The 42,016-nt window shown below is 30.5% G+C and carries 35 protein-coding genes, 1 rRNA gene, 1 pseudogene and 1 riboswitch; of the genes and pseudogenes, 29 read left to right on the top strand and 8 right to left on the bottom strand.

Going from position 1 to position 42,016, the window contains the following annotated elements; all coding sequences use genetic code 11:
* The 4 genes from WY13_RS21360 to WY13_RS09120 all read left to right on the top strand — a co-directional run.
* The coding region (locus WY13_RS21360; RefSeq protein WP_063555372.1) for a hypothetical protein at window positions 1-233 on the top strand (233 nt) is incomplete at its 5' end.
* Between the two features lie 188 nt (window positions 234-421).
* Window positions 422-652 (top strand): hypothetical protein, encoded by a 231-nt coding sequence (locus WY13_RS21510; RefSeq protein WP_063555371.1) that lies wholly within the window; start codon window positions 422-424, stop codon window positions 650-652.
* Window positions 653-705: 53 nt separating this feature from the next.
* Window positions 706-1,656: an MTP-1 family protein gene (locus WY13_RS09125; RefSeq protein ID WP_013237269.1), complete on the top strand. Its 951-nt coding sequence runs from the start codon at window positions 706-708 to the stop codon at window positions 1,654-1,656.
* 8 nt (window positions 1,657-1,664) lie between these two features.
* Window positions 1,665-2,717, top strand: coding sequence for a glycoside hydrolase family 130 protein (locus tag WY13_RS09120; protein ID WP_063555370.1), 1,053 nt, complete (start codon window positions 1,665-1,667; stop codon window positions 2,715-2,717).
* Window positions 2,718-2,885: 168 nt separating this feature from the next.
* Here the strand turns inward: WY13_RS09120 and WY13_RS09115 are convergent, their stop codons facing one another.
* Together WY13_RS09115 and WY13_RS09110 are read right to left on the bottom strand one after the other, a co-directional pair.
* Window positions 2,886-4,268 (bottom strand): FAD-binding oxidoreductase, encoded by a 1,383-nt coding sequence (locus WY13_RS09115; RefSeq protein WP_063555369.1) that lies wholly within the window; start codon window positions 4,266-4,268, stop codon window positions 2,886-2,888.
* Between the two features lie 30 nt (window positions 4,269-4,298).
* Complete coding sequence (locus WY13_RS09110; RefSeq protein ID WP_063555368.1) at window positions 4,299-5,396, bottom strand: Ldh family oxidoreductase; 1,098 nt, start codon at window positions 5,394-5,396, stop codon at window positions 4,299-4,301.
* 144 nt (window positions 5,397-5,540) lie between these two features.
* On the opposite strand from WY13_RS09110, the gene WY13_RS09105 reads away from it, so the two are divergent.
* A complete protein-coding gene (locus WY13_RS09105) occupies window positions 5,541-6,101 on the top strand; it encodes a VanZ family protein (RefSeq protein WP_063555375.1) in 561 nt (186 codons plus the stop codon).
* Here the strand turns inward: WY13_RS09105 and WY13_RS09100 are convergent.
* Complete coding sequence (locus WY13_RS09100) at window positions 6,090-6,632, bottom strand: macro domain-containing protein (RefSeq protein ID WP_063555367.1); 543 nt, start codon at window positions 6,630-6,632, stop codon at window positions 6,090-6,092. The two genes, WY13_RS09105 and WY13_RS09100, sit on opposite strands and share 12 nt — an antisense overlap.
* 554 nt (window positions 6,633-7,186) lie before the next feature.
* Here WY13_RS09100 and WY13_RS09095 point away from each other — a divergent pair.
* Together WY13_RS09095 and WY13_RS09090 are read left to right on the top strand one after the other, a co-directional pair.
* Window positions 7,187-7,981 carry an efflux RND transporter periplasmic adaptor subunit gene (locus tag WY13_RS09095; RefSeq protein ID WP_063555366.1) on the top strand — a complete coding sequence of 265 codons (795 nt, stop codon included), beginning with the start codon at window positions 7,187-7,189 and terminating at the stop codon, window positions 7,979-7,981.
* Between the two features lie 19 nt (window positions 7,982-8,000).
* Window positions 8,001-8,672, top strand: a complete 672-nt coding sequence (locus tag WY13_RS09090) for an HlyD family secretion protein (protein ID WP_242866421.1) — start codon at window positions 8,001-8,003, stop codon at window positions 8,670-8,672.
* Window positions 8,673-8,757: 85 nt separating this feature from the next.
* Here the strand turns inward: WY13_RS09090 and WY13_RS09085 are convergent, their stop codons facing one another.
* Window positions 8,758-10,422, bottom strand: a complete 1,665-nt coding sequence (locus tag WY13_RS09085) for a purple acid phosphatase family protein (RefSeq protein ID WP_063555365.1) — start codon at window positions 10,420-10,422, stop codon at window positions 8,758-8,760.
* Window positions 10,423-10,578: 156 nt separating this feature from the next.
* Between WY13_RS09085 and lepB the strand changes: the two genes are divergently transcribed.
* The 9 genes from lepB (at window position 10,579) to WY13_RS09040 (ending at window position 19,901) form a co-directional block, all read left to right on the top strand.
* On the top strand, window positions 10,579-11,109 hold the full coding sequence (gene lepB, locus WY13_RS09080; RefSeq protein ID WP_063555364.1) for a signal peptidase I: 531 nt from the start codon (window positions 10,579-10,581) through the stop codon (window positions 11,107-11,109).
* 60 nt (window positions 11,110-11,169) lie between these two features.
* Complete coding sequence (gene proB, locus WY13_RS09075; protein WP_063555363.1) at window positions 11,170-11,970, top strand: glutamate 5-kinase; 801 nt, start codon at window positions 11,170-11,172, stop codon at window positions 11,968-11,970.
* Window positions 11,971-11,986: 16 nt separating this feature from the next.
* Window positions 11,987-13,243 carry a glutamate-5-semialdehyde dehydrogenase gene (locus WY13_RS09070; protein WP_063555362.1) on the top strand — a complete coding sequence of 419 codons (1,257 nt, stop codon included), beginning with the start codon at window positions 11,987-11,989 and terminating at the stop codon, window positions 13,241-13,243.
* 143 nt (window positions 13,244-13,386) lie between these two features.
* The gene (locus WY13_RS09065) at window positions 13,387-13,611 is read left to right on the top strand and encodes a YdbC family protein (protein WP_063555361.1); all 225 of its coding nucleotides are present in this window, start codon (window positions 13,387-13,389) and stop codon (window positions 13,609-13,611) included.
* 455 nt (window positions 13,612-14,066) lie between these two features.
* Entirely contained in the window at window positions 14,067-15,770 is a 1,704-nt protein-coding gene (locus tag WY13_RS09060; RefSeq protein ID WP_063555360.1) for a methyl-accepting chemotaxis protein, read from the top strand.
* 670 nt (window positions 15,771-16,440) lie between these two features.
* Window positions 16,441-18,066, top strand: a complete 1,626-nt coding sequence (locus WY13_RS09055) for a S41 family peptidase (protein ID WP_063555359.1) — start codon at window positions 16,441-16,443, stop codon at window positions 18,064-18,066.
* A gap of 13 nt (window positions 18,067-18,079) precedes the next feature.
* On the top strand, window positions 18,080-18,808 hold the full coding sequence (locus WY13_RS09050; RefSeq protein ID WP_063555358.1) for a M48 family metallopeptidase: 729 nt from the start codon (window positions 18,080-18,082) through the stop codon (window positions 18,806-18,808).
* A gap of 90 nt (window positions 18,809-18,898) precedes the next feature.
* Window positions 18,899-19,453, top strand: a complete 555-nt coding sequence (locus WY13_RS09045; RefSeq protein ID WP_063555357.1) for a manganese efflux pump MntP — start codon at window positions 18,899-18,901, stop codon at window positions 19,451-19,453.
* A gap of 16 nt (window positions 19,454-19,469) precedes the next feature.
* A complete protein-coding gene (locus WY13_RS09040; RefSeq protein WP_063555356.1) occupies window positions 19,470-19,901 on the top strand; it encodes a Fur family transcriptional regulator in 432 nt (143 codons plus the stop codon).
* 6 nt (window positions 19,902-19,907) lie between these two features.
* Here WY13_RS09040 and WY13_RS09035 read toward each other — a convergent pair whose 3' ends face one another.
* Window positions 19,908-20,231 carry a hypothetical protein gene (locus WY13_RS09035; RefSeq protein WP_063555355.1) on the bottom strand — a complete coding sequence of 108 codons (324 nt, stop codon included), beginning with the start codon at window positions 20,229-20,231 and terminating at the stop codon, window positions 19,908-19,910.
* A gap of 224 nt (window positions 20,232-20,455) precedes the next feature.
* Here WY13_RS09035 and WY13_RS09030 point away from each other — a divergent pair, with 224 nt between their 5' ends.
* On the top strand, window positions 20,456-21,514 hold the full coding sequence (locus WY13_RS09030; protein ID WP_063555354.1) for an HD-GYP domain-containing protein: 1,059 nt from the start codon (window positions 20,456-20,458) through the stop codon (window positions 21,512-21,514).
* Between the two features lie 99 nt (window positions 21,515-21,613).
* The gene (locus WY13_RS09025) at window positions 21,614-22,636 is read left to right on the top strand and encodes a rhomboid family intramembrane serine protease (RefSeq protein WP_063555353.1); all 1,023 of its coding nucleotides are present in this window, start codon (window positions 21,614-21,616) and stop codon (window positions 22,634-22,636) included.
* A 349-nt stretch (window positions 22,637-22,985) separates the two neighbouring features.
* Here WY13_RS09025 and WY13_RS09020 read toward each other — a convergent pair whose 3' ends face one another.
* Complete coding sequence (locus WY13_RS09020; RefSeq protein ID WP_063555352.1) at window positions 22,986-24,731, bottom strand: ATP-dependent metallopeptidase FtsH/Yme1/Tma family protein; 1,746 nt, start codon at window positions 24,729-24,731, stop codon at window positions 22,986-22,988.
* Between the two features lie 281 nt (window positions 24,732-25,012).
* Here WY13_RS09020 and WY13_RS09015 point away from each other — a divergent pair, with 281 nt between their 5' ends.
* The 7 genes and pseudogenes from WY13_RS09015 to WY13_RS08990 all read left to right on the top strand — a co-directional run bounded on the left by WY13_RS09015 (window position 25,013) and on the right by WY13_RS08990 (window position 33,579).
* Entirely contained in the window at window positions 25,013-25,969 is a 957-nt protein-coding gene (locus WY13_RS09015; protein ID WP_063555351.1) for a YkvA family protein, read from the top strand.
* A 26-nt stretch (window positions 25,970-25,995) separates the two neighbouring features.
* Window positions 25,996-26,745, top strand: a pseudogene (locus WY13_RS09010) (ribonuclease H family protein); the annotation flags it as partial.
* 125 nt (window positions 26,746-26,870) lie between these two features.
* Window positions 26,871-27,035, top strand: a complete 165-nt coding sequence (locus tag WY13_RS20940; RefSeq protein ID WP_013237296.1) for a YtxH domain-containing protein — start codon at window positions 26,871-26,873, stop codon at window positions 27,033-27,035.
* A gap of 370 nt (window positions 27,036-27,405) precedes the next feature.
* Entirely contained in the window at window positions 27,406-28,710 is a 1,305-nt protein-coding gene (locus WY13_RS09005) for a helix-turn-helix domain-containing protein (protein ID WP_063555349.1), read from the top strand.
* A gap of 18 nt (window positions 28,711-28,728) precedes the next feature.
* Window positions 28,729-29,991: a helix-turn-helix domain-containing protein gene (locus tag WY13_RS09000; protein ID WP_063555348.1), complete on the top strand. Its 1,263-nt coding sequence runs from the start codon at window positions 28,729-28,731 to the stop codon at window positions 29,989-29,991.
* Between the two features lie 123 nt (window positions 29,992-30,114).
* Entirely contained in the window at window positions 30,115-32,712 is a 2,598-nt protein-coding gene (gene clpB / locus WY13_RS08995; protein WP_063555347.1) for an ATP-dependent chaperone ClpB, read from the top strand.
* 60 nt (window positions 32,713-32,772) lie between these two features.
* Entirely contained in the window at window positions 32,773-33,579 is an 807-nt protein-coding gene (locus WY13_RS08990) for a polysaccharide deacetylase family protein (protein WP_063555346.1), read from the top strand.
* Window positions 33,580-34,223: 644 nt separating this feature from the next.
* Here WY13_RS08990 and WY13_RS08985 read toward each other — a convergent pair.
* On the bottom strand, window positions 34,224-34,958 hold the full coding sequence (locus tag WY13_RS08985; RefSeq protein WP_063555345.1) for a type 1 glutamine amidotransferase: 735 nt from the start codon (window positions 34,956-34,958) through the stop codon (window positions 34,224-34,226).
* Between the two features lie 30 nt (window positions 34,959-34,988).
* Window positions 34,989-36,347: a Mur ligase family protein gene (locus tag WY13_RS08980; RefSeq protein WP_156499004.1), complete on the bottom strand. Its 1,359-nt coding sequence runs from the start codon at window positions 36,345-36,347 to the stop codon at window positions 34,989-34,991.
* A gap of 564 nt (window positions 36,348-36,911) precedes the next feature.
* Between WY13_RS08980 and pckA the strand changes: the two genes are divergently transcribed.
* The 4 genes from pckA to WY13_RS08960 form a co-directional block, all read left to right on the top strand.
* The gene (gene pckA, locus WY13_RS08975) at window positions 36,912-38,480 is read left to right on the top strand and encodes a phosphoenolpyruvate carboxykinase (ATP) (protein WP_063555344.1); all 1,569 of its coding nucleotides are present in this window, start codon (window positions 36,912-36,914) and stop codon (window positions 38,478-38,480) included.
* A gap of 232 nt (window positions 38,481-38,712) precedes the next feature.
* Complete coding sequence (locus tag WY13_RS08970) at window positions 38,713-39,546, top strand: undecaprenyl-diphosphate phosphatase (protein ID WP_063555343.1); 834 nt, start codon at window positions 38,713-38,715, stop codon at window positions 39,544-39,546.
* A 132-nt stretch (window positions 39,547-39,678) separates the two neighbouring features.
* A riboswitch (TPP riboswitch) is annotated at window positions 39,679-39,785 on the top strand.
* A gap of 126 nt (window positions 39,786-39,911) precedes the next feature.
* Window positions 39,912-41,225: a phosphomethylpyrimidine synthase ThiC gene (gene thiC / locus WY13_RS08965; RefSeq protein WP_063555342.1), complete on the top strand. Its 1,314-nt coding sequence runs from the start codon at window positions 39,912-39,914 to the stop codon at window positions 41,223-41,225.
* Between the two features lie 581 nt (window positions 41,226-41,806).
* A 16S ribosomal RNA gene (locus WY13_RS08960) occupies window positions 41,807-42,016 on the top strand; the annotation flags it as partial.

Raw genomic sequence — 42,016 nt, 5'->3', positions numbered from 1 at the left:
TTATGCTTGTTTTTATCTGCGGACTTTTACTTTCAATTATGATTTTCTGGAATATAAACATGAAAAACTTGGTGGTCATTTTAAACCAAAAACAGCTTATAAAGATCAATAATCCGAAAGAATTAACTACGCAGATGAAAGATAAAAGTTCAAGTGGCAGTGTAGGATCTGCCGTTTTGGACCCCAAGACAGGAAAAGTTTATATTGTGAAGCCACAGCCAAAGAAAAAATAACATTGTGAAAATGAATAGGTTTGGATTCAGAAGTTGAGCCGATAAAAACTATCATATTTGAGTATAAACTCACATGATGATAGTCATTAAAATTGCTCAATTTCTGAAACAAGCTATAGAACGATGCCTGTTTCTGTAAGAATTATAAGAAATTCTTACGTAACCACATTCATCACACTCATCTATATATGGTGGACCGTTCTAACATTAAAGAAAAAACTATAATATTAGCTGATAGGGGATACGAAAGTTACAATATTTTTGAACATATTGGCGATAAAGGAACTTATCCAATAAACTTTAGAGTAGTTCGTTTTCCTATATCAGAAAATACTTATGAGGTTATCATTACAAATCTTACTAAAGAAGAATTTCCTTATGCTTTCTGGTTTTATTTTGGTAAAAATATAGAAAATTGAAAAAATAAGAATTATAATATAATTAGGTTAATTAAAACTAAGAAGGTGAAAATATGCTTGTTACTTGTGATAAATTACTGAAGGAGTATGATAATAAAAAAGCAAAAAAAATAGCCAAGAGAGTTAAATTTATAGGAATATTCAACAAGGATGTCTATAATATAACAGCTCCCTTTTTAAGCAATGGTAGAACAGTGATAGCTGGCAGGGTTGAATCAAAGAGAAGCAACGATTCCATGGTTCTTTTTTTTGAAAAGTATGAAGATGCATGGTGTCATATAATAGAATCACCTATTATGAATTTGGAAGATCCGTTTTTTACAAAGATAGGTAATGAAATGGTAGTAGGTGGAGTTGAAGTGTTTAATGATATAAATGATCCTAATAATCTTATATGGAGAACTATGATATATAAAGGCAAGGACATTTTTCATCTCAAACTTTTTTTTGTAGGACCTGAAGGAATGAAGGATTTACGCATAACTGAGCTAAAAGATGGTACAATAGGTGTATTAACCCGTCCTCAAGGAGCTAAAGGTGGAAGAGGAAAGATAGGCTTTGCAAAGATTAAAAGATTAAATGATTTGAGTATGGGAGTTATTGAAGATGCCCCTATTTTAAATGACTTTTTTAATGATGATGAATGGGGAGGAATCAACAGCATATATCCTATTGATCAAAATAATATAGGACTTTTAGGGCATATAGCGAAAGTAGACGAGAAGGGAATGAAGCACTATTATTCCATGACTTTTGTACTGGATATAAATTCCATGGCATATAAAGACGTACAGATAATTGCAAGCAGAAATGATTTTTTGCCAGGACCTAGTAAAAATGAAACACTTTATGATGTAGTCTTTAGTGGAGGACTAACGTTTAAAGGTAAGAAAGCCATTTTGTATGCAGGGATAAGTGACATTGAAGCACAGACACTTGAAATAGATAATCCATTTTATGATTATATGAATAAGAATCCAGAATTATACTTCGATAATTTATAGGAGGAAAAATGGATATAAGAAGATATAAAGGTAATCCAATTATAACCTGCAGGGATATAATTCCCTCCAGTAAAGACCTTCAGGTTGTAGGGGTGTTTAATCCAGGAGCAGCAGAGTGTAACGGAGAAGTGGTTTTAGCTCTGAGAATAGCTGAAAGAGTTAAGCAGGAAACGGAAGATTATATGAGAATCCCCCTTTTAGATGGAAATAATAAACTTAAATTGCTAACAATAAATAAAAAAGATGAAAACTATGATTTTAGTGATTCAAGAGTTATAAAAAAAGTAGACAGCAGTGTTGATTTTAACTATCTTACTTCCATGTCACATATAAGAATTGCAAGAAGCTGCGATGGTGTAAATTTTAAAATAGACGAGGTTCCTTTTATTTTCCCGGAAAACAAATATGAAAGTTTTGGAGTTGAAGATCCAAGAATAACTAAAATAGGCGATAATTATTATATGACTTATAGCGCAGTATCTAAGTATGGTATTGTAGTGGAGTTAGCTGTGACTAGTGATTTTAGAAGCTATAAAAAATTAGGTAATATTTTTAATACTGAAAATAAAGACGCAGTGATTTTCCCAGAAAAAATAGGTGAAAAGTATTTTGCATTAAATAGGCCGGTATCAAAGAGTACCGGCAATCCTGTAATATGGATATCTGAATCGGATAATTTGATCAACTGGGGAAATCACAAAATAGTGGCAGGTACTAGAGAAAACTCCTGGGATTCTGCAAAAATAGGGGCAGGGGTACCTCCTATAAAAACAGATGAAGGATGGCTTGAATTATACCATGGGGTAGATGATATGGAACATTATTCTATGGGAGCACTTTTACTTGATGCAAATTGCCCGGAAAAAGTTGTTGGACGAAGTAAAGAGCCCATTCTTAAACCTCAAGAGAACTATGAAAAATCGGGTTTCTTTTCAGATGTTATTTTTCCTTGTGGTTGTATTTTGCGGGGAGATGAATTATATATATATTATGGAATATGTGATAATTCTATTGGACTTGCGGTGGTAAAAATAAAGGATATTTTGAATACACTAGATTAGAGAAGTATTTTACAAGAGTACGTAAAAATTTTAAATACAAGGTTTTAGATACCATTAAGGAAGAGTTAGATGACCTTGATGGATTGCCCAATGAAGATGTAAGCAGCATTTGCAAAACATTGATAGGCTTGAAAAATAAATAAGGGGGATCTTGTTCTCCCCTTATTCTTAATCTACTATAGTACCTGGATTTAAAATCCCATGAGGATCAAATGCTTTCTTAATGCCTTCCATAATTTGAATTTCTCTTTTGGTAAATTGAAGTGGCATGTATTCTTTTCTGGTTTTTCCAGTTCCATGTTCTGCAGTTATTGTTCCACCATATTTTAATGCAATTTTGTACATTTCCTGTTTAAATTCTTCATAGTAAGAAGGCAATTTACCATTGTCACTTAGTATGAAATTATGAATATTACCATCTCCTATATGGCCAACTGCTGGAATTTCAGTATGGTATTTTTCAGATAAAGCCGATATATCGTCAAAGAAATCAGGCACTGCGGATGGTGGAACTGCCATGTCAAGCCCATCAGCTACATGGTCTTTAAAAGGAGTATAGGCATTGCTCCTTATAGCTAAAATTTCCTTCTGATCCTTTGAAGTTTCAGCTATAATGCTGTCTACTGCATTATGTTCTTCACATATTCCTACGATTTGTTCACTAGTATCATAAAGTTCATCTTCAGTTTTAGCGTCCAGCATGAGCATTAAATCCACAGAGCCTTTGGATGCAGGCCATTTAGTCCCAAGGTGTTCTGCAGCTTTTTTTGAAATAGGTCTGTCCATGTATTCAATGGCTAAAGGTGTAATTCCTTCTTGAAGTATTTTGGGAACGCAGTCACAGGCATCCCTTCTTGAATCAAAGGAAACTAGGAGAGTACCTGTGTATTTATTTTTTGCATATAATTTTAAAGTTACTTTTGTGATCACGCCAAGAGTTCCTTCGCTCCCAATCATCATTTGAAGCAAATCATAACCCATGTTGTTTTTTATTAGTTTTCCACCTAAAGTGACTATTTCTCCCGTAGGAAGAACTACTTCTAAAGCTTTAACATGATTTCTCATAATCCCATGTTTTACAGCCTTTGTACCTCCTGCATTTACAGCTACCATTCCTCCAATTTGTGCCCCTTCATCGCCGGGATGTATTGGGAAGAATAATTTATACTGTTTGTTTAATTCTTCAAGTAAATCTGCTAAAGTTACACCAGACTCCACTGTAATCATTAGATTCTTTTTATCAAATTCCACGATTTTATTTAATCTTTCCAGAGATAAGATTATACTTGGTTTTATGGGAACTGCCGCACCACATACACCTGTACCACCGCCCCTAGCAATTACAGGTATCATGATTTCATTTGCATATGCTAGTATTTTGGATATTTCTTCTGGCGAACCGGGTTTAACTACCACACAATCTTTTGAGGATTCAACACGAATTAAAGCTTCCGTTTCATCCTGCAAGTAACTTTGCATCTGGGATAGATCATCTGTAACCCAGTCTGCCCCAGTAATTTTTTTTAGATTTTCAATTATTTCTGAATTCAAAAATATTGCCCCCTTTTTAATAATGTACAATTATACTATTTTAGTTACATAGTCACTAGCTTTTATGCTAAAGTAGTCACATATGTCGTATATTTCTTTAAGAGTAGTGTCGTTTACTGGAATTCCATTTTCCATTTTATCCTTATAGGATTCTATTTCTTTCTCACCGTGAGTATATATTCTTGCAGCACCTTTTGCTTTTTTTGAATTTCTAAGTTCATTCAGGTAACTGGAAAAGCTTTCTTCAATGGATTGTTTATCCCCAAATATACCATAATCCACTGCAAAGAAATAATGACATGTTCCAGATCCATTTTCCCTATCTAAGCTAACTTTATTTGCGGTAAATCCTCCAGACAAAATTGCTGTAAACATTTCAACTGCAAGTGCAAATCCATAACCTTTATGTCCTCCAGTTGATTCTTTTGATCCTCCAAGAGGAAGAAGTCCGCCTCCGAAATTTTCCCTTACATTATTTAATACATCTAAAGGATTTGTAGTATCTTCACCGTCACTATTTAAAGCAAGGCCAAGGGGAAGAGGTTCATGCCTTTTATTATAAACTTCAATTTTTCCCCTAGTAACTACGCTAGTAGCCATATCCATTAAAAATGGGTAGGGTTTAGCTGGAAAAGATATGGCAATGGGATTTGTACCAAGCATAGCATCTTTTCCAAAGGTTGGTACCATTACAGCTGGAGAGTTGGTCATTGAAATTCCAAGAAGTCCTTCCTCCTCAGCCATTTTGGCATAGTAGCCTGCAATACCATAGTGATTTGAATTTCTAACTACTACCATCCCCATTCCTGAAGTTTTAGCTTTTTTAATTGCCAGATTCATGGCTTTTTTACCAATGAGCTGTCCCATACCTCCCATGCCATCTATTGTCGCAGATACAGGTGTTTCCTTTACTATTTTCATTTCAGAATTGATATTTATAAGGCCGCTTTTTATTTCACTGTAGTATTTTACTAGTCTTTGAATACCATGGGATTCAATTCCATATAAGTCTGACAAAAGTAAAACGCTAGTTATGGTTTCACTATCTTTCTGGTTGAATCCAAATTTCTCAAAAACCAAATTACACAGCTTTTTTATATCTTCATACTTAACCTTGGTGTATGACATATTATTCCTCCATTCAGCAAATTTACTTTAATACATAATAGTGTTACTATAGGAAATTATACCTCATTTAAATATAAAATAGAAGGTGATTGCTACCTAAATTTGAGGTATAATAATTGAATTAAGACAAAGAAGGTGACAAGTATTAAAAAGATAATTTTGATTATTTTATGTATTCTTTGGATGGGATTTATATTTTATAACTCATCAAATAATGGTGATATCTCTAACCAAAGAAGTTATAACATATTGGACAATTTAAGAAAAGAGTACAGGCAAATCAAGGAAAACAAAATTCTAAGTAAGGATTTAAATAGCAATGTTCAAATTAAGACTCAAAAAGAGCAAGTTAAAAGCGCATATGTGCATCCTACAGAAAATAGAGAAGAGAAGCTGAATTTAATTATAAGGAAAAATGCCCATGCATTTGAGTACTTTATACTTGCTATTTTAGTTAGTGGAGTGTTATTTGAATTTAATGTAAAAGGGGCAAAAGCTTTAATATACATAATGTTTGTATGTCTTTTTTATGCTGTTACAGATGAATTTCATCAAATGTTTGTGCCTGGTAGAAGTTCTCTTGTAAGTGATGTACTCATAGATTTTTTGGGAAGTTTGATTGGAATTTTTATTTTTTACGTAACTTATTATTTGGTTCATAAAATAAAATCAAGGCAAAAAGGAAGCCTAATTTTATTTAAGTAGATATTTTTTTGATTTTTCCAGGAAAATGTTATAGGTTTTTTCGTCAAAGTTGCACATTACAACTTTATTTAAACTTGTATCTTTCTTTTTGAAAAACTCTATAGTAGTTCCAAGAAGTATTTCTGCACATTTATCTTTTGGAAAGCCGAATATACCAGAACTTATGGCTGGAATGGATATAGAATGTAAATTATAGCACTCTGCCAGATTGAGCACACTTGTTACAGCTTTTTTAAGCTTCTCATTTTCATTGCCTTCACCCATTACAGGGCCTACAGTGTGTATAACAAATTTGGCAGGTAACTTATGTCCATATGTTATAATTGCCTTTCCAACAGGAACACTTCCAATTATTGATATAAGTTTATTGCTATCATTTTGTATTTCAAATCCACCAGCAGAGACTATGGCCAGAGCTGCGCCGCCTCCATGTTGTAGTCTGCTGTTTGCAGGATTTACAATGGCATCACTGTGTTCTTTTGTTATATCTCCTTTTTTGATTTCAATTGTTTTATTACCTATTTTAATCATATACTAATCCCCTTTCAGAAATTTTTTAAATGGTATTATGAAATTGTATAGTTCTGTTGATATAATTATATATCTTACTCTACAATTAGCAACAATAAGGATGAGTTACTTTTTTAATTATCACTTCTTAACTTTATGAATATAGGTATTCTAACTTAAAAATCAACTTATACGCAGATATGTTTTTACAATAATGAAGCTCTTTTAAATATTTTGTATATAAGTCTTAGAAAAAAATTCGTAAAAACTTAGAATTTTTGAATTGTTTGAGGTACGAGTTTTTAAAAGTTCTTAGTTTTTTTAGAATTTTTTACTTAGATTTATCAAAATATTTAACGAGCTGAATGTTGTAGAAAACATTCGGAGTATAAGTTTATTTTTTGATTAGAAACCTTCGTATAAATGAAGTTGAAGATTTGTTGGATATTGGATGAAATGCTTACTTAATTTATTTTGAAGTTTTAGACTAAAGTTCTTTATTTTAAACAACATTAAGCTTATAATAAAAATGTTAAAAAGTTATTTTACAGTGCCTACATAAGAGGAGGATGGAAATGAAAAAAATTATTTTAGTTTGTTTAGTAGTTATGGGGGTGTTTTTAGGTGGCTGTAGTTATAATAAAAATTCAGCTCCTACAAAGACAATTACAAATTCTAATGAACAGAATGACAAGGGTTCGTTCATAATGGGAGGAAAGATTACAACAAATGAAGATACTCAGATAACTTCAAACATTTCGGCAAGGGTTTCAGAAGTATCTGTAGATATAGGGACAAAAGTAACAGATGGACAAGTTATTATAAAATTGGATACCCAAGATCTTCAGAATCAAGTTGATCAAGCACAAAATGCATTAAATGCTGCAAATTCAAATTTAACTAGTGCACAAAGTAGTACGTATAATAGTACAAGCCTAACAGGTAGTTCTGCATCGTCCAATATAAGTACTTATCAAAGTCAGGTAAATCAGGCACAGGCTGCATTAAAAGCTGCTCAAAACTCGCTTAACAATGCTACTGTTACATCACCTATTGCAGGAACAGTTAGTGCTAAAAATGTAAATGTTGGAGATATGGCTTATCCAGGTAAACCGCTTATCTCAATAGTTAATTCTGATAAGTTATATGTAAATGCATATGCACCATCTTACATTTTAAATAAGATTAACGTTGGCCAAAATGTAATTATTAGGGTACCTGACCTTCCAAATCAGGATTTCCAAGGAAAAGTAACTGTCATAAATTCTAAGGTAGAGCCGCAAAGTTCAGATATTTTAGTACAGGTTAGTATAAATGGTAAAAATCCATCTTTGAAACCAGGTATGTTTGCGGAAATCGGATTAGAGTAGTGAAAAGGGGGGATACAGCATGGTTAATAAAATAGTTAGTATGATTAAGAAATATAAAATAGCAGCTATTGGAATATTAGTAGGAATTGCAGTAATATTGTGCGGTATAATATCTTATTTTTGGTATGAAAACACTTATTATATTTCAACAAATGATGCAGTAGTGGGTGCAGATTTAGTTAATGTAAATACTCAAATTCAAGGTAAATTACTAGAGTTTGATTTAAATGAGGGCGATGAAGTTAATAAAGATGAGATATTGGCCAGACAGGAAGTTACGAATACCCCGGATTCAAGTATAGATTCATCTTTAGTGAGAGCTCCTATAAGTGGTATAGTTGTGAAAAAGCAGAGTACTCAGGGAGAATTTAAATTAGCTGGTCAAACTATAGCTACTTTAGCAGATGAAGATAATGTTTATGTAACTGCAAATATAGATGAAAAAGAAATTCAAAATATAAAAGTTGGTCAAGCTGTTACCGTTAAGTTGGATGAATTTAATGGTAAAAAGTTTAATGGAAAAGTAAAATCCATTGGATTAGTATCACAAAATGGTTTAAATCAATCTTCTAAAGATAAAGATGGTAAGTTTGAAAAAGTAAACCAAAAAGTACCAGTTAAAATTCAGTTCAATAAGGCTAAGGGATTGGTTTTAGGAACTAATGCAAATGTCAAGATTCGCATAAAATAGAAAAAGTTTCTATGGAATTCTAAACGAAAAATAAACTTATGCTCCGAATATTCTTACGCATAAGTTTATTTTTTAGTTAGAAATTCTACTTATCTATCATAATCATGTTAAATTGGGTATTATAGCTGCAATTAAAACCCGCCTTAGTTAAAGCATCTAAGCTCACATTTTTACTAGGAGAAAGGTTTTTAGCATTAAAACTATAAGTTTGCTTATCTATAGTCAATTTCATTGAAGCTGAATCATAGCTTCCACCTAAGTACATAGCTATATAACTTGGATTAACATAAGCTTTACCCTTTATGATTTCAGCTTGATTACTTCCAAATGCAATTGGTGTTCCATATATAATTAATCTTGGATCAGCACCTATGGCTGCTAGTTCTTTATTATTCATATCTACATTGTATGCAGTTGGAAGAACTACTTTTGTGCTGTTTTGAGGATGATCTTTGTCTAGTACAAAGGAATCTACTAAGGTACCATCTTGTTTATAAGCATTTATCGTAAGTACATTTCCTTTGACATCTGCTACTTCATAGCAAGGCATGTCTTGTGGATCAAAGAAGAATGCATCCCAAATTTTAGATGATAAATCTCCATAATACTTAGCTCCACTTCTGCCAGTTACATAATATACAGTTCCTTTAGAATAATCGGTATAGTATTTTCCATTATTAATAGGAAAAGTTCTCGACATTGCATGATCATGTCCATTTAGAACCACATCTACGTGGTGTTTTTCTAATACAGGTGATATTATATTTTTTAAAGTTACATTTGCTCTTGAAGCTTTATTGTAGTATGGGGTCTTATGGAAGGATACTATTGTCCAAGGCTTTTTATTTGAAGTCAAGTCTGAATCAAGCCATACCGCTTGTTTTTTTAAAAATTCATCATTATTTGGAGATTCCTCTTCCTCTTGGCTGTCTAACATAACGAAATGAACATTTCCATAATCGTAAGAATATACTTGCCCTTTGAAACCATCGGGACCGTTCATCGGAACTTTAAATTGATTTGTAAAATATTTAGGTTTAGTTGAATCCCAGCCAACTGCATTGTAGGTTTCGTGATTGCCTTGAACTGGCATTTCAGGTAAATTGTCAATAACTCCTTTAGCAGCATCAAACCAGTTATTCCAATGTCTATAATCTTGGCCCTTTTCAACTAAATCTCCCATATTTATCATGAAATCTGCATCTTTATTTTTAGAATAGGCGTTTTGAACTGTCTTATTCCAAGGAGCATAATTTGGAACATTTGCATTTCCACTTTGAGAATCCCCAAAAACAATAAATTTAACGTCATCTTCTTTGTTTGATTCTGTCTTAAATGTATTTTCAGTGCTCCAGTTTTGGCCATCTCCTACCATATAACTATACTTAGTTCCTGGAGTAAGATTTTCTAAGGTAGCTGAAAATAAATTCATATATCCAGTGTTTATATCAGTGCTTGATGTGGAAAAATCTTGTTTAGCAGCATTGAAGGTTTTTGTTTCTCCGGTAGCCAAATTTTTATATTGAACTAATCCTTTAGTTACATTTGTACTAGTTCTCCAGGTGATTGTCTGTGTAGTTTTAGGGTCCTTAGTCCAGGTTAAAGTAACGTGATCAGGTTTTACAGTAGAATTTAAATTAGTATTAATAGTTGTACTATCGTAAGCCGCATGAACTGAGTATATTGGAGCTATTGTTGATGTGGCAGCAATAAGTGCAGCTATTACCATTGATAAGTATTTTTTTTTCATAATATTTTCCCCCTAACTTAATTTTCCATTTGACAGTCTTAGTATATATTTTCGAAATTAAATGGATATTATATAAAGTTAACTGTATGTTAATTTATATTATGCTATAATAAATGTTAATTATAATTTTTGTGATATTGAAGGAGAGTATGATAAATGGAACATAAGGGAGTTTTAAAGAATATAGGCGGATATATATTTTATATTACATTGGCAGTTGTGTTTGCATTGACATTTAGGACCTATGTTTTTGCAAGAACAACTGTGATAGGACCTTCTATGCAGCCTACATTTCATGATAAGGATTCTGTATTCTTGGAAAAAGTAAGTACTGAAACCGGTCATATAAGTAGAGGAGAAATTGTTACTTTTTATTCTAAAGACGAAAATAATGATGATTATATAAAAAGAGTTATAGGAATAGCTGGAGATAAAGTTGAAATAAAAGATGGAAATGTATATTTAAATGGACAGCTTCTTTCAGAAGATTATCTTCCTAAAGGAACTATTACTGAACCTAATTCTCTTATTACACAATATGTAATCCCTAAAGGATATGTTTTTGTACTTGGAGACAATAGGGGAAACAGTACTGACAGCAGAATACTTGGACCAATAAGCTTGAAAGATATAAGAGGACACGTTATTTTGAGAGTATACCCTTTTAATAATATTAAAGCGTTTTAAAATTCATAATATGTGCAAAGGTTGAGTATGTAAAAGTTAAATTATTGTGGGGAGTAAAAAATGAACATTAGAGAAAAATATTTAAAAAATGCTAAAAAAGTTGTAGTTAAGGTAGGTACTTCTACTCTTATAACCGAAGATGGAGCTTTGGATTTGTATAGAATAGAGGAAATAGTAAGACAAATTTGTTATTTGCAAAATCAAGGTAAAAGTGTAGTTTTAGTAACTTCCGGAGCTATTGGTGTTGGCTTTTTGAAATTGGGACTTAAAACAAAGCCAAAAGACATATGTGAAAAGCAAGCTGCTGCGGCTATTGGGCAGGGAATACTTTTGAATACATATGAAAAGATATTTTCAGAACATGGCAAAATAGTTGCTCAGATTTTACTTACAAAAAATGATCTGGATATAGTGGACAATTATACTAACGCCCAAAATACCTTCACAGCACTTTTAAAACGTGGAGTTATACCCATAGTTAATGAAAATGATGCAGTTGCAGTAGAGGAAATAAAATTTGGTGATAACGATACGCTTTCGGCTTTGATTGCAAAGACCATTCATGCAGATATCCTCATCCTGCTCTCAGATATTGATGGACTTTATAGTTCTGATCCTCAATCGGATAAGGATGCTAAATTAATAAGCTGTGTTCCTAAAATAACAAAGGAAATTGAAGATTGCAGTAAGGGATCTCACAGTAATGTTGGAACAGGTGGTATGTATACTAAAATTAAGGCTGCAAAAATAGCAGTGTCATCGGGGATATCTATGATAATAGCAAATGGGTCCCAAGATGCTGTTATAGAAGATATAGTTTCAAATAAAGAAATTGGAACTTTATTTGAAGCAGAAAAATAGAAGGAGGCTTATAGAGGTGGATATAGATAGTTATGTTGTAGAAAAAGCTAAAACTGCAAATAGGGCTGCAAGAATATTATCTAATATGGGTCCTGATTTAAAAAATAAAGCTTTAGGTGCCATGGCAGAGGCACTTCAAAACAATAAAGGACTTATTTTACAAGCTAATAAGGTAGATCTTGATAATGCAAAAAAGTCAGGTAAAAATAAAGCTTTTATCGACAGGCTTGAATTAAACCAAAAGAGGATAGATTCTATGGCAGGTGGACTTGTTAAGGTGGCTTCACTTCCAGATCCTATTGGAGAAGTGTCTAAGATGTGGAAAAGGCCTAATGGACTGCGTATTGGAAAAGTGAGAGTACCTCTTGGAACAATAGGAATAATATATGAAGCTAGGCCAAACGTAACGGTAGATGCTGCTGCACTTTGTCTTAAAAGTGGAAATTCAGTTATTTTAAGAGGAGGAAAAGAAGCAATAAACTCTAATGCAGCTATATACAATATAATAAATAAAGCTGCTGTTAGTGCAGGACTTCCAGAAGGGGCTATTGAATTTATAGATATAACTGAAAGAGAAGCAGTGGAAACTTTGATGAAACTTAACGAATATGTAGATGTGCTGATACCAAGAGGGGGCAGGGGACTTATTAATTCCATAGTAAAGAATTCTACAGTTCCTGTAATTCAAACTGGTATAGGAAATTGCCATGTTTATGTGGATGAAAGTGCAGATTTAAATATGGCAGAGAATATAGTGGTAAATGCAAAAACTCAAAGACCAGCAGTTTGTAACGCTATGGAGACATTGCTTGTACACAGGAATGCTGCTGAAAAGTTCTTGCCTCATTTGGGAGAAACTTTAAAAAGTTTGGGAGTTGAAATAAGAGGATGTAGTGAAACGAAAAAATTGATTCCCTATGCAAAACTAGCACAAGAAGAAGATTATGATACAGAATTTCTAGATTTGATATTGGCCGTAAAAGTAGTGAATTCGTTAGATGAAGCAATGGATCATATTTATAAATATGGAACAAAACATTCTGAAGCTATAATAACGAATGATTATAATGCATCTCAAAGATTTTTAAATGAAGTTGATGCTGCGGCAGTTTATGTAAATGCCTCTACTAGATTTACTGATGGTGAGCAGTTTGGATTTGGTGCCGAAATAGGTATAAGTACCCAGAAGCTTCATGCGAGAGGGCCTATGGGATTAAATGAACTTACTACATCAAAGTACGTAATCTATGGAGAAGGACAGATACGAAAATAGAGATTTTTATTGAATTTAAATCAAACTTCTGAGAATCGTATACTCAGAAGTTTAATTTTTGATTGGAATTCCCAAATGGAGAATACTTTATGATTATGGTATAATATAGAAAATAATTTTTTCGATTTTGAGAGGTGTATAAAATGGCAGGTATAAAATATGAAATAAAAGAGAATAAAGGAGTATTATCAGAATCCCCTAAAGGATGGAAGAAAGAATTAAATTTAGTTAGCTGGAATGATAGAACTGCTAAATATGATATAAGAGATTGGTCACAAGAACATGACAAAATGGGAAAGGGAGTTACCCTAACTGTAGAGGAATTGAGGGAGTTAAAAAACATATTAAATAATATGGATTTGTCTTAGAGGTATAATTTTATAAAATGTAAATCTTTATGGTGTATTTTCATAGTCTTATCTATATTTACAGTAACTGCATGCAGCAGGCAAATTAGATTTTCAAACAGTATAAGTTTAAAAAAAGAAAAGGAAGGCAGCCATTATGTGGTCCTATAGTCAAAAGTGTTTTTGAGCAAGTAAGATAGGGCTATATCTTGTTTGATGATTACCTACTATAACATTTCCATGAACTTTGTGAAAGCTACTAAATAAGATTCACTGATAAGTTTAATTGCAATGTAGAATATAATTTAAATTTTTGATATAATAGTATATAAAGGAAATGAATAAATTTTTAATTTATTTAAGATTAAAGAAATTAAAAGCAGGACAAAAAGTCGGAAGCAGTGCTCTGACTTTTTTTAAATAAATTAAATAAACGTTTTCATAAAATTATATTTATATTTTTAGGGGGAGTGTAAATGAAAAATCTAAAAGTTAGGGGTAAAATAAATCTTTTAATAGTATGTATCATTCTGATTTTAAATGCTTCAGTTCTTATATTAGTACACCATAATTTGAGTAATATAACAGATGAAAGCTATTCCAATCAATTGAAATCAAATTCTGGTATGGCTTTAAAGTTATTAGATGAAAAATACAGTGGAGCATGGAAAGAAAAAGATGGAAAGTTATACAAGGGAAGTAAACTTATAAGTGGAGACACTAAATTTGTAGATTCTATAAAAGCGGAGACAGGTGAAGAAGTTACTATATTCTTAAAAGATACAAGGATTTCTACGACGGTAATGAACAAAGGAAATAGAGCTGTAAATACAAAAGCTTTATCTGAGGTCTCAAATAAAGTGTTGAAATCTGGAGAAGACTTTAGGGGAGAAACAAAAATATTGAATGTACCCTATGAGGTAATATATAAACCAATCAAGGATAATGAAGGAAATGTACTGGGAATGTTTTTTATAGGCATTAGTAAAAGTGTAATAAATAATCAGATATTTGAAGTTTTTAAAAGCATAGGTATTATTGTGGTACTAATAGCTATATTGTCTGTCATAGCAGCAAATATTTTTGTATCTAAGATAACTAAAGTATTACTTTATTCTGCAGGGTATATGAACACTTTATCAAAAGGAGATTTTACTAAAGAAGTTCCTAGAGAATACTTGAATTATAAAGATGAAGGAGGAATTTTAGCCAAAGGTATAGAAAGTATGAGAAAATCTATGAATAATTTGTTGTATACTATTAGAAATGATTTTAAAACTATAGTTGATGAATCAAATAACTTGGCTTTGATTTCTAAAGAATTATCTGGATCCTCAAGTGATGTATCCCAGACTATAAACCAGGTGGCTGGGGCAAATACAAATCAGGCACAAGAATTAGTTGCTGTAAATGAGGTTATAGATTCCTTTAGCAATGAATTGTCTAAGATAGTCGAGGATATAAATGAAATAGATAGGAACTCTAATGAAATAGACAGTATGGCAAAAGAAAATAGTGAGAAACTGCCTAATATAGAAAGGTCTATTACAAAGGTAAATGATTCTTTTAAAATGTTTAAGGACGATATAACGGAATTTAGTAGTAATGTGCTGAAAATAAATGACATAACTAATATTATAAACAGTGTTTCAGATCAAACTAACCTACTAGCTTTAAATGCAGCTATAGAAGCAGCTAGAGCTGGAGAAGCTGGAAAAGGTTTTGCAGTTGTAGCAGAGGAAGTAAGAAAATTAGCTGCACAGACTAAGGAGTCTTCTACAAGCATAGATAGTTTAATTAAATTGCTTTCTAATAAAATAGGAGACATAGTAAAGGAAACTTCAGAGATGGACAATGAAATTGTAAATCAGACTAACTCTATAAATGAATCTGTAGAAGCTTTTACTAATATAACTTATGCAGTTAATAATATAATACCTAAAATTCAAAAAGTGAATGTATCTGTAGACAATCTAGAAAAAAGCAAAGATAAAATAGTGAGTAGTGTAGAAGAAACCTCAGCTACTGCAGAAGAGATGGCCGCATCTACTGAGGAAATAGCTGCTTCCAGTACTGAAATGAGTAAGTCTGCAAATAAAGTATATGAGGTTGCAGAAAACCTTGAAAGTATGACAGAAAATCTTAAGAAAAATATAACTAAATTTAGGATAAATAATTAATATCTCGACTAAAGAAATTAAATAGTTATTATGTAGATGCAAAATAAAAATGGCGGAACTTTATGGTTCAGCCATTTTTATTTTAAGTGGATGATATGATATAGGTTATTATAGATACCGCTAATATTAATGCTATAAAAAAAATTGTAGTAGCAGTTTTTATATGTTTTTTATGCAATTCTATTGGAGAAAGTTGTTCTTTCATGTTATAGCTCCTTTTATTATGTAATTATAATGATAAATTTAATATAATTCATGATGTAATTTAATTATATAATAAATGAATTGCTATTTCAATATTGCAAATTGTTGTAGATAATATATTACAAAATAATGTAGAATTGTATGTGATTATGTTTGTAATATACTTAGCAGTAAATTTATGAAAATGATATTGTAAATAATTTAAAAAGTAATAAAGATCTTAAAAATTGCAATGGAAGTAAATGTTCAATAATGATATAATTATTTCATTAATTATAGAGTTCCTAGATTGAAAGTTGAATTATTCTCCGGATATTTTTACAACCTTCAGTCCGTTAAATATTTTGATAAGTCTAAGTAAAGAATATTTAAATGTACTTCATTATTGTAAAAATATCTCTGTGAATAAATTCAAATTTTAAATTGGAAACCCTATAACAATAAAATATTTTGGGAGGATTATTATATGAGAAGTAAGTTTAGGAGTCTAAATACTAATTCAATGAGAAAATTAGATATGGGATTATATGCAAAAAAATTATTTGTAGTATTTTGGACTATGTTTTTTTTACTTGGCTTTTCATTCACGGCAGTGGCAGCGGACTCGTCACAAGTACTAAATCAAGTAAAAAACGATATTAAAACTTATTATGTAGGCAATATACCAGACGGGGTATTAAATGCATCTAGTATAGATGAAGCACTGAAAAAACTTAATGATCCATATACTGAGTATTTTTCTAAAGATGAAGAAACAAATTTTTTAAATTCCATAAATAATAAAATCTATGGAATAGGCATATATATGTCTCAAGTTCCTTCAGGGATAAAAATAGATTCTGTAGTTGCAAATTCTCCAGCAGAAAGTGTGGGACTTAAGGAAGGGGATATTATAATTTCGGCGAATTCCCATTCACTTGCCAATATAACACTTGATCAAGCTTCTTCATATATTAAAGGAGACGAAAATACAAATGTTAATCTTGTAGTTCAAAGGCAGGACAAGGTATTAAGTTTTTCTGTAAAAAGGGGAGAGGTGAGTATTCCAATAGTAGATGGAAAAATGTTGGATGGTAATACTGCATATATTCACATAGCATCTTTTGGAGAAGACACATCACAAAAGTTTAATGAAAAATTAAAAGAACTTCAAGCAAATAAACCTGCAAGGTACATAATAGACCTGAGAGATAATGGTGGAGGATATATGGATTCTGCCCTAAATGTAGCAGGAAATTTCATAGGACAAAATTTAGCACTTATAGTTGAAAATAAAAGCGGTAAAAAAATAGGTTACCTAGCAGGAGAAGAACAAAATATAATAGACAAGCCTACTATATTTTTGGTAGATAAATATACTGCTAGTGCTTCAGAAATACTGTCTGCAGCAGTGAAGGATTATAAAAAAGCTTTTTTTATAGGAAATACTACTTATGGAAAAGGTGTGGCACAGCAGATGTTTGACCTTTCAGATGGAGGAGCATTGAAGTTAACTGTAGAAAAATTTTATTCCCCTGCAGGTAATACAATACAAAAAGTAGGAATAAAGCCTGATTTTGATACAGGTAATGAGAATTCCTTAGCAGTAGCACAATTATTGTCGGGACAATGTAAAGATGGAACAGACGAAAGAGGATTTTTAAAGGTTACAATAAGTAATGAAAATTTTTATATAGATTTAAGTATTGCTAAAAATGAGGAATATTGGTCTGCTTTTAAGTATATAGTGAATAATATAGATAGATCACAAATTTGTATAGGCACTAAAGATGGATGGGCAAAGGTTCCGGAGGAATACTTTAGCAATATGTATAAGTTTTTTTATCCAGAAGATAAGGTTTTAGATACAATGCAGCAGGTGTCACAGGATAAAGCATTTACTGTAATTTTTAATAAAAAAATAAGCTCTGATATAAAGGATAAAGTAAATATGGAAATTATAAATAGCACTACTGGTAAAAGGGTTGCTTTTAAAATAGGCAGCGTAGAAGATAACAAAATAGTTATTGTGCCACAAGAAAAATTAGAAAAAGGCAAGACCTACTATATAAAGGTTAATGACACTATAAAGCCAGTTACTGTTAAAAACTAATGAAAGGTGAAAAATGGAAACAACTCATAGACTTTCTTCATTTGAATATAAGGTAATAAAGAAGAATATAAAAAATATAACCATTAAAATTAATGAACAAGGTGAAGTATATATAATAGCACCTCTTAATGTTAGTTATCCATCTATAGAGAAAATAGTTGAGAATAAAATGGGATGGATACAGGAAAATGTAAAAATTACAAAAAATAGAATTTACACCATGAAGTCTACGGGTCTGTTAGATGGAAAAAAGCTTTTATGGATGGGGAATCTTTTAAAAATAGAAGTTCGACAGGCAGACATAAAAAAATGTTATGTAGAAATTGCAGAAGATAAAATTATAGTTTATGGCAAAGCTGTTTTATTAAAAAATGAAGAAAATATTAAAAAGAGCATATGTGAATTTTATAAACAAAGGGCTAGGGTGATTTTTAGAGAACGGGTGGATATTTATTACAAGAATCTAAATGTCTATCCCCAAAAAATAACAATTAGGTGTCAGAAGACTAGATGGGGCAGCTGTTCCTCTAACGGTAATATTAATTTAAATTATAAAATATTAATGGCACCTATGGAAATTATAGATTATGTAGTTGTGCATGAACTTTGCCATCTGGTACATATGGATCATTCTAGAGATTACTGGAAATTGGTAGAATCTATAATTCCACAATATAAAAACAGAAGAAAATGGCTTAAATGTAATGGATATATGCTTAATTTTCCAAAAAAATACATATGAATAGTAAGTGAACTTATAGACATTAGAAAAATAATAAAGTAAAATTAAGTAAGTTATTATAAGTAATTTTAATTGCGAAAGGAAAATAATATGAAATTTTATTTTTTACTTTTGATTGCAGTGGCACTTTCTTTAGATGCCTTTGGCGTTTCACTGTGTGTGGGATTGAATGGCGCAGCGGAGAGAAGAAATAAGTTTCAACTTTCTTTTTCATGTGGATTTTTTCAGTTTTTTTTTGCGATATGTGGTGCTTATGCAGGTTTTCTATTTAATACATATATTGCGTCTGTTCCCCAGGTAATTGGAGGAGCATTAGTATCTATAGTAGGCGTCCTTATGGTTAAAGAAGGTTTTGCTAGTAAAGGAGAATGCATACTCATTAAACCAGGAATGATTCTAGTGCTTGGAATTTCAGTAAGTATTGATGCACTAGTAATAGGATTTACAACTTTAAATAATATAGCAAATAGGATGGATCTATTTATTAGTACTGTGTTTATAGGCTTAATTACCTTTATTATGTGTTTATTTGCTTTTTTTATTTCGAAGTACCTTCAGAAAATACATATTGTAAGTAAATATGCAGATTATATAGGTGGAGTAATACTTATTATATTTGGTATTAAAATGATGTTTTTTAAGTGAAATTTGGGGTGAATTTATGGATGTAGAAAAGTACTTGAGAAAATGTAGAATAAAAGTTACAAAGGCAAGATTGAATATTTTAGATATATTATCTAAAAGTGAAAATGCTATAACTGTTGATAATTTATTTGAAAAGTGTAGAGAGAGAAACATAAATGTAGATTTATCCACTATTTATAGGTCCTTAGAATTGTTTGAAAATAAAAAAATTGTTAGAAAATTTGATTTGGGCGAAAATAAATATAGTTATGCTATAATGAGAAAAAAGCATAAGCATATATTGGAGTGTAAAATATGTCATAAAGAAGTAGAAATAGACTGTCCTATGCAGCAAATAGAAGAAATTATAAAAAGCAAAACGGGCTTTGTATTTGAGGATGAAGAACTGGATTTTAAATTAAATGGAATATGTGCAGATTGTAGAAAGAGAAAAAGTAGTAAAAACTAAAAAATTTTATTTTAAAGTTATCTGTGCGGGATATACTTTTTTTATTTTCCACACTCCTCTAGTGTTTTTTTGTATAAATACGGTATATTCTAGTTTTTCGTAGGGCATTTTAGCAGACATACCAGAAACTTTAATAAATGCAACTGTTCCATTGGAAAAATACATATTTATATCCCCCATGTTGCACAGCTTATATTTATTAAAAATGCCGGTAGTAAAATAATTTTTGACTGCATAGTTTATATCTCTACACTTATATGATACATATACTTTTTCTACTATTGTAATAGTAAGTAAAATACTTATAAATAGAATAATAAATTTTTTCATAATTTTCCTCCATATAATGGAAATAATGCTTTCAATATTATAATATACAAATTTACAAAATAAGTAAATACCCGTTTTTATTTATTTAGAAAAATATTTTGTAGAGCTAGGATTTATGTGGAAGTTAAGTCTATTTTTAATTTTAAATTATTTAAATTTTTACGGTTGTATGGTATTATTTTATTAAGAAACATTACAATGCAAAACTTTATTGGGGTGAAATTATGAGACTGGAATTTATAGATAGGGTTATGGAAGAAGATATACTTGGAAAGAGCATATTAACCTGTGAAGGACAAGTTTTATTACGAGCAGGAGTAAAGTTAAATAGTAATTATATAGATAAATTAAAAAAATTAGGTGTATTTTATGTATATGTAGAAGATGAAAGATTAGAAGATGTTTATGTAGAAGATGAAAAATTGGCGCAGCTTAAACAGTCCACTATGAAAAGTATGTCAAAGGTAATGGTAAATTTGAATAATTATGATGAAAGAGGATTAAGACAATCTTTAAAAACAGTAGAAGAAATGATTAATTACATAGTTGATGTTGGAGATGTAAATAAAAGTCTTTATGACATACATACATATGACAACTATACTTTTGTTCACTCAATAGATACTTGTGTTATGGCTTCTTTTTTAGGAATTTCCGCAGGATATAATGGATCTGATATAAAGAAACTTGGCGTGGGAGCTATCCTACATGATATAGGAAAGACGAAGGTGCCTATAGAGATATTGAATAAAAGTGGCAAGTTGACAGATGAAGAATTCGCTGAAATAAAAAAGCATCCCCTACACGGTTCAAAAATCTTAATGAAAACTTTTGGTACATACAGTCCTATAATTAAAATAGTTGAACAGCATCATGAGAGAGTTGATGGTAGAGGATATCCTTATGGACTTACGGATAAGCAGATAACAAATTTTGCAAAAATGGTTTGTATATGTGATGTATATGATGCTGTTAGTAATGATAGGTGTTATAGAAAAAAGTTTCGCCCTAATGATGCCTATGAACTCGTACTTTCAGGCAGTGGAAGTAGTTTTGACCAGGAAATAGTATCCCATTTCAAAAATACATTTGCTGTTTATCCACTTGGATGCTGTGTTAAGTTATCAAATGGAGTTAAAGGATATATTGTAAGACAAAACAGAGGATTTCCTGATAGACCGGTGATAAGGGTATTACAAGATCCTGAAACTGGAGCTAATATATCAGGTTATGAAGTGGATTTACTTAAAAATCTAAGCGTAATCGTAAAAGAAATAGTATAATATAGAATTAAGTTGGGAAAAATAAGTTACACAGTGTGTTATAGATATCAAAATATTTATGATAATATACTGTGTATTCGTTTTTTTGAGGAGAAAAATATGAGTTCATATATTGATAATTTAATAGATAAGTTATGCAAAAACTATAATTTTAATATTATAGAGCTAGAAGGTATAAATGGAATATGCAGTAGATGGGCGTTATGCAGAGAACAAAATTCTATTATGCAGGTAGTTTTCTTTTCTAGGGTGGAAAGTTATAGAAATGTAAATGCAGAAGATATAAAGTTACGTTTAAAAAAGCTGTTTGACAATAAAAGTGTAAGACTTATACAAATAGTGTTAGATAGGGAAGTACATGCCACAGTGGATAAAAATGATAATCCACAATGTGGATTAATTTTTTTAAATCCTTATTTGAATCAAATAACTTTGTATACTCCTGATTTGGAGGAGTTAGCTAAAGAAATATATAATTGTATGATTTATGTAAAACAAAGTACTTTAGCAAATAAGCAGTCAAAAAACATATATAAAATAAAAGACCTAATTGTAACGTGGATCATAATAGCTTTAAATGTTGCTGCATATGCAGTAACTGCATACCTTTCTGGAAATATATTTGATAGTGATGTAAATGTACTTGTATTTATGGGAGCTAAGGTTAATTCACTTATAGCTTCAGGACAGTATTATAGACTTTTTACTTGTATGTTCTTACATGCTGGAATAGTTCATTTAGGAGTAAATATGTATTCACTTTATATAATGGGTTCTTTTGTTGAGAAAGTGTATGGTAAAGTTAAATATATAGTGCTGTACCTTATATCAGGTTTAGTTTCTTCGGTATTTAGTTTTATGTTTTCGTCCTCTATTTCAGTAGGAGCTTCAGGAGCAATATTTGGACTTTTAGGCGCAGCATTGGTATTTGCTATAAAAATGAAACATAAAATTGGTAAAGAATTTTTTATGAATGTATTATCTATAATCGTGATAAACCTTGTAATAGGATTTTCTATAGCAAATGTAGATAACTTTGGGCACCTAGGAGGACTTGTAGGAGGAGTAGTCATAACATATTTATTGGGCAATGTAAAAATAAGAACATTGCCCGATAAGTAATTGTTTTAACTTTCACAGTTTAAAAATATTGCGAAGCAATATTTTTGAGAGGACAGAGGACAATTGACAGAGGACAGTGGAGGAGGATTTTTCTCCGCTGTACTACGAAAAATCTTTAATTAAATTTTTAATGACTCATTTCGCTAAAGCCAAATATTGTTGACTTATATAAATTTTAAGCTTGTTTTGCATTAGCAAAACAAGCTTAAAAATAAATTAGTTTTCTGACGTAAGGAGGAAAACTCACCTTCATTGTCCTCTGTCCTCTGTCAATTGTCCTCTTGAAAAAGTTGCTTCGTAATTTTTTGTATTAATTTAAAATTTTGTATGTGCGAAAGGTGAGTAACTGTTAAATAAATAAATCTTTTAAATCATTTGAAAATAAGGTTTCCTTTTCCATAAGTAACTGAACTGTGGCTTTAAGACAGTGCCTATTTTCAATAAGAATATTTTTTACATCATTATATATTGAATCTGTAAGACACTTACACTCTTTAATAATCTCATTTTGATTTATATTTAAATCTGATAGTTCCCTCATATTTAAAAGACCTAAAGTGTTTCCCATTCCATACTGAGTTACCATTTTAAAGGCTATGTTTGTGCTATGCTGAAGATCATTATAGGCACCTGTGGTTACGTAATCTGCCCCAAAGATAACTTCTTCAGCAGCTCTTCCACCTAAAAGTACCATTATTCTTTTACGCAAGTAATCTTTATTTTGATAGAGCTTGTCCTCAGGTATGCTTAATGTATAACCTCCAGCTCCTTTAGTACTTGGAATAATTGTTATTTTAGAAATCTTTTCATTTGGAAGTACTTTTGAGGATACTAAAGCATGGCCTACTTCATGGTAAGCAGTTATTCTTTTGTCTATATCTTTTATATAATCCCTATCTTTTTTCTCATAACCTGTTAGTACTATGGAAAAAGCTTTATCAATGTGCTTGTTTTCTATATAAGTACTATCTTCTTTACAGGCAAGTATTGCAGCTTCATTTATTAAGCTTTCAATTTTTGCACCTGAAAAGTAAGAAGTTTTTTGAGCCCACTCGTGTACATCTATATTGTCTACAGGTTTATTTTTTAAGTGGAGGGATATAATTTTTTCTCTTGAAGAAACGTCAGGGAGAGTTACTTCTATATGTCTGTCAAATCTTCCAGGCCTTAAAAGGGCAGGATCTAGCATATCTAACCTATTGGTAGCAGCTATTATTACAATTCCCTCTTTTTCATTAAATCCAGACATTTCTGTAAGCAGAGCATTTAAAGTTTGATCTCTTTCATCAGAGCCTCCGGTACTTCCTGAGCCATCTCTTTTTTTACCTATAGCGTCTATCTCATCTATAAATATAACCGCTTTTCCAGATTTATTGTTTTTAGCCTTTTTAAATAACTGTCTTATACGGCTGGCACCTACACCTACATATACTTGTACAAAATCAGAGCCTGAAACGGCATAAAATGGAACTTCTGCTTCACCTGCAATAGCTCTTGCAAGGAGAGTTTTTCCGGTTCCTGGCTCACCGAATAATAAAACCCCTTTTGGCATTCTTGCACCATAAGATGTATATTTTTTAGGGTTCTTTAAGAAATCAACTATATCCTGGACACTCTCTTTAGCTTCCTCATTTCCCGCTACACTTTTAAAATTACAATTAGAATCTTCTATGGCAGAAGCATCTAAGGAATCGAGAGATACTATTTTTTTAGAAGATTTGCTAGAAAACTTAAGTGCCATAAAAACAGCTGCCATAATGGAAATTATAAGTATAGCAGTAGGATAAGCCTGCCTGTTATTTACAGTATATTGCTCAGATACACTTATTCCATCGTTTAAAAGTACTTCTTTAGCGTTAGGGGTTCTAGGATTATCCGTATCATATATGCTGCCGTTTTTTAATTTTACTCTTATTTTTGGGGAATCTGTCATATACACTGTCGAAACTATTTTCTTTGATACATCTTTTTGAAACGAAATATATGACTTATAGGGTATAGAGCTGTTACTATAATTCATAAATAGTAACATGCAAAGAGATAAAATAGAGGTTAAAATAGGAATTATTATAAACTTATTTTTTATCTTTTTCATTTAAGTTCTCCTTTCTTGAGATAGATTCTCTATAGTGATTTATATTAATTAGCTTAAAATTATAAGTTTTATAGTAAAATCTTGTAAAAACAAACGAAACTTTATAAAATCATATAATGATATTATAATATTTTTATAAATTAGTCTAATTAAAATCATAAATTTTGCTAAAGTAATTTATGGAACTAGTATAGTAATTTTAGAATTGTTTATTGCAGAAAATTTAATTTACTGTATACTTTATAATAAGAAGTTTGTAAATTTAGGGAGGAGATTTATATATGAAGGTGTCCTTTGGAAAAGCCATTTTGACAGAACAAGACATACTTGGTATAGTTCATGAGTATGTGAATATAGAAGGACTTAATATAGAAAAGATAAGTATAAATGAAATAATAACAATAGAGGGGACATATAAGAGCAAAATATCTGTAAATTTTCAAGTTAAGATGGGAATAGGAAATATAAATAACAACATAATAAATTTAAAAATATTTGATGTACGTGTGTATAAGTTTAAGATATTTAAGAATGTAAAAAATATTGTCCTTAAGAAGTTATTAGATAACTTTTCCCCTTATGGGGTAGAGGTGGACAGGGATACAGTAAGAGTGGATTTAGATCTGGCAGTAAAGCTTATACCTTACTTTAATCTCAAATTAAAAAAAGTAGGAATACTTCCTAGGGCACTAGAGGTAGAAGCAGAAGATATAAGATATGAGGAAAAAAAGAAATTTCCAAACATAGAGAAAAAGAAAAGAAGTATACTTATTCTAGATAAGTATCATAAGTTTAGAAAAAAAGTTGTAAGTAAAGTGCCGCAAAAATATGAAAAAATCGTAGAGTATGGGATGCTTGTACCGGATATTATAATGTTATTTATAAGATTATTTAAGGACAAAAGGGTTAAAATAAAGGTTAAGATTATGCTGTCAGGCGTAATAGCTTACCTTGCAAGTCCTATAGATATAATACCTGATTTTATACCTTTTGTTGGGAAAATAGATGATGTTGCTCTGGCGTTTTTTGCACTTAATACTATAATAGATGAAATACCAGAAGAAATTATAATTGAAAATTGGCAGGGTGAGGAAAACATAATTCTGGTTACAAGAGAGGCAGTAAAATATATTACAAAAATAATTGGAAGTGCAAATGTTTCTAAGGTTTTAAATCAGCTAAGCAATGTATTCAAATCATCTGAAAGAAAAGAAAAAGAGGGGAGAAGTGTTACATAAGGGATTAATATAACACGTAAATCGATATGGTTAAGAAAGTATATGCTATAAAAGAAGGATATGATTTTGAAAAAAATGAAAAAGTTGAAAATATTATAGTAAACACCTGGGGAGAATGTCTGAAATGTGTTAAAGGTGTTAAAGGTGCTACATATAAGAGCTTTAAAGATACAAATTCAGCTTTGGAATATTTAAAAGGAGAGGATAAGCTTTTAAAAAAGTCTGAGGGAAGCTATCCTAAAGATTGTTTGCATGTATATGTGGATGGAAGTTATAACATTTCAACGGAAATGTATTCTTATGCATTGGTGGCAGTTAAAGGTAATGTAGTTTATTATATAGAAAGCGATGCACATTCTTGTGAAGAAGGTAAAAATATAAGGCAAATATCTGGAGAATTAAAAGCAGCTGTTAGAGGAGTACAATATGCTCTGTCTAAGGGAGAGAAAAAAGTTGTTCTGTTCCACGACTATGAAGGAACCTGCAAGCATGCCCTTGGGTTATGGGAGAGAAAAGAAGCCTCATCTATAAAATATTACGAAGAAATGAACGAGCTTATGAAAAACATTGAGGTTATATTTGTTAAAGTAGATAGTCATACTGGGGATTTGTTTAATGAATTGGCAGATGAAAAGTGCAAGGAAAAGTTACAAATAGAATCAAAAAAAAGTGTTCAAAAATGGTTAATGAATAATGAGATAAAGACAGCTAATGATGAAGTAAAGAATGAGATATTAAAAATTGCACCTAAAGGTGAAAAAAATATAAAAGTTATTGATATATGAAAATGTAAAAATTAAGCTGTTTAAAAAAAATAAATTTGCATAATCTATCTAAAGAACATAAAAAATCATAGTTCTGTAAAAGAAAAAGCATTTTTTAAAGAGAGGAGTGTAGCAAAATGCGTGGAAAGTTTGTAGCAGGTGCAGTAATTGGTGCAGCAGTAGGAATGATGGTAGTACCAGAATTAGATAGATCTAAAAAGAGAATGATAAGAAAAACTTCTAGATACTTAAGAAATACTGCAGGAAATATGTATGGTGGAGTTATGAATTGGATGAGATAGCATAGGAGCTTAACAAGTACAATGTAAAATGTACACTTTTAATAATAAAGATGTACATTTTACATTGTTTTTTTATTGATTTAGACTATATTGTTTAGGTTTATGGCAATATGCTTTTATTTTTTAAAGTTTTTATTTTATAATTAAAAATATGTTATAATGATACTAATATAAAATAATATTTTAATGTGGTTTAAAAATTATCCTAAACAAAGATCTTTGTATTACATATAATTTCAATTATATGTAATATTTAGATATTGTTATCCCAAAGTATAGCTTTTATTTTTTTATATATTAAAAAAGATGTAACATATTGGAACAGATAGACATGAAACAAAAATTGTGATTAATAAAGGAAGAGTGAATGATGGAAATACTTTCTTTAGGAGAAAAAATAAAGAGAAGAAGAAAAGAACTCAATATGACTTTGAAGGATTTGGCAGGGGATAGAATTACACCTGGACAAATAAGTTTGGTGGAATCAGGGAAGTCAAATCCTAGTATGGATTTGTTGGAATATTTAGCAGGGGAATTGAATACTTCCATTGAATATTTAATGGAGTCAGAAGAAACTCAAGCACAAAAAATATGTACTTATTTTGAAAATATAGCTGAATCTTATATAATAAGTGGAAGTTTGAGTCAATCAGAAAAATATATTGAAGAGGCTATATACTACTCAGAAAAGTATTCCCTACAATATGAAAAAGCAAAAAATTTATATTTAAAGGGGACAATCTATACGGCGAGAAAAGAATATCCTATTGCTCAACAGCTTTTATTGTCTGCTAATGTTGTTTTTATAAAAAATAATAAATATGAAGAAATTATAAAAACTTTTATAAATTTAGGAAAGATTACAATAAGTATGAAATCATATCATGCTTCCAGAAGTTATTTGCAGCAGGCAGAAAATGTATATAAGGAAAATAATATAGGAAATGATTTCTTGCTTGGACAAATATATTATTATACAGCCTGTATAAATTTTAAATTAGAAAATATGGAAGAAGCAATAAACTATTCTTATCTGGCAAATGAGAAGTTTAGGCAGATAGATGATAGGGAAGAGTATGCTAAAAGCTTATTTTTGCTTGCAGAAGAGTATAATAAAAAGGGAGATATAAATAATGCAATAAAGTATTCTAAAAAAACATTAAATGTATATAGAAAATTAGAAGATGTAATAAATACTGCAAAAATTGAAAACAATCTAGGTAAACTTTTTGGAGAGTTTAATAATATTGAGGAATCATTTATACATTTAAATAAGGCAAAAGAATTGAGAATGAGGTGTAAAGATGGAAAGATTGTGGATACACTTATAAATATATGTGAAAATTATATAAAATTAAAGGATGTTATAAATTCAAGGAAAGTTCTAGAAGAAATAAGGGACAAGATAGACGAAAAAAATAGTAAATCACTAGTATATTATTATATGATGAAATTTAGAATAAATATGATTGAATGTAATAAAAAAGAAGCAGAAAATACATTAATTGATGCATTGAACTTTGCGACAAAAATGCATTATACTAGAGAAGCTGCAGATATATCAATAAAGCTTGGGAAATTCTATGAGGACATCAAGATGGATAAGGAAGCAGCTAAGTATTTGAGTGAAGGTGTTGAAATTTTTAAAAGGATTGGAATATTAAAAGAGTATTAAATAGAACAGGTGATAATTATGGAGATACTTTCTACTGGAGAGAAGGTTAAAAGAGCACGCATATATAAGGGATATACTTTGAAGGAACTGTGTAATAGTAAAATATCAATTTCTAAAATGAGCTGCATTGAAAATGATAAAATAAAGCCAGAAGATTGGATTTTAGAGTTTTTATCAGATAAACTTGAAGTTAGTTTTGAGTATCTGAAATTAGATATAAAAAATCAAATAATAGAAAATATAGATGATATTGAGAAAAAACAAGATAGGAAAAGTTATGAAAAAAATTTAGTATATAATTTTAAATTTGCTGAACGGTATGGATATGATAATATATGTTTTAGGATAATGCATCTCTTATTTAACTATTATCTAGAAAAAAGTGAATTAGAAAAATTGCATAGTATAATTGTAAAGTATTATGAATATTTACAAAGAAATTTTTCTAAAGAAAAAGCAATCCTGTATTATATGGATGTTGGCAAATATTTTTTTAAAGCAAAAGAATTTTTACAGGCTATAAACTATTATGATAATGTGTTAGTCATTGCAGCAGAAACTGGTAGTAATGAACTAATATTAAAAATTACATATAATAAAATAACTTGCTTTATTGCTCTTAATGATTATGAAAAGGCTTATGAATTGTCTGATGGGATTACAAAATTGATAGATATGGTAGATGGAGACATAAAAAAAGCAAAAGTATATCATGTTTTAGCAATACTTTCTTTAAAAAATGATACTGAAAAATTTAAAGTATATGAAAAAAAGGCAAATGAATTTTATAAAGATAATTTAAAAGATAAATCAATATCTATGGTTGAATATGCTGAAGCTATGTTTACTTTAAATATGAGTGAAAAGGCAGTATTTTATATAAATGAAGCACTGAATATGTATCCTAAAGAGTATGCGGTGGAATTTGCTGATTTTGTAATCAAAATAGTAGGCATTTTGATAAAAAATCAAATTTGGGATAGAGCTGAAGGTATATGTGATATAGCTTTAGATTGTTCTATAAAGTTAAATGATATAGTTCTTATAGAAAGAGCATACTATTATAAAGCGTTGGTATTTATAAAAAAAGGTCAGTTAGCTGAAGGGGAGATGTATATGAATCTTTCGCTGGATGCTCTATCGAAATTTGAAACAAATACTTGCATATATGAAAGATATATGGAAATAGGATGTATGTATTATGATATGAAAAAGGTTCAAGAGGCCCTTAAATATTTTAATATTGCTATTGATTTAAAACAAAAATATAATTTTTTATAGTTTTACTTAGAAAACTGAAAAAATTATATTTTGTTGTCCAATGAATTAAATTAATCTAAAGAGGTTTAGAAGGGAGGAGCTGCGTTAAAACTTGTTTTAAGTTTTGCGTGACGTATTTTTATTATGAACATAGACAAACTTACAATAAAAGTTCAAAATGCAATGAATGAAGCACAACTTACAGCAGTGAAATATAATCATCAACAGGTAGATGTGATTCATATGTTTTCAGCTTTAGTATTTGAGCAAGATGGACTCATTCCAAATATATTTGGAAAGATGTCTGTAAATTTAAAATCTCTGGTAAATGAAACTAAAGATGTTTTAGACAAGATGCCTAAAGTACTGGGAGAAGGAGCACAAAGTTCCTCCGTCTATGCAACTAGAAGATTTGAAGATATTTTTTTGAAGGCAGAAAAGATAGCTGAAAAATTCAAAGATTCATATATAAGTGTAGAGCATGTAATGCTTGGTATTATGGAAGTTCACTCTTCTGACGTAGACGGCATACTTAAGAAATTTGATATTACAAAGGATGCATTTTTAGAAGCCTTGTCCCAGGTAAGGGGAAATCAAAGGGTTGAAACTCAGGATCCAGAGGGAACTTATGAGGCACTTGCCAAGTATGGCAGAAATCTTGTGGAAGAGGCAAAAAAACATAAACTTGATCCGGTTATAGGTAGAGATGAAGAAATAAGAAGAGTTGTTAGAATACTTTCAAGAAGAACTAAAAATAATCCTGTACTAATAGGTGATCCAGGAGTAGGAAAAACTGCTATAATCGAAGGCTTGGCAGAGAGGATTGTAAGAGGAGACATACCAGAAGGCTTAAAGGATAAGATAATATTTTCCCTAGACATGGGAGCATTAATTGCTGGTGCCAAATTTAGAGGAGAATTTGAAGAAAGATTAAAGGCCGTATTAAAAGAAGTACAGAAGAGCGAAGGAAAAATAGTGCTTTTTATAGATGAAATTCACACTATAGTTGGAGCTGGAAAAACAGAAGGTTCTATGGATGCTGGAAATTTAATAAAACCAATGCTAGCAAGAGGTGAATTGCACTGCATAGGCGCTACTACTTTTGATGAATACAGAAAATATATAGAAAAAGATAAGGCTTTAGAGCGAAGATTTCAACCGGTGGTTATAGATGAACCTACTGTTCAGGATTCTATTTCTATACTTAGGGGACTCAAGGAAAAGTTTGAAATATATCATGGCATAAGAATTCATGATTCTGCTATTGTGGCTGCTGCAAAGCTTTCAGATAGATATATAACAGATAGGTATCTTCCAGATAAGGCTATAGATTTAATTGATGAAGCTTGTGCTATGATAAGAACTGAAATTGACAGTATGCCAACTGAAATGGATAATGTGAAAAGAAAAATATTTCAGCTTCAGATTGAAAAAGAGGCTCTTTCCAAAGAAAAAGATAGTGCCTCTATAGAAAGGCTTAAGTCAGTAGAAAAGGAACTTAGTAATCTTAAAGACAGAGATAATGAAATGACTGCTAAATATGAAAAGGAAAAGTCAAATATAACTGAGGTTAGAAATTTAAAGAAACAGTTGGATGAAGCAAGAGGACAAATTGAAAAAGCAGAGAGGGAATATGATTTAAATAAAATTGCAGAATTAAAATATGGTGTTATTCCCAAACTGGAAAGTACTATAGATGAAAAAGAGCAATCTATTAAAGAAAACAATGAAGCTGCAATGTTAAAGGAAGAAGTTACAGAACAGGAAATTTCTCAGATAGTATCTAAATGGACTGGAATACCTGTTTCAAAATTGGTAGAAGGGGAAAGACAGAAATTAGTAAAATTAGAGGATGAACTTGCAAAGAGAGTTATAGGCCAGAAGGAAGCAGTTACAGCAGTTTCAAATGCTGTACTTAGAGCAAGAGCGGGTATGAAAGATCCTAAAAGGCCAATAGGTTCTTTTATATTTTTAGGACCTACAGGTGTAGGTAAAACTGAACTTGCAAAAACTTTAGCAAGGACACTGTTTGATAGTGAAGAAAACATAATAAGAATAGACATGTCAGAGTATATGGAAAAATATTCTGTTTCAAGACTTATAGGAGCTCCTCCAGGATATGTAGGATATGACGAGGGAGGTCAGCTTACGGAGGCAGTGAGGAGAAAACCATATAGTGTAATATTATTTGATGAAATAGAAAAAGCTCATGAAGATGTGTTTAATATATTCCTTCAAATATTAGATGATGGAAGGCTTACTGACAATCAGGGTAAGGTAGTTGATTTTAAAAATTCTATTATAATTATGACTTCTAATATAGGAAGCAGCTATTTATTACAGAACAAAAGTAGTAATGGAATAGATAAAGATGTAAGAGACAAAGTAATGAATGATATGAAATTTAAATTTAAACCTGAATTTTTAAATAGACTAGATGATATAATAATGTTTAAACCCCTAAATACGGAAGAAATTAAATTCATAATAGATATATTCCTAAGGGATATAGAAAATAGGCTTAAGGAGAAAAATATATCTATACAAATAACCTCAAAAGCAAAAGAAGTTATGGCACAAGAAGGTTATGATCCTGTTTATGGAGCAAGGCCTTTAAAAAGATATATAGAAAGCGTTCTGGAAACATCTATTGCAAAGAAGATAATTAATGGAGATATATATACAGGCTGCAGGGTAAGAGTAGATTATGAAGATGATAAGTTTAAAATAGAAAAACTATAATTATTTATTAAAATAAAGGTTACCATATATGATAGAAGATTAAAAAAGAGGGTGTTTTTTATGAAAAAACCTGTCTATTCAATCATATATGGTACTTTTATCTATTTATTTGTAATTGCTTGTATAAGCTTAATATGTAAATGGGATTGTGTAAAATATAATTTTACGGGAGAGAGAAAGAATATTGTTTTAGCTAAAGATAATGCACCAACGTATTCTAAAGAAGTATTCTTAACTTTTGATGATGGTCCTTCTGTAAATAACACTACAAAGATATTAAATATATTACAACAAAATGGAGTAAAAGCCACTTTTTTTATAGTAGGTGAAAAGGCAAAAGAAAATCCTTCTATATTAAAGCAGCTAAGTGACAGCGGTATGAGTATAGGAGTGCATACATATTCTCATAATTATAAAGAGATGTACAGCAGTTTGGATGCATACTTAGAGGATTTTCGAGTTTGTAAAAATGTAATAAAGAATATAACAGGAAAAGATTCTATAGTATTTGTGAGGCTTCCAGGTGGGTCAGATAACTTAGCAGCAAGCGTAAGCAATTTAAATATTATAAAGAAGACTTTAAAGGGAAACGGAATGAAGTATGTAGATTGGAACGTGGTCTCAGGGGATGCAGATAAACGTTTTGTGTCCAAAGATATTGTAAAACAAAATGTAATAAATGGATGCAAGAATAAAAAAATTGCAGTAGTTTTGATGCATGATTCTTACTATAAAACTTCTACAGTAGAAGCACTGCCAGACATTATAAGTTATTTAAAAAAAGAAGGTTTTGTTTTTAGAACTTTTGATGATATAACTTTAGAGGAAGAGTTTAGAATGACAGATAAAGGAATCATTAATAGATGACTAAAATTATAGAGAGTTTCTAAACGAAAAATAAAACTTATACTCCGAATATTTTTACAACCACAAACACGGTTAAATATTTTGATAAGTCTAAGAAGAAAATTTATAAAAACTAAGGCCTTTTGAAAACTCGTACCTCGAACAATTCAAAAGACCTAAGTTTTTTAAAAAATTTTCTACTAAGACTTATATACAAAATATTTAAATGTGTTTGTTTATTGTAAAATATTTCTGCATATAAGTTTTATTTTTAAGTTAGAAACTGCTATAGGGTTTATAAGTTTAAAATTAAATTATTCATATAGTTAAGCCATTGAAATCAGTAGATTTCAATTAATGTATAATTTAAGTTATTAGTTAAAAACCCTATATATGAGTGATTCTAGTTGAAATTTTAACTTATACATAAAATATACTAACAAAACGGAAATCACACTTAAAAACTTTTTTTATAAGTCTTAGCGAGGTATTTTAGAAAATCTTAAAAGCTTATATATGTTTGAGGTACGAGTTATATAAGCTTCTTTAGATTTTCAAAATACCGAGCTTTAGACTTATAAAAAGTTTTTAGTGTGATGAAATTTGTTAGTATATGGCTGATATAAGTAAACTTTCAAACTAGAAACTCTACATAAAGATGTAAATTAATTAGATTTATTTTTGGTTTCTCTTTCTATTATAAATTTTTTAGCATTTAATTCTAAGGTATCATCTAGAGGGTCAAGTTTTGTATCACCATATTTTTTAGAAATAGCTGTAGATATAAATCTATCTGCTAATTCAGGGTTTTTAGAAAGGAGAGAACCGTGAAAATAAGTACAAAAACAATTTTTGTATATGCAGCCTTCGTATCCATCTTCCCCATTATTACCATAACCTACAATTACTTTTCCAAGAGGTTCTAAATCTCCTATATAAGTTCTTCCAGAATGATTTTCAAAGCCTACATAAGTTTCCTTAAATTTTTCGTTATATATAACTGTATTTCCTATAAATCTATTGCTGCCGCCCTCTGTATATATATTAAGTACATCAAGACCTGGCAACTTTTGACCATCGGGTGTAGAGTAGTATTTTCCAAGAAGTTGATAGCCTCCACAAATTGATAAAAATACTTTACCCTCTTCGATGTAACTTACGATGCCTTCTCTTTTATTTTTGACAAGATCTTCTGATACTATGGACTGTTCATAGTCCTGGCCACCGCCAAAAAGAGTTATGTCATATTTAGAGCTGTCAAAGGGATCTCCAAGAGATATATTAAATACATTTATATCTATACCCCGCTGCTGTGCCCTATATTTTAATATGAGTATATTTCCTAAATCTCCGTATACATTTAATAAATCAGGATATAAGTGACATATGTTTAATTCCATTTTAGATACACTCCCTAGTTCTCTAATATTTTACCACAGCTTTTTGATATATCCCTTGAAATTGAGAAATTTCCTGAAAGTTATCATGGCAGTATAAGTGGCTAATACATATACTGTATTTGATTTGCAATTTTTTATTTCATCAATTAGATTTTCATAGTGCTTACAAATTATAAAGTTATCTTGGGGTAATCCTGCTACTTTTAATCTTACAGCCATGTCATAAAGTCTTATACCTGAAATCATTATTTTATCTATATCAAGTGAAGACAGCTTTTCAAAATTCACGTCCCATATCCAGGATACATCCCTTCCATCTGCATAATTGTCATTTAGAAGTACAGCTAGGTTAAAGGTCCTGTTGTCAAGGCTTAAAGTATTTATAGCTTGATCATAACCGGCAGGATTTTTTACTAAGATAATTTTAACCTCTTTACCTTCTATATTTATGACTTCTTGTCTTCCAAAACTGCTCTTTTGTTTTTTTAGAGAATCACATATACAGGAAGTAGATATTCCACAAACCATTGCTATAGAATAAGCACATAGGGCATTATACATATTATATGTACCTGGTTGATTTATATAATATTCCTTCTCATTAATTACTACTAATGATCCATCTGGAGTTTGATCTTTTATTTCATCTAAAGTATAATCCAATTCAGGTCTTTTATATCCACACTTTTCACAGTAGTAATCGCCTAAATGATTATATGTAAGAAAATTATATTTGTAAGGATTTTTGCATTTCTTACAGAACTTGGCATCTGCATTAGTATCTACTTTTTTTCTATTTGTTGGAGAACAATTAAATCCATAATAAATAGTTCTGTTTGGTAAATTTAGATCTCCAAGAAGAGATTCGTCTCCATTGAGTATTAAATTTGAAAGAGGTACTTTTTTGATACCTTTTAGAATTTTGTTTAATGTAGTGTAAACTTCTCCATACCTGTCAAGTTGATCTCTAAATAAGTTTGTTACAGTTATAATTTCTGGAGTTATATAATCTGTAAATAAAGGAACATTTGCTTCATCACACTCTATAACTGCATAGTTTGTCTCACTACATTTTTTAAATGAATAATTTTCTATAAAACATGAAACTATACCTGTCAGCATATTTGCACCTGTATTGTTTGTAATTACACGTTTTTTAGCATCCTTTAGCATGTTGTAGACCATACTTGTAGTTGTAGTTTTACCATTTGTACCTGTTATAAGTATAATTTTATAATCCTTACATATGGTTTTAAGAATATTCTTATCTAATTTTAAAGCAACTTTTCCAGGAAAATTACTTCCTCCTTTAAATAAAAATTTTGATAATTTTATTACGATCTTGGAAATAATAATACTAAAAAAAGATTTTATGTTAATTTTTAACACCACCTTCAACTTAAGTAAAGCATTTGTTTATTTACTTTACATATTGTTTGTCATAAGTCTATAGGCTCTAAATTTAAGATTGAAGTCTATTATAGTACACAACAAATACACGAGCAAGTAAATAACTCTTAATATTATAATACAATATTATAATTTTTACATTAAAAAGTTGTAAATTTACTGCATTTCTTAGGCCGGATAATAGAATGTGGGAATAAACATTTAAAAGAATGTATGTTTATGAGGGTATATATAAGAATGTTAAAATTATAATATAAAGACATAGTTAAATAAATTATAATATCTGAATAATTTACCGAGTAGTTTTGCAAGTTCAAATAGAAAAAATTCATTATCAACCTAACTTATAAATAAAAAGTATAGCTTATATTAAAAAATATATAGAATTAATATAGTACATATAAAAATATACAAAGTATATAATGTATTATTACAGGTATAATATATAAAATACTTTATAATTAAATTTAAAATAATTTTTTTATTGCATTTTTCTATAAATGGTGTAATATATAAATATAAACTAATTTAGGGGGAAACATCATGAACATTGACTTATCATATTTAAATATTAATAAATATAGAAATATGTATAAAAATTTATCACCATCAGAATTAACGGAATTTTCAATTAAAAGGGGAGAAGGGTTTTTATCAAATAAAGGAGCTCTTATGATTAATACTGGAAAGTACACAGGAAGATCTCCTAAAGATAGATTTATAGTTAATCAAGAAAGCATTAGAAACAAAATAAACTGGGGAAATGTAAATCTTTCTATAGAAGAAGATATTTTTAATAGAATGTATGATAAGATTTTAAATTATATAAGTGATAAAGACATTTTTGTGTTTGATGGATTTGTTGGAGCTTTAAAAAAATATACCCTTCCTATAAGAGTAATATGCGAAAGAGCATCCCAGGCGTTGTTTGCAAATCAATTGTTTAGAAGACCAACGGAGGAGAATTTAAAGTGTTTTACTCCTGAATTTAACATAATATCGGTACCTGGATTTAAGGCTAAGGGGAAAGAAGACGGTTTAAATTCAGATGCCTTTATTTTAGTGAATTTTGATAAAAAAATTATATTAATAGGGGGAACCAGTTACTCAGGAGAAATAAAAAAATCAGTATTTTCAGTAATGAACTTCTTGCTTCCACAAAAAGGGGTCATGCCTATGCACTGTTCTGCTAATATAGGACAAGATAACAAAACTTGCTTATTTTTTGGATTGTCAGGAACAGGAAAAACTACTTTATCAGCAGATGGTGAAAGAAGGCTGATTGGTGATGACGAACATGGATGGTCTAATGAAGGTGTATTTAATTTTGAGGGCGGATGTTATGCTAAAACTATAAGACTTGATAAGGAAAAAGAAAGTCAGATATACAATGCCATAAAATTTGGAACTGTAGTTGAAAATGTAGTGGCAGATGAGAATAGGGTACCTGATTATAATGATGGTAGATATACTGAAAATACAAGGGCAGCATATCCTATAAATTATATAGATAATATAGAAGAAAGTGGTGTAGGAGAAAATCCAGAGACTATAATATTTTTAACTGCAGATGCTTTTGGTGTAATGCCACCTATATCAAGACTTTCTAAGGAAGCAGCAATGTATCACTTTATGTCTGGATATACTAGCAAGATAGCTGGAACTGAAAGAGGAATAATTGAACCTCAAGCTACTTTTTCCTCTTGCTTTGGTGAACCTTTTATGTTAATGAATCCTGCTGTGTATGCAAAGCTGTTAGGTGAAAGAATAGACAAGTATAATACTCAGGTATATTTAGTGAATACTGGATGGTTATCTGGAGGATATGGAAATGGAGATAGAATAAAACTTTCCTACACAAGAGCTATGATTAGAGAAGCTTTGAAAGGAAAATTCAAAGGTGTTGACTTTGTGGAACATCCTGTGTTTAAAGTAATGATGCCTACAAGATGTCCAGGTGTACCTGATGAAATATTAAACCCTAGAAATACATGGCAAGATAAAGAAGCGTATGATAAAACAGTGAGAAATCTGGCACTGAAGTTTAGTAAAAACTTTGAGAAGTTTAAAGATGTTTCCGAAGATATAGCAGAAGCTGGACCTAAAGCTTAAATTGTTTATTATAGCTAATTTAAGTGAAATTTATATATAAATATTTAGTAATATAAAAAATAGGATTTGGTGATGAGTTGATTTTATTTTCATCACTAAATCCTTTATTTGTATATGAAATAAAAGATAATTTTACTTATGTAACAAATTATTAATAATATATATGCTGTGAAAAAGCTTACGGTAATAGTATAATAATACTTGTTTATAAATTTAATAGGGAGTGAAGTTAATGGAATTATTATTTATTATTAAAGCTGCTGCTATTGGAGTAGTCGAGGGAATAACAGAGTTCCTGCCAATATCTTCAACAGGTCATATGATAATAGTAGGAAATCTGATAAACTTTAAAGCACCAACATATAATGGCGCTTATATAGATATGTTTGAAGTAGTAATTCAGCTAGGTGCCATACTTGCTATAGTAGTGCTTTATTGGGATAAGATTTTTAATTCGCTTAAAAATCTTAAACCTGGCAAATGGGGATTTAAACTTTGGTTTACTATTTTAGTTGCTTTTATACCTGCTGCTATTGTAGGATTGCGTTTCAATGATATTATTAAAAGCAAATTATTTAATCCGGTTACTGTTGCCTGTGCATTAGTATTTGGCGGTTTTCTCATGATATATATGGAGAACAAATACAGGAGAGGAAATAGTACAAATAGAATTGAAGATATAAATATTGTACAAGCATTTAAGATAGGATGTTTTCAATGTCTATCACTTTGGCCAGGAATGTCTAGATCTGCGTCCACAATAATGGGTGGATGGATAAGTGGACTTACAAATGTAGCTGCAGCAGAGTTTTCCTTTTTCCTTGCTATACCTACTATGATAGCAGCATCAGGATGGTCACTTATAAAAGTAAAGGTAGCTATGGATGTTCCTCAAGTTATTGCGCTGGCAGTTGGATTTATAGTTTCATTTATAGTAGCATTAGTTGTAGTAGAAAAGTTTATAAATTTTTTGAAGAGAAAACCAATGAGAGTTTTTGCTGTATATAGAATATTTATAGGAGCGATAATACTTATATTATATTTTACTAAAGTTATAAATATTTAATACTGTTATAGACAATGAATATTTTTCTGGTAACATAAATTTTCTATGATAAACTGTTTATTATGAATTGTAGATATAAAAATATATAGTTGCAAAAATTAACTATATTATGATATGATTTGTACGTAAAATTAAATAATCTAGGGGGGCCTATGTTATAGGCTGAGATAGAACTGTTAGTTCTGACCCTCATACCTGATCTGGATAATTCTAGCGTAGGGAAGAGCTTTATATAGTTTTAAAATGCAACTTTATAAGGTTGCATTTTTTTATTATATTAAAGATGGATATGAGGGAGATGTGTAATCTCCTCCTTTTTTATTTAACATAATTTTAAAAAAAATATGTTAAGGGAGATGTTTTAAATGAATTACACAACACAAATGGACGCTGCTAAGAAAGGCATAATCACAAAAGAGATGGAGAGAGTAGCTGCTAAAGAAAACATGGAGGCATTGCAACTAATGGAATTAGTTGCGCAGGGTGTAGTTGTAATACCAGCTAATAAAAATCATAATGCATTAGATCCAGAAGGTGTAGGACAAGGACTTAAGACTAAGATAAATGTAAATTTGGGAATTTCAAAGGATTGCAACTGTATAGATAATGAATTGGAAAAAGTTAAGGTAGCTTTGAAAATGGAAGCGGAAGCTATAATGGATTTAAGCTGCTTTGGAAAAACTGAAGAATTTAGAACTAGCCTAGTAGAAATGTCACCTGCCATGATAGGTACAGTACCTATATATGATGCAGTGGGATTTTATGACAAAGAATTAAAAGATATAACTGAAGAAGAACTTTTAGGTGTGATTGAAAAACATGCGCAAAATGGTGTGGATTTTATGACGATTCATGCAGGTATAAATAGAGAAACTGCAGCAGTTTTTAAGAGAAATGAAAGACTTATGAACATAGTATCTAGGGGAGGAGCCTTGATATATGCATGGATGGAACTAAATGGAAAAGAAAATCCCTTTTATGAGTATTTTGACAAAGTTTTAGATATATGTGAAAAATACGATGTAACTATAAGTTTGGGAGATGCCTGCAGACCAGGTGCTATAAAAGATTCTACAGATGCTTCACAGATTAAGGAACTTATGACTTTAGGAGAGCTTGCAAGAAGAGCTTGGAAGAGAAATGTACAAGTTATGATAGAAGGACCAGGACATATGAGTTTAGATGAAATAAAAGCAAATATGCAGTTAGAAAAGAAATTGTGTCATAATGCACCATTTTATGTGTTAGGACCTTTAGTTACAGACGTAGCTCCTGGTTATGATCATATTACATCAGCTATAGGAGGAGCAATAGCTGCATCTTCAGGAGCAGATTTCCTATGTTATGTAACTCCAGCAGAACATTTAAGACTTCCAAACTTGGAAGATATGAAAGAAGGAATCATAGCTGCTAAAATTGCAGCTCACGCAGGAGATATTGCAAAGGGAGTAAAAGGTGCAAGAGACTTAGATGATGCCATGAGTAAAGCTAGAAGAGAGCTTAATTGGGAAAAAATATTTAATTTATCCATAGATCCAGAAAAAGCAAGAAGGTACAGAGAGGAATCAAAACCAGAAGATGAACATACATGTACTATGTGTGGAAAAATGTGTGCTGTTAGAAATATGAACAGGGTTATGGAAGGAAAAAATCTAAATGTTTTAAGAGATGATGATTGATGTGTGAATTGCTTTCATTGTGTGTGATGGAAGTGTTACGGATGGTAGCTATTGGATAGAATCTTTAAATAAGCATTGGTGGAAATACTTATGCTTATTTAAATTGTAATAAAAGTTTTCGTATTTCTGCAGAGCAACCAGTATACAACTGAATAAATTCAACTCTTTAGACATATAGAATATCAGATGTTTTCTGATATTCTCATATTATTTGTTGAAAGTGTTTAAAATAGTGTTGACACTATTAAAAAAATATGTTATGCTAAAAAAGTCGTCGAGATGAGGCGACAAAATGATCCTTGAAAATTAAACAGAGGAAGATATAAGTACAACTTATTTAGAATAAACCAGCAATTCTTTTGAGCTGCGAGAGCAGCTAAAAAAGTAATTTCGTAAGAATAGTGTATTATATTTTGCTAACAAGCTAAAATGTAATATATTAAAAATTGGTAGTAGCGAGCAAGACAAGGAAAAGTTTGAATGAGGAGCGGAGTTTACTTAAGTAAATGAGCACCGCAATGAAAGCTTTGACGCAGTATTGCGAAGCTAATAGCAATTTTCTATAGAGCCATAAAAACTTTTAAATTAAGAGTTTGATCCTGGCTCAGGACGAACGCTGGCGGCGTGCTTAACACATGCAAGTCGAGCGATGAAGCTCCTTCGGGAGTGGATTAGCGGCGGACGGGTGAGTAACACGTGGGTAACCTACCTCAAAGAGGGGGATAGCCTCCCGAAAGGGAGATTAATACCGCATAATAATCAGTTTTCACATGGAAATTGATTTAAAGGAG

Origin of the sequence: Clostridium ljungdahlii (assembly GCF_001636845.1) — a bacterium.
Lineage (GTDB): Bacteria > Bacillota > Clostridia > Clostridiales > Clostridiaceae > Clostridium_B > Clostridium_B ljungdahlii_A.
Note: the sequence above shows the minus strand (reverse complement) of the source record. Positions and strands in the feature narration are given on the sequence as shown.

Coding starts and splice junctions, on each gene's coding strand:
- WY13_RS21510 (WP_063555371.1), top strand. CDS start 422: ATGGTGGACCGTTCTAACATTAAAGAAAAAACTATAATATTAGCTGAT.
- WY13_RS09125 (WP_013237269.1), top strand. CDS start 706: ATGCTTGTTACTTGTGATAAATTACTGAAGGAGTATGATAATAAAAAA.
- WY13_RS09120 (WP_063555370.1), top strand. CDS start 1,665: ATGGATATAAGAAGATATAAAGGTAATCCAATTATAACCTGCAGGGAT.
- WY13_RS09110 (WP_063555368.1), bottom strand. CDS start 5,396: ATGTCATACACCAAGGTTAAGTATGAAGATATAAAAAAGCTGTGTAAT.
- WY13_RS09100 (WP_063555367.1), bottom strand. CDS start 6,632: ATGATTAAAATAGGTAATAAAACAATTGAAATCAAAAAAGGAGATATA.
- WY13_RS09095 (WP_063555366.1), top strand. CDS start 7,187: ATGAAAAAAATTATTTTAGTTTGTTTAGTAGTTATGGGGGTGTTTTTA.
- WY13_RS09090 (WP_242866421.1), top strand. CDS start 8,001: ATGGTTAATAAAATAGTTAGTATGATTAAGAAATATAAAATAGCAGCT.
- WY13_RS09085 (WP_063555365.1), bottom strand. CDS start 10,422: ATGAAAAAAAAATACTTATCAATGGTAATAGCTGCACTTATTGCTGCC.
- lepB (WP_063555364.1), top strand. CDS start 10,579: ATGGAACATAAGGGAGTTTTAAAGAATATAGGCGGATATATATTTTAT.
- proB (WP_063555363.1), top strand. CDS start 11,170: ATGAACATTAGAGAAAAATATTTAAAAAATGCTAAAAAAGTTGTAGTT.
- WY13_RS09065 (WP_063555361.1), top strand. CDS start 13,387: ATGGCAGGTATAAAATATGAAATAAAAGAGAATAAAGGAGTATTATCA.
- WY13_RS09060 (WP_063555360.1), top strand. CDS start 14,067: ATGAAAAATCTAAAAGTTAGGGGTAAAATAAATCTTTTAATAGTATGT.
- WY13_RS09055 (WP_063555359.1), top strand. CDS start 16,441: ATGAGAAGTAAGTTTAGGAGTCTAAATACTAATTCAATGAGAAAATTA.
- WY13_RS09050 (WP_063555358.1), top strand. CDS start 18,080: ATGGAAACAACTCATAGACTTTCTTCATTTGAATATAAGGTAATAAAG.
- WY13_RS09045 (WP_063555357.1), top strand. CDS start 18,899: ATGAAATTTTATTTTTTACTTTTGATTGCAGTGGCACTTTCTTTAGAT.
- WY13_RS09040 (WP_063555356.1), top strand. CDS start 19,470: ATGGATGTAGAAAAGTACTTGAGAAAATGTAGAATAAAAGTTACAAAG.
- WY13_RS09035 (WP_063555355.1), bottom strand. CDS start 20,231: ATGAAAAAATTTATTATTCTATTTATAAGTATTTTACTTACTATTACA.
- WY13_RS09030 (WP_063555354.1), top strand. CDS start 20,456: ATGAGACTGGAATTTATAGATAGGGTTATGGAAGAAGATATACTTGGA.
- WY13_RS09025 (WP_063555353.1), top strand. CDS start 21,614: ATGAGTTCATATATTGATAATTTAATAGATAAGTTATGCAAAAACTAT.
- WY13_RS09020 (WP_063555352.1), bottom strand. CDS start 24,731: ATGAAAAAGATAAAAAATAAGTTTATAATAATTCCTATTTTAACCTCT.
- WY13_RS09015 (WP_063555351.1), top strand. CDS start 25,013: ATGAAGGTGTCCTTTGGAAAAGCCATTTTGACAGAACAAGACATACTT.
- WY13_RS20940 (WP_013237296.1), top strand. CDS start 26,871: ATGCGTGGAAAGTTTGTAGCAGGTGCAGTAATTGGTGCAGCAGTAGGA.
- WY13_RS09005 (WP_063555349.1), top strand. CDS start 27,406: ATGGAAATACTTTCTTTAGGAGAAAAAATAAAGAGAAGAAGAAAAGAA.
- WY13_RS09000 (WP_063555348.1), top strand. CDS start 28,729: ATGGAGATACTTTCTACTGGAGAGAAGGTTAAAAGAGCACGCATATAT.
- clpB (WP_063555347.1), top strand. CDS start 30,115: ATGAACATAGACAAACTTACAATAAAAGTTCAAAATGCAATGAATGAA.
- WY13_RS08990 (WP_063555346.1), top strand. CDS start 32,773: ATGAAAAAACCTGTCTATTCAATCATATATGGTACTTTTATCTATTTA.
- WY13_RS08985 (WP_063555345.1), bottom strand. CDS start 34,958: ATGGAATTAAACATATGTCACTTATATCCTGATTTATTAAATGTATAC.
- pckA (WP_063555344.1), top strand. CDS start 36,912: ATGAACATTGACTTATCATATTTAAATATTAATAAATATAGAAATATG.
- WY13_RS08970 (WP_063555343.1), top strand. CDS start 38,713: ATGGAATTATTATTTATTATTAAAGCTGCTGCTATTGGAGTAGTCGAG.
- thiC (WP_063555342.1), top strand. CDS start 39,912: ATGAATTACACAACACAAATGGACGCTGCTAAGAAAGGCATAATCACA.